The following is a 47,337-nucleotide window of genomic DNA, read 5'->3' on the forward strand; positions in this document are numbered from 1 at the left end:
TGATTAATTTTTTCAATCTTTTCCTGCTGAATTGACACTAAGTATTCGGATAAATATTCCGAAGCCTTTATATAAATATTTTGAAAAATACTACTCCAAGAAATATCTTCAGCGAGCAGACTTGGATCGTCATTTTTGTAATCAATAAAATCTGTTCTTTCAGCATTTACATTTCTATCAAAGAAATCACTTGTAACATACGCTGTATATAGAACAACCTCTCCATCTTCAGTAATTATTTTTTTTGGCAAACCAGAAATTTGGTTAGTGATTTTTTCGTCACGAACAACACGATTATTAGCACAAAGATATACTTTATGATCTTTTGCAAACAACAGCTTTATATGCTTAATATTAAAGTGAAGCCCATTGATTTCGAATGTGTCTGATGTAACATTGTGATCCACATGATTTTTAAAATGTTCATTAAGATTAATAGAATCTGTATCATCAAACAACATAATGTTGGGACACTTATTTAGAATAAAGAAAGAGAGACAATGTTCTACGATTCTATTTGCTATAATACTAAGGGATTTAGGTGCTTTATTGGAATATGGAGTTTTATAATCTAAAAGTTTTACTGTCGTAGATCGTTTTGTTTCATTTGTTAAGTGTATATCTTCTACTTGTGTAACACCATCTTCAATAGTAAAAGAAAATGCTCGCCCCTTAAGTTCAACAATATCAGAAAATGAACTTTCAATTTCAACTGTATCGAATGCTTTTAGCCAAGTTAATCTCCCGACCCCTTTTCCACCAATAATGCTTTTATAAGTAGAATCTGAAGTTCTAAAAGAATTAAAATTATCTTCATTAAACCCTATTCCAGAATCGGTAACTACAAAGCCCGAGATTGGATGTATATTGGAATTCTCTTGGAAGTCCATAGCTGCTTGCCTAGTATCTCTTAGGACTTGAATACGAATAAAGTTATTCCTTAAATCTTCCCCAGTCGCCTCAACTGCTTGAATAGAATTTACAATCGCTTCGAAAAGAGGAATCAGCGGTGTATATGCAGGTAGATTAATATTTTTTATGCGTCCTTGTAAATCAATTTTCAAACATATCACCTCTATGCTAATTAGTTTCTCTTCATAAGTTTATTCGCCTGCCTAATGATTGATAATTCTATGCATTAAGGCAATAATCCTTCATTGAAAATACTTATCCATTTGGAAAAAGAAGCTTAGTGGTCTGACCTCGCCTTTCTCATGCTAATAGCCATAGACTACACCATATTTGGAAAAATGGAAAATACGCCCTTAAACATCTTTATATCAATAGATATTTCATGCCGCCGCTTTACCACTATTTGTGATACGGTTCAGCTTTACTTCATGGTAAATACAAAAAAAACGACTTAAATACATAGTCGCTTAAAACTACAAACACCAAATATCATTTTGAAAAGCAATCTTTGCTTTTTCCATCTTTATTTTGTCTCTTTCGTCCTGATGTGCAAAACACCACATTGCGTATGCTTCTTTTCTTGATAAACCTTTTTCCTTCATACCCACAATAAAGTCTCTAAGACGAACCACTATAATATCTTTATCAGTCCCACTATTCAGTTCTTTATCTAACAACTCTTGAAGTTCTCGTTCATCCGAAAGTATATATGGAATTCCACTTGCAAAAGCGTAGGCAGTTGAGACAATTTCCCCCCAGTTTTTTCCGCCAGTTCTTGTCTCGGGATCAAGCTTCTCCAAGTGCTGTATCGTTTGAAGATAAATCATAGGTTTATAAACGTCGTGTCGTAGAACTTCAGCATCCACAATAACAGCATTATCGTTCTCTATTAATTTGTCGATTTGATCTTTCGTTCTTTTCGGCATTAAGATTTCATTCTCGTATACGTAACGATGAATATATAGTTTTTTTACTAATAGGGGGATGTATTTCTCTATTGCATTAAACTTTTGGACTTTCCCTAGTTTAAGAGCGAAATCTGTGTCTAGTATCGCTTCTTCCCAAATCCAATCAGTCATCCCCGTCGTAATCCCCCATAATACTATCCCAGTCGCCTTCTGTTCCTAGTTCAATAATCTGCATTGATTCAGGAGATTGATTTACTAGAGATAGAATATTCCGAAGTTTTTGTTCATTAATGATTTCTTCATTATACGCTGAAATCGCATTCTCAACCAGATTTTCAAAAAAAACCTCGTTTGTTCTGTCTTGTGTAGAATCGTTTAACTGTAACCTCTTTCTAACTAGAATTACACCCGCCTGTGAGTCCCGATCTGGTACAGTCAAGAATTCACGCATCTTCTTCTCATCGATAAATTCAATTTCAAACAAACGCCTCACAATAGTCTTAAATGGCACATAAAACAAAGCCATTAACCTAACTATATCTTCAATCTTTAAAGAATCTTTTTGTATTCCACGAGATTTTATTTCGTTAGATAAAACCTCTGTAGGGACAAGTAAAAGAGCTGCAAATAGATTAGCTTTTAACTCATTAACATCCTCGGTGTAATTCTCTAACACCTGATCGTGTAATAATTCAGTTTGATTTAGCTTATCCTGATCATACCAGATATGATATAATTCATGAGCTGCTGCAAACACTTGTTTTTCTCTAGGAATAAATGTGTTTATATAGACGAAAACCCTGTCTTTTTTCTTGCAAACAAAAGCACATAACTCATTATCTTTTATAGGGTATTTAAGCAAGGTTGCTTCCTGTTGGATTAATTCTAATACTTCTTCTCTCAACACCCTGTGTGTTTTTAACTTTTCTCCAAGCTTAGCCCGAACTTTTGCTTCAATTTCATCAAATTCCTTTGGACTTAAAGAAGGAAATTCTCTCATACTGCCTCCTTATTTCAAATGAAGAATTTCTTCTAGTTCAATCATCTCATTCATTACATGATTTAGAAACTGAAGTCCTTCTTTTGTGTTTTCGTTTTCTAATTTTCCAATCATGAACAAAATCGGTTCTTGAATCACTTGTGGTATTTCCTTTGGTCTTACAAGTTCATCCACCGTTACTCCAATGATACTTGCTATTTTTGTAATTTCATCAATATTAATTGCCTTTTTTCCATTGACTATTTTACTCATCACTTGTTTAGAGATGCCCATTCTCTCTGCAAAAAAAGACTGCGTCTCACCTTGCGATTCAAGCCAACTAGCAACCTTCTCTCCTATTTGCTCGAAGATTGTTTTCATTTTTACACATCCCCTTGGTTTTATATTATTAAGTATATGCTCAGTGCAACTAAAAAGTCAATGAATCATTGACGATCAATAATTTTAAGTAAACATATTGAATACAACATTGAACTATCTAAGCACTTTATAGTTCCCTCTACTTGCTAATAAATATCCACTGCAGTTAAAATTATCTCCACCCTTTGCTTTACCACTATTTATGATACGGTTCACCTCGATTGATCTTCACCGCTCGGTAAATCTGTTCCACCAGCACCAGCCGCATTAGTTGATGAGGCAAAGTCATCCTTCCGAAGCTTAGCTTCTGCTGAGCACGGCGGAGGACTTCGTCAGAGAGACCATGACTGCCGCCAATGACGAAGACGACATGGCTTGTACCGTAGGTACCGAGCTTGTCTAATTCCTCTGCGAGTTCTTCCGAGCTCCAGAGTTTGCCGTCGATGGCGAGTACAATGACGTGTGCTTCGCTTTTCACATGAGCAAGGATACGCTCTCCCTCTCGCTCCTTGACCTGTCGAACCTCCGCTTCGCTCAGTGTGTCAGGAGCCTTTTCATCGGCTACTTCGATCATTTGAAACTTGATGTATGGTCCCAGCCGTTTAGCGTATTCCTGAATTCCCATGACCAAATACTTCTCTTTTAACTTGCCAACACCTATAAGCTGAATAAACAAATCCCTACCCCTATCTATGTCGAATGATAATGTAAAAACGTATTTACCGTTCCTAACATGAAAAGATACTTTAACATAGCTATTTTAGCACCAGATACGCCTCTTACCTATCTATTTCCTCTCCGCTACGAGCATATTCTCTATTCAGAGCATATCCAATCATTCATTTACTATCTTCAAAATGTATGACTACCCGTTTCGTATTCATCAAGACACTGCATTAGCACCTTTCGATATTCGCTGATTTGTTCAGCTGTCGCAGACTCACGTAGTGATTCGAACAATGCTGTACATCTCTTAAAATTACAATCGTTACCTAACTGATTCGCTATATGCATCGCCTGCACGGTAAGTCCCACTGCTTCCCGTAATCTATCGTACTTCCGATAGTACAAAGCCAAATGAAAGCAGTAGCTATAATAGTAAGATATGTTCTCTGCGTCTTCATAACTCTCGAATTCATCAATCTGCTCTGCAAACGTATGTAAAATATCTGCCACATCCAAATGATACATAAGCGCTGCCTGTAATATGGTATTTAGCCCCGGTAATATTTCCTCTAGATTATCCTGTAAAAAGGCCACGTATTCCTCGAGCAACTCTATATTTCCAGACAAAATATCTACTGCATATAAATTAGTTTTGGCTAAAAACCTGAATTCATCGACAACCAGTAGACCTTCTCCCTCTAAATCCTCCATCCAACCCAACTCAGCATACTTATAGATGCAATCCCTTGCCTGCTCATATGCACCCAGGTTCTGGTGAGCCATTCCACACATCAGGTGACTGAGCCCAAAATAATATACCAACGGACGTTCTAAATTGACATGCGGAATAGGTAATTCCATTGCTTTATGATACTGCCGTTCTTCGTAGATGCGCTGAACACATTGGTACAAAATATCTGCCGTCTCCATCACCTTTTTCCAATTCTCAAAAGCCACAGCCATCCCCAACATTTCAACAATGATGTCCGGTTTGAGTGATTTTAGGATAGAAGTTCTCAAGAAAAGTCCCTCCTTTCATTTCCATTTACAACCAATTGTATAGAAAATGAGAACCAAGGTCAATATAAAAAGTACTTATAAGTACTTTTTTAAATAATTTTATTTTGTATAAGATGGTCTGTAACGATATTCTATCCTCTTCTAACCTTAAGTGGAGGTGATTACATGAGTTTACCAGAAAGCGTCGGAAATCGGATACGGGAGCTAAGAAAAGCTAAAGGATGGACACAGGAACAACTGGCAGAAGCAGCAGGACTTCATTACAGTTATATTGGTGGAGTAGAACGTGGAGATCGAAATATTTCATTGGAGACGTTGGAAAAAATAATTTTAGCGTTAAAGGTTCCACCCTTTGAACTTTTCCAATTCGATGAAACTTCGGATCGAAAACAAATCATAAATGAACTTATGGTACTCATAAATTCAAGAGAAACAACAGAGCTCGAAATTCTTACTACTATAACAAAAAATATTGTTGGTTTAGTTGAGTTACAACAAAAAAAGAATTGAGCAATTCTCTTCTACCTGACTTTTACACTTCATCTTCCATAAGCTTGTTATGAGGTGGTTAATATGACAAAATTACGGAATTCGGTTGGAGAAAGAATTAGAACGATTCGGAAGGCTAAGGGATTAACACAGCAACAACTTGCGGAACTTTCAGAATTAGATGATGCATATATCGGATCGGTAGAGCGTGGCGAAAGAAACTTTTCGATTGATACCTTGGAGAAAGTGTTAACTGCCTTAAACGTGTCTATCAGTGAGTTAATGTTTTCCAAAGAACATATGACTAAAGACGAAACTATTCGGCAAGAGGCGGTAGATGAATTTGTTGCGTTGACCAGCAGATTGAATGAAGGGCAAATCGGGATTCTCAGACGAGTTAATAAAGAGGTTTCGCGCGCGTTCGAGTAAGTCATTCCACCCTAAAAAGCCTTGAATACAACAAAAAAAGGCACCGCACAGGTGCCCTCCATAAGTCTTTAAAAAATACTCAAGCATACAACATAAAAAAGCTCACTTCATGCCCCAACTGCTTCAAATAATTATATATTTGCGAACGGTGATGGAACACGTGTGTCATGGTCTCAATCTGCCATTGGACCTGCAAATGTCCATGCTCCATATAAAAAGCTTTGGTCGAACGATTCAGATAATCCTCTTCGCTAAGCGAAAGAATGTAAGCCTTATACGCCTCGAAATTCTCTCTGAAACTTGCAGCCAAGCGTTCGGGATCGTCTACCTCGGACAGGCTGTTTTCAATATTCCCTACTTCTTCCTCGGACTTCTCTTGATGCATAATGGCAAGATCCGAAGCAGGAATGAGTACAAAATGATGCACTAGCTCCAAAAGTGAGCGGAAATTGTCCTGTGGACGAAAGCTCCAATCCTCTGGACGTATTTTGCGGATCAGGGCTTCACCTGTTCGTACTCCAGTCTCCAGCTCATTCAGCAGATGTTCCCGAATTTGCAGCGTTCCACTCATGTTCTCATCTCTCCTTTGTCATTCTTCTTCATGTTTTGAGTATAACGGAAGCCTCAGGACGTGTATTGTAGAAATCGGACAACCTGCGAAAATCCTTTGCGGCAGTAAGCGGAGAGTCTCCATAGAACCTGCGAAAATCACGAATCAGGTGGGCCTGATCGAAAAAGCTGTGCTCCAACGCAAGTTCCGTCCAATCCAGAGGGTTACCGCTTTGAATACTTTGCAGAACGCTCTGGAAGCGGACGACTTCACTGAATTTTTTGGGGCTGATCCCGATCCATTGCCCGAACTTGCGGTTGATCTGTCTTTCACTGATCGCTTCGCGCTCTGCTAGCTCTTTAACACTCATACTCCCACTACTTACAAAAATACGATGCAGCAGATTTTTCATCAGATCACAATCGTTCGTCCCTTGGCGCAGCAAAAGCTGGTTTAGATACTCATCCATTATGCGCACTCGTTCATTAAAATCCTGTGCCTCCAGAATACGCTCACCTATGACCGCGATGCTTTCGGGCCAGATATCTTCCAGGCGGAAGTGTCCACCTGTAAACAGATGAGTTGGCATGCCGTGAAAATAATGTGCCCCGCCCGGAAAAAATCGCACAGCAAACATGCGTGTCTCGGTACCTGCTTGTCTGGCAGACACGAACGGATGTGTAAACGTCCCGCAGTACGAGATATCCTGACGCTTACTCACCGGGTTGTATTTTAATAGAATATCCGTACAGCCGTCAGGCAATACCCGCTCCATCGCTTCCTCCTCCAGCCAGCCTAATGAGGCTGCGTTTTCACACGAAGCCGCCAGATTCCCCTCCAAAACCTCTCCAGTAACCGGACCGGACTCCCAATAGCAAGCGACATAAGCTCTCAGCGGAGCAGACGGCCTTTTTTCGATATAGGTTGTGGAAGAATCACTTCCATTGACCTGAATCGGACGAAACAGTGAATGCAGCAAAGGGTCCATCCATCGTTCACTCCTGTCTCAGCACCTGTTGGGAATAAGTATAGCTATATGTATGAGGATTTTGCAAAATCCTAGTATACAAAAAGGACGTTTCTGCCCGAAACGCCCGTGCTTGTTTTTTAGACGACTAAAAATTCCGCTTTCTGCTCACATTCCTTGCACTTCACTGGAGGGTCCCAATCCGAAAATTTCGTTTCCTTGAGATCGACGACATCCGGTGCATCCTCGTATTCATCGACGAACATATCAATTGCCAGTTCCACATGCTCTTTACATACCACGTACATCCCAGTTGCATCCCTTTCCGTATGAAGCTCTTCCAGTTGTTTGGTGTCTGTTACAAACACCTTCTTTTGTTCTACCACACTTGACGCGGAAAGAAAAGGGCTTGATTCCTATCCCCGACGCTTGGTTTTAAAAATGAGAAAATGACTGACGTTCAGGTCCTCGTGGAAATCGGGATATCGCTCCAGCATCTCTGCGGACGGCTTCGGTTCGATCATTGCTTCCAGCAGTAGACCTGCTCCAGTAATAGCCTGTACGTAGCTGCCCAGCGTACGGTGGAAGTACAGAAGCTTTTCCTCCTGATCATAAGGCATATCTTGCTCCAATGCGCCTTCGCTGAAATAGCGATTTACTTTCCAGTGCAGCTTTTTCCCTGCCTCATCCTTCACCCATCCACTATCTGGCGTCTGAAAGCACGGATGCAATATAGAAAAAATAAAGCTGCCCCCTGGCACCAGCAACCGCCGCATTTCCGCAATCGCTTGCTCATAATCCTCCAAGTCCTGTATGACCATATTGGATACGATCTGGTCAAAGCTCTGATCCCCGAACATCTCCAGCTTCTCCAGATTACCGTGATGATACGTAATCCCCAAGTCTGACGGTGTCCGCTTTCTTGCAAGCTCCAGCATTTCCGGCGAATAATCGACACCTTCCACCAGTGCACCCGCCCTGACCATTTTACGGCTCAGATAACCTTCACCACACCCGGCATCCAGCACTTTTTTACCCGCGAGGGTGCCCATGCATTCTTGTAATGCAGGATTCAACAGCACTTCGCGAGAGCGATCCCCTTCTTCAGTGTATCTCGCGGTAAAATTCTCTGCATGCATATTCCAGCGCCGAATGGCCTCTTCCGTGTCCCACTTGTTCATATTCATCTCCTTCTTTCTCCTGTATTTACTATTCAATGCTGCTCTGCTTTCTGCGTAGGGCCATAGATTTTACACTCATTCTTACATTTTGGCAATCATAACGTTTACAATCACAAAATAACTAATTATCGCATGATTTTTCCACTAATTATATAGGTATTCTATTATGGAATAGTATGGTAGTATCTCAATGGAAAGCGCTTTCAAAAATAACTTTGTAAAGGGGCCTGCCTGTTATGTTCAAACGAAGACCCGTTTCATTGCTGTCGCTGACCCTTGCCATTACTCTGTTGTTATCCACGTTCGCGTCCGTTGCCACCGCTGCTGAATCTGACGGACAAGCACCACAAGCCACCGCAGTAAGCAATATGCAATCGTATGTCGAAGCCATGCAGCCCGGATGGAATTTAGGAAATTCTCTGGATGCTGTCGGGGCAGATGAGACTGCCTGGGGCAATCCACGCATTACTCAGGCACTGATCAAGCAAATTGCTGCCCAAGGATACAAAAGCATTCGTATTCCCGTCACCTGGGATAAACACATAGGAGCAGCACCGAATTATACCGTTGACGCTGCCTACATGAACCGTGTAGAAGAAGTCGTCCGCTGGGCACTGGATGCCAATCTGTACGTCATGCTCAATGTCCATCATGATTCGTGGTTATGGGTAAGCAGTATGGAGCCCAAGCATGACGAAGTGCTGGCTCGTTATAACTCACTTTGGACACAAATTGCCAATCGCTTTAAAGATCAGCCGAACAAGCTGATGTTCGAGAGCATTAACGAACCCCGTTTCTCCGAAGGAGGAACGACGGATGAAGCGAAAATGAACCAGATGCTCCAAGAACTGAATGTTTCCTTCCACAAAATCGTCCGCGCCTCTGGCGGTAATAATGCAACCCGCCCACTTGTTCTGCCCGGCTTGGATACTTCACCTGCCCAGAACAAAATCAACGAGCTGTACAACACGATAACCAAGCTGAACGATCCCAACCTGATTGCGACTGTCCACTATTACGGCTATTGGCCTTTTAGTGTGAATATTGCCGGATATACTACATTTGAGAAGGATACCAAAAACGATATTATTCAAACCTTTGATAACGCCTATAACACATTTGTAGCCAAGGGTATCCCGGTCATCGTCGGTGAATACGGCCTGCTCGGCTTCGATAAAAATACAGGCGTTATTGAACAAGGCGAAAAGCTGAAATTCTTTGAGTTTTTGACCTATTATATGAAAGAGAAAAAATTAACAGGCATCCTCTGGGATAATGGCCAGCATTTTAACCGCACAACATACAAGTGGTCCGATCCTGAACTCTTTAATGTCATGAAATCCAGCTTAAAAGGACGTTCCTCCAATGCAGTCAGTGACCTCATTCACTTGAAGAAAGGCACTTCCGTTCAGGATGCCATGGTCACTTTAAACCTGAACGGCAATCAGTTGAGCACACTAAGCGCCAACAACAAGCAACTGAAACAGGGCACCGACTACACACTGAGCGGAGATACATTAACCTTGAAGGCCAGCTTGCTTACCAGCCTAACCACCTCCGGTAAATATGGTGAGAATGCAGTCATTAACGCCAAGTTTAATAAGGGAGCAGACTGGAATTTTAAAGTAGTCGTGTATGATACACCAAAATTAAGCGCAACCGAGGGTACTACGCAAACCTTTGCCATTCCAACGGACTTCCGTGGCAGCCAGCTTGCCACGATGGAAGCTGTTTATACCAATGGCGGCAATGCCGGTCCGCAGGATTGGACACCGTATAAGGAATTTGGCAACACCTTTGCCCCTGCGTATGATGCGAATGGCATCAAGCTGCTGCCTGAATTTTTTAACAGTGTGAAGGATGGTGAAGTCACGCTGAAGTTCCATTTCTGGAGCGGCGATGTCGTAACATACAAGATTACCAAGAGCGGAACCCGTGTGACGGGAACGGCATCCTAACCTAAAATACAACTGACAAACTGAAAAGGCGTTCCCGGAAAATGAGCCGGAGGACGCCTTTTTTATAGTTATGCCTATACATTAAACCTTAGCCTTCCGGCTTATCCGTTAATTTCAACGTCACGGATTCTTCCTTGCCTGCCCGGTAAAAGATAACTTTCAGCTCATCGCCAATCTTCTTGTTATCGTACAAATAGCGTCGCAAATCAAGCGTCGAGTTAATCGGTTCACTATCGAACGCGGTAATGACATCGTTCAGCTTCAAGCCTGCCTCCTCGGCAGGGCCGTGCGCCTCCAGAACAACCGCCCCGTCCTTTACGGTGTCAGGCAACTTGAGTTCCTTGCGCTGTGTTTCATCCAGCGGAGCATACTCATTATTAAGGTCGACCGTGTATACTCCCAGATAAGGGCGGGTAATCTTGCCATCCTCAACTAGTTCATTCACCGTCTTCATGACCTCATTGGCCGGAATCGCGAAGCCGAGTCCTTCAACACCGGTATCGGCAATTTTCATCGTATTGATGCCTATCACACGTCCGTCCAGATCGACCAGCGCACCGCCGCTGTTTCCTTCATTAATCGCTGCATCGGTCTGGATGACATGCTGTTCCCAGTCATATACGCCATCCTGATTAATGGAAATGGGAATGATCCGATTCGTATAGCTCACAATGCCGGAGGTGAGCGTATCACCCAAGCCAAGCGGATTACCAATGGCAATCACGGTCTCGCCCAGACGAAGCTTACTGGAATCACCGATATCCGCTATTGTGCTAATGCCCTTATCGTCTACCGCCAGCACTGCGATATCGCTAATGCGGTCCTTGCCGATCAGCTTCGCCTCTTTTTTGACACCATCCACAGTTACAATCTCCAGATCATCCGAGCCTTCAATCACATGATTGTTAGTCATAATGAAGGCTTTGCCGGAAGTTATCCGGAAAATAACACCCGATCCAAGCGCCGACGGCTCCGTGCTATGACCGTCTTCCCCTTTCAGGTTCACGATGCTGACGACGGCCGGACGTACCTTGGCTGCCGCCTGCACAATCCGGTCATACGGGTCACCCGCCGCTTGGCGCATGGGATAATGACTTGCTCCGGTTACTGCTGTCGTGGAGGGCAGACCTGTAATAAAGCTGAACAGCAGCACCGCAACCACCGCACTGACTGCACCGCTAATGACAGCAGCCTGCACCGGACTCACGCTCCGGTTCCTGTGCCGCCAACGTTCCTGTCCTCCGCGACGTGCCTTGAATGCCTTTTTTTTAGCCGCACGCGTGGATACCCTCGTTGAATAAAAATCGTCATCAAACAAGCCCATGTTCATCCTCTCCCCTTCGTTGTCATGCACCGACACTCACTAAAAAATTAGGGCTATTCGGGCTTGCGCCAACCTATGCTACAGAGACTCGCTCCGTTTGAACGCCAAAATGGATTGAATATCCCCCATGACCGAAACAGCAGATCATTTCAGCCTACTTATTAATCACCACAAATGGGGCCTCCCTAAGCACCCTGATCTCATTAACCAGCATACACGCCGCAATCCACTCCGAATAGAGGAAAAAGGAGGAATGATTTCCAAATCATTTGACTACAATAGTAACAAGTCTTCTATTCTATTACAAAATGATCGTCTCATAGAGACGTTCTGGCCTGTTCCCGTTCGCTCGTAACAGCTTATGCTTCTGATACGAGCTTTCTTTCAGAAAGCTTTCAGTTGTTAGCTTTATTGTATCACAGCACCCGGCAAAACCAAGCCGATCACACGCCATTTTTCAAATATTTTAACAGGAGGAATGTATGATGAACCAACATCGCTCAGCTATGGATGAAGTTCGTATGGCTGCCAAGCTTGCGGATCTGAAAAACGAGCATTACCGCAACACTCTGGCGTTAAGTACACTCATTGAGCTACTGGTGGACAAAGGCATTGTGACCCGCGAAGAGGTAGAACGCAAAGCCGCCGAGCTGGACAGCTTTATGGCTCACTTACCTTATCCCACGGTGTAGGACGATCATAATACGTATCGCACAATCGGAACTCACTGTCCTTGTAAAAGCAGCCACGGTCCTCCATCGCCCCGCGCACCGTCAGCTTTGCCAGCTCCATCATATTGTGGTCGCGGCTCAAATGTGCCAAATACGTTCGCTTCGTCCGTCCCGTCAGCAGCTCGCTAAGAATCGCACCCGCCATCTCATTGGATAAGTGACCGATATCACTGAGAATACGGCGTTTGATGTTCCAAGGATAACGCCCCATGCGCAGCATTTCCACATCATGATTAGACTCCAATACCAATACGTCTGCGTCGGAAATAGCCTGCTTCACCTTGTCACTGACATAGCCGAGATCAGTGGCTACACTGAGCTTCTCTGCCCCATCGTAAAAGCTATAGCCTACCGGCTCAGCCGCATCATGGGATATGCCAAAAGACTCTACGCGCAACGATTCAAATTCGCGTGTTGCGCCTGTCTCCAATATTCTGCGGTTATCGTCCGCAATCTGCCCAACAGCATTGCTGATGGCAAACCACGTCTTCTCATTCGCATACACAGGTAAATTATATTTACGCGCCATGGCGCCTAGTCCTTTAACATGATCGGAATGCTCATGTGTGACCAAAATACCATCCAACTCTTCTCCGCTCAGATCGCGTTCTTTTAGCAATTCATCAATACGCTTCGCGCTGAGACCTGCGTCGATGAGTAATGTCGTGTCTTCGTTCCGGACAACGGTGGCGTTGCCGGTCGAACCGCTCGACAGCACGGTAAATGAAATCCCCATATTTGTTCAAGACCCTTCTGTTTGTTCTGTCTTTGGACTTATGACATCTCCATTCATCTGCACGTAATACACGCCTTGCCCGTTATCCAGCATAAACCGCCATACAGGCGCAGCCACCTGGCTATCCGAATTAAAGGTTTGTCCGTAATAACCCAGCCGGATATCCTTCACAATCGCATCACGCGGCAAATAACTGTCAATCAACCTTGCCAGCGCCTTGGATGCGGGCAGCATTTTCTTCGCTTCATCCGAGGGCTGGAGATCAACCTGAATTTTGCGATATCCGGTAATTTTCTGATTACTGTAAAACAGGGCCAGCTTCACATTAAATAAAGGCCACTTTCCCTGTACCAACGGGTGTAGCACAAAAGCATCTGCCTGTCCGGATGCCGGCTCCTCCTGTACATCCAGCGGATCATACTGGTAGTTGTCGATGTCCCTGATTTGCGGCTGCAATGCCTCAACCAGCGAATCGTGAGTGAATACAAGCTTGCTGTCTACCGGCTTTACCAGTTGCACGCGATCATCCTTTTTCCCACTATGAACATACGTGTAGGAAAGCTTGGGCAGCTGCGGGGTATCCCCGGGAATCGGAGCCAGCACCTGAATGCTCTTCTCTTCCATTAAACGCTGCGTATTTTCATCCAATGAAGTAAAATCCAAATTCGGCCCTGCCGTTTCCTGCGCATCATTCCACAACTGGCGCCCCAGCACTACATTGAGCAGCAAAAACGTGCAGATCAGTACGTTTTTGGCGCGGCTCCAATCCATTCCCGTTCCCCCTTTCTGTCATAACCCTGGCCATGCTTTATCCCTTTGCTGGTGCTATGCTGTGTGAGCAGCACGAAATCTGAATCAGTCACTTCTTTACCGCCTGAGATTGCTGCGTTTGCGGTGTACTCGATGTTGTCGCCGTCACTGCCACAGCGTGAATCTCTGCCACAGAACCGTCGCCCAACGTAACCCGCCACTCGGGAACGAGCTTTAACCCATCATTGATCAGCTCCGGCTGATATACAGGGGTCAGATCTCTAATCGTTTTTCCTTCAGCTACAGCTTCCAGCTGCTTCTTCAGGGTTTCGCCACCCGGAAGCATAACCTTCTTCGAGGATTGTTCGCCGCCCTTGAGATACAACAGCGAACGATCATAGACGGATGCCGTTTCCTGCTGGATTTCCAACAAAATCGTGCCAAACCGGAAGGATGGCGTATCCAGCACCGGATAAGATCCGTAATACTGCTGGAACAGCACATTGGTACGGCTCTCGTCGCTGCTTCTCATTTTCAACTGATACGAAGCATCCCAACCGCCATGCTGATTCACAAAATCAACCGCCGCCAGTACATCCCTCACCGAACTGCTTCCGCCCGCCCCCGGTGCACTCGGATCGGTATAGCTCATCCAACGCTGCTCCTGCTTAATTTGCAGACTGCGCTTGCTGTCCGTATAAATTTGGGAACCGTCCTTCTCCTGAATATTTCGCGTAATCCCTGGATCGAAAAACAAATTCCGCTGCATCTGCTCTGTCGTGAATAGCCCGGCATATACCACGGGCTGCACCGTCTCCAGGTCATCTGCCGGAATATAGTACTGATTATCCACCAGCTCGTACAACGGGGCATTTTTACCGAAATTCACATGCTGCCGGATATCCTCCACCGTCATATCGAACTGATTCGCCTCATACACCACATCACCTCTGGCACTGAAAAAGAGAGCGTGCGGCTTGGCATTTTTCTCATCTATATAGATCCAGATACGGTTAATCGTCTCTCCCTGAAACACGGAATCCGGCGTCAGACGCATAACTCGCTCCAGTAATGAAACCGGGACACCGCCTGAAAAGGATAATTCCATGCCCTCATTCTCGCTGCGAATCCGCGCCCAATCTGCCGACTGGATACTCCGACGTTGAAAACTGTTAAAGCTCCGGCTCTCCAGCCGTGTAAAAATCAAATCATAGAAAGCAACGCCCGGATAAAAAACGGTATGCTTGTTTTGCCCTTGATGAATCAGCATTTTATCGGGAAACACGAGCTTTTCAATCTTTTTCTCCTGTCCCATGCTCTCGGTTTTGACATAGTTCGTCTCCGAAGTAAGTACAGAATCACTGCCCGGAAGACGATAAATCAGAAAATAACTCTGTACGAGGCTGGAAGCAACCAGCAAAATAAGCGCCCATGATTTCAAACGTTCCTTCACTGTGCCTCCCTCCCTTCACCCAACATGGGGAGCGTAAAGGTTGTGCAGGTCCCTTGACCATATTCTGACTCCAGAAAAATCTGGCCTCCATGCGCCTTTACAATTTCCCGGGCAATCGACAGCCCTAATCCCGTACCGCCCATATTGCGCGATCTGGCCTTGTCCACACGGTAAAACCGTTCAAAAATCCGGTCCAAATCCTTTTTGGGAATCCCTATCCCGGTATCCTGTACCGAAATAGACAGCATCCCCTCACTATTGCGGCGAGCTTCAATCCGAATATTTCCGCCCTCCGGTGTATATTTCAAAGCATTGGACATCAGATTGTCCAACACCTGCTCAATTTGATCCCGGTCAATCACGACCTTGCCGATCCCCTGCTCCACGAACATTCCAGACCGGATATGCTTTTGCTTCATTTGAAAAGAAAATCGATCCGCGACTTCGTCCAGCATTTCCATCACATCCGCAGGCTGCATCCGCAAGGGCGCTTCATTGGAATCCAGCCGCGACAGATGCAGTAAATCCGTAACTAACCGGATCATACGCTCCGTCTCGTTGCGGATTACGCCTACGAAACGCTCCGCGAGCTGCGGTTCACCCATTGCCCCGTCATCCAGCGCTTCGGCATAGCTGCGGATCGTCGTCAACGGGGTGCGCAGCTCATGCGATACATTCGCTACGAACTCCCGACGTGTCGTCTCCATTTCCTCCTGCTCCGTCACGTCCTGGAGCACCGCAATCGTTCCCGTGATGCCGAATTCACGCCGATGAATCGGCGTGAACGTCACGCGGATAACGATCGGCTCGTCCTGACCCGCTGGCTCCAGCTGCAAGAGCGTGGAAGCCGAAGAACCGCTGTACAGGGCCTCGGTTTCCTCCGGGTCGATACCGAGCAGCACCGCGATATGTCTGCCGGTCATTTCGTTCTCGTTCACGCCCAGCATCGCGCTGGCTCGGCGGTTGACCAGAATAACCCGGCCATTGTCATCTGTAGCGACCACACCGTCACTCATGTTGGTCAAGATGGAGGAGAGCTTTTCCTTCTCCTCTTCATTTTGTGACAACGCCTCGCGCAAGCGACCTGTCATATAGTTAAAGGCCACACTGAGCCTGCCGATCTCATCGTCGCCAAACACAGGCATCTGCTGGTCGAATTTGCCCTCGGCAACCTCTGTCGCATGACGCGTCATCACCTTGATCGGGTGTGTAATCGTATGCGCCAGCACCACGCCCAACACAGCCGTCAACGCCAATGCAATGAGCATACCCGAGAGAAATACATTGTTAATGCGTTTCATCGTATCGTACAACTCCGTCATCGAGGCGGCGATATACACCGCACCGACAATCTTGCCTTGGCTGATGACGGGCTTGGCGACGACCTTCTTGCGGACATTATCCTCGTCCACCATGTACTCCTCATTGTCACGGATACCCTGGAGTGCACGGCTGACCACTGTCTGCGTATTTTTGCGTCCGACATAATCGGCGTGTGAGCCTTGAGAAGTAATCAGCACCTTGCCGCTGGCATCCAATACCTGAATTTCTGCGCCGCTAAAATCAAACAGATTATTCACGCGTGCGCGCAGACTTTCCACGCTGTCTTCCTCCATTTTACCGTCACTGCCGTTCAGATCCTGCTCTGCCAGCACGGACAGCATTTCCGCCCGCGCCTGCAAGTCCTGTGTAAAGTTGCTCGTCAAAGAGTTCTTCATGGAGCTGACAAAATAGACCCCGATCAGCTGCATCGCCACTAAAATCAATAGCACATAAATAATGATCAGCTTCGCATGAATAGTGCGAAAGAAAGACAGCCATCTCATGCCCGCAGGCCACCTTTGCCCCCGCTAATAATGTATCCGAGTCCACGGCGCGTCAGGATCGTCTCCGGCTTGCTCGGGTTTTCCTCAATCTTCTCGCGCAGCCGCCGGATCGTCACATCCACCGTCCGCACATCCCCGTAGTATTCGAAGCCCCACACCGCCTGGAGCAAATGCTCCCTTGTCATGACCTTCCCGGCATTTTTAGCCATATAATACAGAAGCTCATACTCCCGGTGCGTCAGATCGAGCGGTGTACCGTTTTTGTAAGCTGTATACATATCCGTATCAAAAAAGAGGTCAGCCACGCGCAGCCCCTGCTTCTCTTCCTGCGAGCGGCTTTCCGACGTGCCTGCCCCGCCGCGCTGCTGTCTGCGCATCTGTGCCTTCACCCGCGCCAGCAATTCCCGTGTGCTGAACGGCTTCGTCACATAATCATCTGCGCCCAGCTCCAACCCCAGCACCTTGTCGATTTCCCCATCTTTGGCGGTCAGCATAATAATCGGCGTCTGGAGCTGATGCCCGCGCACCTCGCGGCACACGTCCATGCCGTCCATCCCAGGCAGCATCAGGTCCAGCAAGATCAGGTCAGGCTGCTGCTTGACTGCGATATCCACCGCGCTGATTCCATCGAAGGCGCAAATCACCTGATAGCCCTCTTTTTCCAAATTAAATTTCAAAATATCAGCGATAGGCTGTTCATCATCCACCACCAGAATCGTTCCCTGCATACAGCGCTCACCTCTTCCTACGGATCATGTTATATATTAACTTTCGTTTGTCAGTGTCCATAAGCTGCTTATTCTATTCTACCATACCCGCACGCCATTCCATTACTTGTCCAGCCCCTTTTTCTTACACAAAAAAAGCCATGCCTGCACTACTGTTAAGCATGCAGAAAAACATGGCCTTCCCCCGTAACCTCATGAATCATCAATAACTCATCGTTATAAACGATCCATCTATCTTAAATACGTCATTGGATTGCGTGGCGTATTCTCTTTACGAATTTCAAAATGCAGATGTGTTCCTGTTGAGCGTCCCGTGTTACCCATAACTCCGATCGACTCGCCTTGCTGAACCACTTGTCCTACTTGAACGCCAATGCTGCTCAAATGCCCGTACACCGTCTGGTAGCCGTTACGATGGTCGATCATAATGACATTGCCGTAGCCATTCTGCTGACCTGCAAATGTAACTACACCTTCATCCGATGCGTGAATGTCAGCACTGCCAACCAAATCGACACCCTCATGCATACGTCCCCAGCGTGCGCCAAAGCTGCTCGACATCGTTGCGCCGGACACCGGCCAAGCGAACTGTCCCGAGCCTTCACCTACGACCTTTGTTCCTTTCAAAACCACCTCGGAAACAGACGGCTGCAACACCTTTTGACCGAGCCATTCCTCTTGCACGACCTCGCCGTTCTCCTTGGTCAGACGGTAATCCATTTCCTTCAACCCTGCTTGTCCCGGTCTGACAACCTTGGTAACTCCTGCTTTCAGTTCATCACTTTGGCGAACCTCAATCTCAGGCTCAATGGCAATCTGCTCGACGACCTTCTCCACCGTCCGGACCGTAACCGGAGCCTTTGGAGCCGTGAGCTTCAGTTCATCCCCGATTTGCAGATACCGCTCACGCGAGCCGGGGTTGTTCTGCTTAATCTCCCAAGCGGTCATATTAAATTTATTCGCAATCGACGACAAGGAATCGCCTTCCTGTACCGTATAAGTTACAGGTGCCTCACGCGCCTCAGTCAGCGCTTTAACCGCTTCTTCCTCTGTCAGCACCTTATTCGGGTCCGCTTTTACAGGCTCATATGCAATTTTCTCACGAATACTGGCAGACTCCAGCCATGCTTTAGGGGCTTTGCTACTGGTACTTGCATGACTGCTGCCCACGGATGTTTTGCGAACCAGTCCCTTGATGCCTGGAGCTGTGGCCTCACCCGCAGGTGTGTATTTCTTCTGCACCTGCTTCAAAGCAGCTTGTGCAGTCGCTTTATCCTTTACAATACCGACCGTCTGGCCGTTAACCTTTACTTCTACTCCTTTGGCATACGCGGTCAGCATCCCGTCCAGCTTCTTCAGTGTTGCTCCGCTATCAATATCCACTTTATACGCCTTTTCAATGCCTGTCGTTACCGCGCTTGTATTGAGCACCATGTCCACACCGGGATACTTGTCCTTATATTGCTTGCTCTTCGTTGCATACAGTTGCTTTAGCTGTTGCTCATTGAGAATACTTCCAACCTCAACACCCTTTACATACACTTTATAATAAGGGACCGTATTGGCACCGACATATTGATTGCCAGCAAAAATAAGACTGCCTGCAATCACCACACCGCCTGCGATCCAGCTCAACCATTTTCTCCGTCCGTTCCACCACATTGCTATTTTTCCTGCTGCTCCAGCAGGCTTGTCTTCAACGCTTGAATCTTCTTTCCTGCTGTCTGGTGAATGCTTCCCCTTAAAAAACTCCATGATTCTCTCCTTTTCAGCATATCTTATCTCTATCAGCATTTTGCATCATTCGATTCCCAACGCTCAAAAGTACAATATATAGACGAACTAAACCGTTTCGATCTATATATTGCTAATTTGAAGTTACTCTTGGGATTTATGCAAAATACTCCTGTATAAATGCGTTCGTTATTGGTTTTTCTCGCTATGAATCCAGCCTGTATTTACAAGTATCTATGATATTAGTCGCTATCTATCATTGCATAGTTGCGTAAAAGGTTTCAAAATTTTAACCTTTTCGCGACACTGTTTACTTTAACATAGCTTTTACAAAGAATTCAACTCCACTCCAATTTCTGCCTGACACGCAAAAAAATCCGCGCCCGGCGCGGATTCCACAGTCCTATTGTGAGCATGAGCATTCCCCATAGTCGAATCGTTATTATTTAAGCATACCCATCAGCTTGTTATACTCTTCTTTCGTTAGATACTTCGCAAGCACCTGCTGAATATCCTGCAGCTCCTGCTCGGTCAGGCCGCCTTCCATCGCGGCAGATATTTTCTGCATTTCCTCAGGCGGCAATTTATTCATCAGAATCGCAAAAATTTCCTGCTTCTGCTCGGCGGGTAAACTGTTCTTCTTTTCCGTCAAATTATCGGGCGTGATGACCAGGTCATGACCTTCAATACTCGTTTCAGGTGTAGCGGTACCTTCCGCCTGCTTCCGTGACGCGCTACCTGATGCACCAGCCGACGAAGAACCACCCTCCTGTGGGCTTTTCCCATTCGTTGCCCCACTGGTACCCGCACCTCCTGCGCCGCTCCCACTCTCATCTAATCCCTGTCCCATGACAGATAAAGCATCATCAGGCGGTGTTACACTTTCCGAACCACCGCCCGTAGCTTTGTTTTTCCCCGTATCTGTACTTTTATCGGTTCCAGAGCTTCCCTTCAGCCAACCCAATCCCCATACCGGCTGATGATCCAGCTGAATGTTAAACTGCCGCAGCAGCGATTGAACATAGGCATTCACGACCACACCTGTTACCGCCAGCGTTAAAGCACTGACCAGCACCACTGTTATTCCTTTTTTAAGCAGCCATCCAAGCCACCTCATATCCCGTTACCTCCTTATACGCATCTTGCCATGTGTATCATCATGAAGTGCATATAGATCAGTATTGACGAGATATGACGATTTTTAACCCTTGGAATATGTAAAACTAGCACGATTGGATAGTAGATGTAATTCTTACATGAATCAGCGCGTACGGCGCACCCAAAAATGGAAAATGTCGCTGCGGACATAATCCAGTGAATACAACACCTGTCTGTTCAGCTCATCATAATGAAGCTGCTTGAGCAGTAACACGGTAGCCTGCGGATGCTTCAACAGACGCGTCATATGGGCATCATCATGACTCGGGACAGTAAGCTCCGAATACGCACCAACAATTCGTACCCCGGCTTTAAGTTCCAGACTTTGAAAAAGCGAACCCGAAAAAGACCCTTCGTCCAAAATCGAACCTGCTAATGTCTCCGGCATCCAATTGATAGAATGGGCTACCGCTTCTCCATCGGCTGTGCGAGTCCGCTCCAGAACGATCATGGGCTCATTCTCGGAAAACCTCATTCGTTCGGCAATATCAGGGGGACATACCGTCATCCTCTTGATAGATTCCAGCTGCTCGTCTTCTCGCAACCCTGCCGAACGGATCATGTCACCGATGCTGTACAGGCGGTCCAGCGAGCTTGGAATGCTCGGCAGCGGGCAAGTAGCGAACGTACCACTCCCGTGCTTCACCAACAGCTTGCCTTCCGTTTCCAACTGGCGGACGGCTCCCCGTAGCGTCGCACGCGAGACGCAGAACAATCGGGAAAGTTCAGCTTCCGAAGGCAGCCTCTCGCCCGGCTCAATTTGGTTGACCTCTATATATTCCTCTATAAGCTGCTTAATGTTCTCTTGTTTTGTTGACACCGTCCAAAGCCCAGCCTTTCTATTATAGTGACCTGAGTTCAAGTGATATACATCGGATTTGTAAAGGCAATCATCGTGACGCAATCTTCCATATATCCATATAATTCGGCTCGCACCCAGCCTTTTCCTGCGGGATCTTGTAATGATAGCGTATATTCACCTGATTGAGCAGGGATATAAGTTTCGGAGCATACCCCCTGGCCGCTTGTCAGCAGAAGGCGAAGGTTCTGAGGCTCAAGGTTGTAATGGGCTGCTCTCGTTTCCACATCCAATTGAACCGTCACGGACAGTGAATCCTCCACAGCCAGCTCTACACATTCGCCGATACCATACCGCTTATCGCTGTCATTAATTTGTGCCGACATTGTCAGTAACGGTCCCATCGTAACCGACACCGAACCGAGGCGGATCGCCTCAACTGCCCGGTTAACTAAGCTCTCCTGCTCTTCTGCTTCACCATGAATACCCAGATACGTGACAGCCGGAAGCGCATCATCCGGTTTGGATACATGCCAGTCCCGACCGCTTACCGCCGTGATGCGATACCCCTGATTCAATAAATCCGTCCACATGGCAAACGCCCGCTGGCTATCCCGCTTAATAGACGGCATAAGCGTTGACCAGACCTCAATATAATCGACCTCATGCCAGTCCTGAATGGTGTATTCCCAAAAGCATCCCGTACAGATCGGACTTCCGATCCTGAATGGATGGGCAAGCCCTGCAATGCCTCCCTGCTCATGCACCTGCCGGATTCCCTCATGAATGTCATCCGGTCCCAACACACGCCAGTCAATAAAGCGGTCTACCCCCAGCGTCAGCATATGCCCGTAAAAGGTCGTCCACTCCATCCCTGAAATGATCGGGACACCGAACTGCTGCTGAACCCGTTCCTGATCCACAAGTGCCGACTGGGTATTGTGATCCGTCATAGCGATGCATTCAAGCCCGAGGTCCGCTGCGCTTTGGGCAAGCTCCTCAAGCGTTTGCTTTCCGTCACTGTGAAGCGTATGGGTGTGAAGCTCAGACGGAATCCATTTAAGCATATATGGCTTCCTCCCCCAATACGTGAATTTGGTAAACAAGCGTCTCGGTCACAACGGCATGCAGACTGACGGTAATCCGCCACATGCCCGCCGGATTATCTCCTGCGAGGAATCCCGGCGAAGCCGCAGACGAACCGAGCCAATGCTCCTGCTGCCTCTCGGGACGGTGTGCATTTCCCCGGTGGCGGAGAGGGTCATCGACAGACAGCGTCAATAGATTTTGCAGCGGCATATACTTCTTCCACAGATCTGATGAATGTCCCGGTTCGTCGTATCCGTATTTGCTCATGCTTTCCTCAATAATTTCTCGCGCTTGCTCTTGATCCTCCAATAACTTGGGGGTGTAAGAGAAGTGAATGCGGATCGTGTCAGTCGGCTGTGGGATGTGAAAAGAGTACGTAATATGGCTCTGGGTGCAGGTTCTATCGACCGTTCCTTCCACGTACAGTAGCCTGCTCATGACTCCCCATCCTGGCTTGTCGGGTCATCCACAGCATGGTTCACAGTACGATTTACAGTATGGTCGCCAGCACCCGCTCCGTTTTTGTCTGCTGCCCATAAAATACCCGCTGGATGATGCCGCGTTAGCTCAATCACCCGGTCCGTACGAATACCAGGAAACTGCGGCAGGTTTTCCTCGTTTAGCGTAAAAGCATACAGTCCAGCCACTTCCATGCTGTCCGCACCGCCCTCCAGCAATACGGCTCTGATTTCAGCTATATCCTCAAGCACAGCCTCTCCAGATAGCTTGATCGTGGTAGAAAAATGCGACTCTGCACCCTCATAAGCAGCCCTGAAATCACCCAGTCGCAGATCATGATAGCACGATGAATACCACTGCTCCGAGCCGTGAAGGCGAAGCTCTATATCCACACAGGCATCTTCCTCGCGTCGGTTAAAGCCCGGCTTGGACGCTGGAGACAATTCACTGCTGGAATCCCTTAAGGGGCGTTTTGAAGTCTGGATAAATACATAGCTGCGCTGGTGGGCAAGCATAATGGAAGACGCATTTGACGGCATTTCCAGCTCCTGTTGACGCTCCATCTCCCACCCGGTGACCTGATAAGCAAAAGGAAAACGGCTCATGACTGCTTCACGCGGCTCTTCCTCTGGCTTCCACTGGAAAGCAGGCGGCAGCATAAAACGATAGTCCGATGAAATGTCATCCTTAAAGTTTCCATTGGTTGTTGCGGATTGGAGAACAGGATGCCCGCCCAGATCATAGTTGCCATTAAACGCAGTCGTAATATGATGTGCCCCCTGGAAAACAGCATCCAGAACATTGCCCCCGGCATCCAGCTCGACGCGGTACATCCATTCGATATCGGTGGTTCTCCCCCATTTACTCATGAGCAGCGGTGCGGGCGTTCCTTCATCCTCATGGCTGTACATCATCTGGTATTCAATGACCGTTTTCCCCTCATTCTCTTCCACGGAGTAGAACAGAACAAGCGGTGTATCCGTAAAGCGGTTCTCATAGGGATGCGCCAGATTGCGACCGTATAAAAGCGGGGTGTGGCGATAAATCAGCGACCTTGGAGACGAATCGGCCACGCAGCGCATTTCAACCCCGTCGATCCATGCTCTGGATACAAGCGGAGCCGACTCCAGTTCTCGAAATTCGGCATAGACCTCATAATCGCCTTCTTTTAGATACCCCAACAAACGGGTGTACACACCCTGACTGCTGCCATAATACAAAATAACATCCTGATTATAGGCTTCGTTCAGGTAGAGGCGCACGAAGGCGGATTCCCGATCTGTCGCAGCCCAGTCACTGTCCGATCTGGCGAGCAGATCAAGCTCCGCGAACCCGTCTTCGGGCATGGAAAACGTGAACCGGAATCCGTTCCCCGGACTGAGTTCAACCTCCGCTTTGTGTAAGGCAATCCGATACCCGCAATCCAGCAGGTCCCTTTCCCACACTCGCCCACTAAACCCGGTAATCTGCACCTCTGCTTGGCTGTTCATCCCTGTAACCTCCTTAGTGTATAGCGGCTGTCTAGCTCGCATCCGCATCCTTCACCATTGTCCGAATATAAAAGTATCCCATAAAAGAACACAGTAAAAACATAAACACTGCCATAGCGCTGGCTGTATGCGTCTCCTGATAGCTGGAAAATACCTGCTGCATTGCGACACCCAGCACCTGCGGCGAGTTGGCGCCAATCAGGAACGGAGCTGTGAAGCTGCCCATAATCCCCATAAAGATGAAGGTCACCGCAACCCACATCGTTTTGTAGGAAAGGGGTAAAATAAAGCGCCCAAACAGTTGCAGCGTGCTGGCTCCCGCGTCTCTGGCACTCTCCACAACAGCGTTTGGAATGCTGGCAAGGGCCGAGCTTAGCAGCATGGTGGCGAATGGAATGTTAAACCACAGATTAGCCAGCACCAGACCTTTGTAGTCGTAAATAATCCTCGGAATGGTTTCAATACCCAGCGGCAACAAAAGGCGTGCAGCCCAGCCATGATTGCCGTACATCGTAATGATCGCATAGGTTGCAATTACGCCAGGAACGAACATCGGGACAAAATACAATCGGCCGATCCATTTGACAACAAAACCTTTTCCAAATCGCAGATAAATCGCCAAAGCGTAGCTGATGACCAATGTGAGGGCTGTCGAGACCAGTGTGACATTGATCGTATATATAATGTTTTTTCGCATCGCAGGCTCCGTAAACAGGCGGATATAGTTCGCCAGCCCGTAGCCCGTTCCATGCTGATCTATCAGGCTTTCCTTTACGGCATAGAGAATCGGAATAATGACGACGACCAGCAAAATGAGAAAAGACGGGATGACCAGGGCAAGCCCCAGCATCCCCCTTTTGGACGATGAACTCATGATTAACCGCCCGCTACTTCACTCTGCCAGCGTTTGTAGATTTCCTGCTGGAGCTCGCCGCTGTTAAAGCTACGGTATCCAGAAGATACACTGTTGAATTTTTCTTGCAATTCACTTGGCATCAGACTCCACTTAATCCCCGGATAGCCATACATTTTGTTGATGACCACCGTTTGCGCTTCTGGCGTCAGCACATAATTCAGGAATTCTTGTGTTGCTTCTTTTTTGGAGGAAAGCGAAGGAACCATCAGATAAGACGGACCGCCTGTAAAAGCAGGGTCGATCTGTGTCAGCTTCACCGTGTCTGGAAGCAGACCTTTAGCCAGTTGTTCGAGCGCCATATCGGACCAGGCCGGAACCATGTCCACCTCTTCACTTGCCAAAATATCAAGCGTGCCTTGGTTCTTTTTCGGATAGACTCCCTTTTGGTACATCGAAGGACCCAGTTCCTTGAGCAACGAGAAGCCTTGATCCCATTTCTTCATATTTGCCGGATCATCACTGTTCATCGCCTCTGGAGGAAGGAAATTATAGATAACCGTGTTCACAAACGAGCTACCCGATCCACCCGTGGACGGGTCGTTATAAGCAAATTTTCCCGGGTGCTGACGAATCCACGTATACAGCTCATCCGCTGTTTTCGGAGGTGTCGCTACTTTTGCACTGTTGTAGGCGAGAACAACCGAAGAGGCACGGTATGGAATGGCCTGATTGTTTACTTGCTTGAGATACGTTTCATCGACATTCGCCAAGTTCGGAACTTTGGCGGTGTCTACCGTTTCCCACAGTTTTTCGCCTACCCCTTTGGTGATGTCATCCAGACTGCCTTCGTACAGGTCGATATCTGTATCGGTTTGCCCGCTCTTCTTGGCTGCGATCAGACGATCCAGTGTAGATGCGCCCCCGGTTCCCGCTGGCAAATACACCAGTTTGACCTTAACGTGATCATTTTTAGCTTCAAAGTCCTTGATTAACGTTTCCCACAGCTCTTTGACGTTCAAAGAACCGCCAGTGTACAAGGAGATTTCTGTCGTTCCCGTAGCTGCTCCCGCTTTCGTATCCTTGGCTTCCCCTGTAGCTGTAGCGGCATTACCACTGTTTCCACATCCAGCCAACAACGATAAGCTAAGCACCCCAGACAAAATCAGACCCATCTTCTTTTTCCCAAACACGTTGTTGCCTCCTTTAGATAGTTGCACAAGTTCGCAGCATCACCAGATGATGCGTTCATGATGGACATTGATGCGATGTAGAGGTTGATCGTGAATCTTCACTGTGCTGCTGGAAAAGTAACAATTTTACTGAAGCTGAACCTGATTTGCTCTCCACTGCGCAGATCGGCCGCCCGTTCACGCGGCACAAACATTTTCAGATGATCGGTACCGCTATCCAGCGAAACCTCCGCATAATGCCCGAGAATCATCACTTGCCTGATCGTTCCGGCTAGAGAGCCGTTTTCTTCCGTCGTCAGAACAATATCCTCTGGCCTTACACCGACCATGGATTCACCGCTGTATTCATGCTCCTGCGCGAACGCAATTCCGCTCACGGACACACTGCGACCTGTACTCACCCCCTTTAATAAATTGATGCGACCAATAAAGCCCGCTACAAAAAGCGACTGTGGCTTGTCATAAATCTCCTGCGGCGAAGAGAGCTGCTCAATCCGTCCCGCATTCATAACGACAATCCGGTCGGAAATGGACAGTGCCTCCTCCTGATCGTGGGTGACGAACACCATCGTCATTCCCGTCTGGGTCTGGATGTCGCGCAGCTCTTCCCTCATCTCCATGCGCAGCTTGGCATCGAGCGCGGAAAAAGGCTCGTCCAGCAGCAATACATCCGGCTTTAGCAGCAGAGCCCGAGCGAGCGCTACCCGCTGCTGCTGACCGCCCGAGAGCTGCCCCGGCGTTTTACGCTCTGCTGTCTCCAGCCGAACCAGTGCCAGCGCTTCCTTCACCTGGCGGTCAATCTCTGCCTTTTTCACCTTGCGAATCTTCAACCCGAAAGCAAGGTTGTCATACACCGTCATATGCGGCCACAAATTATAGCTTTGGAACACCATAGCGGTTGGGCGTTTTTCGGGTGGCAGCTTGAGCACACTTTTACCCTGAATCTGAATGTCGCCACTGTCCGGGTCCAGAAAGCCGCCAATGGAGCGAAGCACGGTTGTTTTACCACAGCCGGAAGGACCGAGCAGGGTCACAAGTTCCCCTTTCATCACGTCAAGTGAAATGCCTTTGACCCCGTCTCCCGTCTTAAAGCGCTTGGTTAACTCACGAATGGATAATTGAATGGACATTAGCTTAGGCTCCTTTTTCAGGATTTTTCAAACTCCTCTTTTACCAATTGCGTTATTTCACCTGGAATCCGCCAGCCAGCACGTCCGCGCTTACGAAACGCCTTGCGGCCAGCAGCAAGATCACCGTGGGCAGAGTCAAAATGACGGAGAATACAGCACCCGTAGTACTCGGATAATCCGCAATAATGGAATACATAATGACAGGCATCGTTTTATAGTCCGGTGTCCCGACGAGCAGCGTTCCCTGCGCCTCATCTAATGAAGCGAGAAATGTAAAGATGGAAGCGACCACAATACCGGGCAGCGCCATGGGGAATGTAATTTTCCAGAAAACCCGTAACGGTCCTGCCCCGGCATCCCGGGCAGATTCCTCTTGAGCACGATGGACGCTGCGGAACGCAGAGGAAGGAATCCAGGTCATGTACATCAGCGTGTTCACCATGTGGATCAATACAATGCCCGTAAAGGTGTTCATCAGCCCGAACTTGTAGAACAACACTGCGATAGACACGTACAATCCCATTTTCGGAAAAGCATGCGTGAGCAAAAATGAAAACAAAAACCACTTGCTAAGCGGAAACGAAATCCGCGCGAAGGCGTAGGCAGCGGGAACACATACGATAATCGAGCACACGGTAACCGTAATGGCGATCAGGAAGGATAGAGATATGGAGCTGAGCACATCATCCTGGGTCAATACAAATTTCCACCATTCCAGTGACAAGCTCTGTGGCAGCGGTGCAGGATACTGCCATTTTCCTGAAACCGCTAATAGTAGCAGGTTGGTCAGAGGCCCCAGGAAAAAAATGACGAAAATAACGAGCACGATGAACTCCATAATTTTGCGTGTGCCAAGTGAGCGAAGATACCAGTTCATAATTCATCCCTCTCAAGACGTCTAGACGTCCGAATCTCTTTCTATCTGGATTATAGAGAGGGTTTGTTATCACAAATCAACATGGGCGATAAGATTTTGTAAAGGGGACGGAAATCAGAGGAACGCTTTTTACATAAAAAAAAGGAGAGGGGGGCTTTTAACAGCCTCTCTCTCCTTGGTCGTGCAGGAATAGCTATGCATAACGCCTTAACAGATGAAAACAATTCTGCTAGTTTACAGGTAAATCGGAAGCACCTGGTTCGTTTGGTCACGGTTACGACCAACAGAGAAGATTGCAATTGGAATACCTGTCAGCTCAGATACGCGTTGTACGTAATTGCGAGTAGTCTCAGGCAGTTCCTCCAGCGTTTTCACGCCAGTAATGTCTTCGCTCCAGCCTGGCAGTTCCTCGTATACGGCCTCGCACTCCGCCAGCATTTTCAAACTAGCCGGATAATGCGTAATCACCTCACCGCGATACTTGTAGCCTGTGCAAATTTTCACCGTTTTCAGACCTGTCAATACGTCCAGCGAGTTCAAGGACAAACCTGTAAGTCCGCTGACACGACGGGCATGACGTACAACCACACTATCAAACCAGCCAACACGACGAGCACGACCTGTAACGGTACCATACTCATGACCTGTTTCACGGATGTAATCGCCGATTTCATCATTCAGTTCCGTTGGGAACGGACCGTCACCGACACGAGTTGTGTAGGATTTAGCTACACCGATGACTTGTTGAATCTTGGACGGGCCTACACCGGAACCGATACATACGCCGCCAGCCGATGGGTTCGAGGACGTAACGTACGGATACGTACCTTGGTCGATATCGAGCATAACGCCTTGCGCGCCCTCGAACAGTACCTTTTGATTCGCATCAATCGCATCATTCAGCACAACAGACGTATCCCCTACATAAGGACGAACAAATTCTGCATACTCCAGGTATTGTTTCAGTATTTCTTCTACATCCAGCGGCTTGCCGCCGTATACTTGTTCAATCATTTGATTCTTTTCTTTTGTTTGATGGCGCAGCTTCTTTTCGAATTCCTCTGCATCCAGCAAATCAGCAATACGAATACCGTTACGAGCAGCTTTATCCATATAAGCAGGGCCGATCCCTTTACGCGTAGTACCGATTTGGTTAGGTCCTTTGCGGTCTTCTTCCAGCACATCCAACGTGATGTGGTATGGCATAATAACATGTGCACGGTCACTAATGACCAGATTTTTCGTAGAGAAGCCATTATCGTGAATGTAAGTAATTTCTTCAATAAGAGCGGCCGGATTAACTACCATGCCGTTGCCAATGACACACTTTTTATCTTCATAAAAAACGCCGGATGGAATCAGGCTCAGCTTGTACTTTTTACCGTCAATGAGAATCGTATGACCAGCATTGTTTCCGCCTTGGTAACGGGCCACCACTTCAGCGCTTTCCGCCAGATAGTCCGTAATTTTACCTTTGCCTTCGTCTCCCCATTGTGTTCCCACAACGACTACAGTTGACATGTTTCATTCCTCCGTGGAGTGCCCACAGACACTCTGATTTTGAGCTGACGCGCTGCGCATATCCGATTTCAACCGCCTGAGCGGACAGATAGGGAGCGTTCTCGGACAGCAGGAAAAAACGTCCGTCGCAGACATTCCGTAGGTACGGAAAGCCCCGGGCGTAATGATCTCCCCACTGCGTTGAAGCAGCACTATAAGTGTAACAGCACCATTTTTCAAAGTCAAATAAAAAGCGAACATTATATCACATGAAAATAGTATTGTTCGTAATTGAGAGTTTCGGCCCTTATATAAAAACTTATGAATATCGTATGTAAAAGGCCCCTTCGACATCACGAAAACCGCGTCGAAAGAGCCTTTTTTCAAATATATCATTCCGTTATCCAGCGAACACATCCGAATGGGCACGCTCATAATTGGCGAATTTATTATAATTTTTGAGAAACACCAGCTCTACCGTACCGACCGGGCCGTTACGTTGCTTGGCAATGATAATCTCAATAATATTTTTCTTTTCCGTTTCCTGATTATAGTAATCATCCCGGTACAGAAACGCGACGATATCAGCATCCTGCTCAATGGAACCGGATTCCCGCAAGTCACTCATCATCGGACGCTTGTCCTGACGCTGCTCTACACCCCGGCTCAACTGGGAGAGGGCGATTACAGGCACTTCAAGCTCACGGGCAATTTGCTTCAAGGTCCGTGAAATTTCGGATACCTCCTGCTGCCGATTCTCGCCCGATTTCCCGCGCCCATGAATGAGCTGCAAGTAGTCGATCACGATCATGCCGAGTCCTTTTTCCGTCTTGAGACGGCGGCACTTGGCACGGATATCCGCAACCGTAATACCCGGCGTATCGTCAATATAGATCTCGGCCTCTGACAAGGCAGCAATGCCCATCGTCAGCTTCGCCCAATCGTCGTCGCCTTTAAAATCACCTGTCCGCATGACGTTCGCGTCCAGATTGGCCTCGGCGCAGATCATCCGCTGAACGAGCTGGGCCGCCGACATTTCCAGACTGAAGATGGCTACCGTCTCCTTCGCCCGAACCGCAACGTTTTGCGCAATATTCAGGGCGAACGCCGTTTTACCCACGGATGGACGAGCTGCCACAATGATTAGATCATTGCGCTGGAAACCCGCCGTCATCTTGTCCAAATCAACAAAGCCGGACGGAATCCCGGTCGTATTGCCCTTGTTCTGATGCAGCAATTCGACCCGATCGAACACTTCCATCACGACATCGCGGATGGCAATAAAGCCGCTGCCCGAGCGCCCGTTGGATATCTCCATAATCTTGCGCTCGGCATCGCTCAGCATACCAGCGACGTCCTCGCCACCGCTATAGCCTTCGCTCACAATCTGCGTGGCTGCACGAATCAATCGGCGGAGCATCGCCTTTTCTTCAATAATCTGAGCGTAGTAATCCACGTTAGCCGCTGTCGGCACCCCGTGAGCCAGCTTTGCCAGATAGCTGACGCCCCCGATATCCTCCAGCTGACCCTTGTCCTGAATTTTCGAGGTCAGTGTAACCAAGTCTATCGGCTGTCCGGATTCACCCAGCTCAATCATCGCTTCGTAAATCATCTGGTGAGCCTTATCGTAAAAATCCTCGGTCTGCACCCGCTCCATCGCTGTAATCAGTGCTTCGGACTGGAGCAAAATGGACCCGATAACCGCCTGTTCTGCCTCCAGATTTTGCGGAGGAATCCGATCGAAAAATTCGCCGCCCATAATTATTCTTCGGTCACCTGTACCTTCAGCGTAGCTTTGACCTCAGGATGAAGCTTAACGGTCATTTGAGTCACGCCCAACGTACGAATCGGTTCTTCCAGCTCGATTTTGCGTTTGTCCAGCTTAATCCCCGTTGCAGCGACCGCTTCCGCGATTTGCTTGCTTGTAATTGCGCCGAACAGTCGACCGCCTTCACCAGCTTTTGCTTTCAGCTGAACGGTTGTGGATTCCAGCTTTTTGCCGAGTGCCTGCGCCTCTTCCTTTTCCTCTTGCTTGCGCTTTTCCTCAGCAGCGTTCTGGTTCTCCAGCGTCTTCATATTCCCTTCCGTCGCCGGGCGGGCAATACCGCGCGGCAGCAGGAAATTCGCTGCGTAACCGTCCGATACTTCCTTAATTTGACCCTTCTTGCCTTGGCCCTTCATATCTTTAATAAAAATCACTCTCATTCAAATAACCCCTCTTCCCCATCAATTTCGGCCAGCACGTCGACCACTCTGCGTTTGGCTTCCTCCAGCGGACAATCCAGCTGAACAGCCGCATTCGTCAGATGTCCTCCGCCGCCCAGCCGTTCCATGACGACCTGTACATTCATGCGTCCGAGTGAACGGGCGCTGATCCCCACCAGGCCGTCAGGACGTTCACTGACCACAAAAGAGGCCAGTACATCCGTCATATTGAGTAATGAATCCGCCACCTGAGCAATCAGGAGCTGCGGTATCTTCTGTCCAGGCTCTGTCACCGCAAGCGCGATGTGCCCATATATCATTTTAGCATGCTTAATAATTTCCGCCTTAGCAATATATTCATCCAGGTCCTCTTTTAACAAGCGCTGGATCATCACTGTATCCGCCCCGCTACGCCGCAAAAAACCGGCAGCCTCAAACGTCCGCGAGCCTGTATGCAAGGAAAAATGCTTGGTATCCACCGTAATCCCTGCAAGCAACGATGTCGCCTCCAGCGGCGTCAGTTGAACCTTCTCATGAATATATTGCAGCAGCTCTGTCACCAGCTCACAAGCCGACGACGCATATGGCTCCAGATAAATCAAAACAGAGTCGTTAATAAACTCCTCGCCCCGACGATGATGATCTACAACGACCACCCTGCTCGCCGTCTGCACCAATTTTGGCTCAATCGTCATCGAAGCCTTGTGCGTATCCACCACGACCAGCAGGCTGTGCTCGGTCATCAACTGGAGCGATTGCTCCGGTGTCATGAGCGCTGCTGACAGATTCTCGTCCTTGTTCACCTGTTCCATCATCCGGTCGATGGACGGATTGGATTTATCCAGCACGATGTGCGCCTCTACGTTGTAGAGCGCTGCCGCCTTCCACACCCCGATGGCTGCTCCCAGTGCATCCATGTCCGGTATTTTGTGCCCCATGATCAGCACGCGGTCGCTCTCCTGCATCAGGTCACGCAGCGCATGCGCAATGACCCGCGCGCGCACCCGTGTACGCTTTTCGACAGCATTGGACTTGCCGCCGTAAAAAGATAGACGCTGTCCGGCCTTCACCGCCGCCTGGTCGCCACCCCGTCCGAGCGCCATATCCAGACTGGACTGAGCCAGCTCACCCAGCTCCTTGATGCTCTCCGCGCCGAAGGACAAACCGATGCTCAGTGTCATCGGCACTTTCAAATCGGCCGTCATTTCCCGCACCGTATCCAGAATGACGAATCGACTTTGCTCCAGCTCCTGTAGCGCCTTGTGATTCAGCATGATGAGATAGCGCTCAGATGACAAACGGCGCAAATAAATATTGTACTGGTTCGCCCATGCTGTGATCTCGCTCGACACCTTCGCAATAAGCGCGGTCCGCTGCTGATCGTCCATTCCCTGAGCGGCTTCATCCATATTATCAAGCATAACGATGCCGAGCGCCAGCCGCTCGTTCTCATACTGCTTGCGCAGCACCGCCAACTCCGTTACTTCATACAAATAAATCAGACGCTCATCCAGCACGATGAGGAACTGATAATAGCGCTCATCATGCTGTAGCTCTACCTTTAGCTCACGAACAGGCTCCTTCGTTTCCTTTTTGGCACCCAAAGCTCCTGCCAGCTGGGGAAAGAGGTCCTGGAGCGGCTCGCCTATCAGTGACTGGTCCTCAAACATTTCCCCAGCGAACCGATTGTGCCATTCTACCGTTCGATTTTCGCTGTATAAAATGATGCCAAACGGCAGTGAGCTGACCGCTTCCCCTTCCACCCGCTTGATGCGAAAGGAAAGGCCGCTGATATATTGATTCAGTTCCCGACGGAAATCCAATTCCGTCTTCAGCATCAGCCCGCCGAGCAAGAATGACAGCACCAGTCCCATCACACCCAGTTCCCAGTTATACATGGAAATACATATGACAAGCACCAGCAGCAGTAAAAACGCCCAGACAGTCTGATAGCCGTGCCAGCGTTTTTGTAGAAATTTAGGCATGACTGTTCACCCTATTTCTTTGATCTTGTAATAGCTTCACGCAGCGGAAAGGCCAAATCAATAATACCGATAATGCGGAGCGGCTGGAACACCAGAACGACGAGCGATAGCAGCACCGCGATCACAGGGCTCATGTTACGGCTATGCGTCCAGAAGTAAATAAATCCGATCGTCTGGATAATAAAGCACGCATGAATCAGCGGCAACATACTAACAGAAACCGCCTGAACCCAACTGCTGTCAGAGGACATGGCCACCCACTCAAACACAATCGCCAGCAGGTAATACCAGATGAGCGCGCGTGGCAGCCTCCATTCTCGAGCAGGCTTCATTTTGCGTACAGGCACATCAAGGCTACTCAATGCCGGACGCGTCAGAGCGTGCGTGATCACAGCCAGTAAAAACGAGGTCAGGATTAGCACATATGGAACTTTGCCGATCATCATCGTACCGAGTCTCTGTGTATCTTCTGCTGTCCAATTCATGCCTGGAAGCATCGGATTTCCATTTAGGATTTGCTGTACCAGATTTGCCGATATAGCAGCCTGATCACGAAGATACTGCGAAAGATCAAACCCGAAGGTATACGTAGCGATGAGCAATACAACCAACAACTCGGCTAAAATCACACCCGTTCCGGTCATCAACGCCTGAAAAGCAGGTGCTCCCTTTTTATATACCCGTCCCATTAACAAGGCGGGGATCAGAAAATAAATCGCGGGAAGCAGCAAATATACATCTTGTAGCGCTATAATCAACAGCACCGGTATGACATGAATCAGAAATCCCTTGAAAGGCAGCGATGAAAATAATACAACGCCAGGCACAATCAGCAAAAATACGGTAAAGATTCTTAAGGGTGTCAATAGAGACAGCAGCAGAAGCAAATAAATAACGCTCCATGCTACAGTTGCCAAGCGGAATTTCAAAGTTTTCACCTCTTACGCATATGTTCTTCCAGTGCGGATATGTCCTGATACCAATCCTCCAGCTGGTGTCCTTCTTTTTTGTGCTTTCTTAGCTTGTCGATGAGGAGATCATCCAATTCACGGTAAGACACTCCAAGACGTCTTCCCAAAATATAACTGCTCATCATCAGACTCGCCAGACAATCGCCAATGCGGGCTGTACTACCTTCCCACATCGCTTTAAACAGACGGGAAACCTGGTCAAGCACCTCTGTTTTGAGCCATTCAATTACCTTGGCCCGTTTAACTACATCCAGTTCTTTAGGCATATGATGAAGAGTCACACCCCTCTGAAAAAGCTTTATTCTCCATTATAGCATATCCTATTTTGAAAATAACTGTTACCCCATAGGGTAAATAGTTATTTTCAAAGCAGCTATGCTGCTTGCTTTAAGATGACGAGTTAAGCGATTCTCTCGACACAAATTTTTCACAATATTCAATAATCTGGCTACGGCGGACAATGCCGATAAACCGTTCCATATCATCCACAACAGGTACAAAGTTCTGAACCTTAGCCAAATTAATTAAATCCTCCATATTGGCATCAATGGACACCGGCTTTATCGAAACCCGAAGCGGGACGTCCTTGAGCATAAACTTCGAAGCGTTTTCAAAGGTGATTTTCCCCTCAGATTCCTTCATATGCCACAGCAGATCACCCTCTGTAACCGTGCCGGTATATCTACCTTCCTTATCCAAAATCGGAACCGCCGTGAAGCGGTGATACTCCATTCGCTCCAACGTTTGCCGTAAAGTTGCATCCGCCGTGACAAAAGCAACCTCTTGTTTGGGAAGCAAGAAAAAAGCGATATTCATGAGAAAAGAATCCCCCTCAAAATCAATTGTAAAATCAAATGATTACTCACTGAATGTCCTGCTTGTCGGGAAGCTTCAGCGTCTGCGGGGTTGTGCCGGAATCCAGCCAGTTTGCGATCATAAGTCTGGCGTATTCGAGTTCCTGTTCATTGGCCCGGTCATAATACAGGCCCTTCTTCTTGAAACCTTCCCCCGTAATTGTAAAGCTCGAAATTTGTGGTTGACCCTGCGAAATGGCCTGCTTGCCAAGCCCGGTAATAAAAGTAGGCTCCATATCCGTCTTGAAATTGGCTCCCATAATATCGAGTAGCTCCGGAATCTTGGAAATCCCGTTGATATTCAGCAGCTTATCCGCCATTGCATTCAGAAAAATTTGCTGCCGTTTGGTACGGTTAAAGTCGCTGTCTTCCCTATATCTAACATAATACATCGCTTCTTCACCATTATAAAGCGGCTTGCCCGCCTCGATGCGGAACTTGATATGCAGCGGATTTTTATTCTCAATCGGCTTATCGATGGGAAGCTCAACCCCGCCCACCGTATTTACAGCATCCTGAATACCCTGGAAATTAATCGTAGCATAATAATCGGCCTTATGCTCCATCAGCTTCTCTACCGTAGCTATGGACATATCCTCGCCTCCGAACGCATAAGCATGCCCCAACTTATCAAAATCATCCTCACCGTCATGATTTGGATCATGTCCGACAATCTGGACATACGTATCCCTTGGAAGGGAAACCAGAAGCACACGCGATTCCGCAGGCCGTACAGCCGCATAAATAACCGTATCCGAGCGGCCACGCGCCTTCTCGTTCGGCCTTTGGTCCGTACCGAGCAGCAGCACCGAAAACGGCTCTTTCCGATAAGCAACCGGCTCCGGCTGCTTCTGTCCCTCCGACTGGCGCGGCTGAAAGGACTTCTCCAGCTTGCTCTCCAACGTCGGAGATACGAACCAGTCAAAGGCCACCAGCGTTAGCTGTTTACGGAACAGATATCCTCCCGCCGCAATCAGAAACAAAACAATACATGAAATATATAGAGCGGTAAACCTTTTTTTATTCTTAGGCTTGCCGCCTGTCCTTCTCCTATGTCTTCTCTCCATAACAGGTTCCTTCCTTCTTTACTTCGATAAATCCCATCTCTTCATTAAACCGAATTTGGCTCTTATGAAGCGAAAACTTCCCCACCACAGCATAAAAGGTCTGCTACCTTGTTGTCAAAAGTGCCATGTCGTAGTCAGCCCCTCGTCACCACATCCACGCCAAAAAAAGGCTTCGCCCTCACGGTCAAAGCCTTGCTTGATGTTTATAGCCTGTATCCTATCTTAGCCAAATTTTGCAGCCGTACCGGGAAAGAGGTAGACAGAGCGAAACCATAGTCGAACAGCTTCCGTGTCTGCTCGAAGCGTTCCTCCTTGCTCGGTGCCCCCAGCACTACAGCAACCAGCCTTCTGCCATGCTGTTCGGCTGTGCCAGTGAAGCAATATCCCGCATCGCTGGTGTATCCCGCTTTCAGCCCATCCGTTCCTGCGTAAGAGTAGGGTCCCGCCAAGGAAGGCAGCATCCAGTTCGTATTACTAATATAGATGCCCTTATCCTTCAATTCCATCTGCGTACGGCTGGACGTTCTCAAAATCTCCGGATGCGACGTAATAAGGTAGGAGGCCAGCTTCGCCGTATCGCTTGCCGTCATTTGCGTTTCTCCCCGAATATTCTCGGGATGGTTAGGACCCAGCTCACTCTGCCCCGCTCCTGACGCATTGCTGAATCGGCTGTAGGACGTCAATCCAATCTTAGCCGCTTTATCGTTCATGCGCTTCACAAAAGTCGGTTCACTGCCTGCTGAGCGCTCCGCCAGTGCCACAGCCGCGTCATTAGCTGAATACACAACCATGCTCTGGAACAGTTCGGACACCGTCAGCCTTTCACCATATCGGAGTGACAGATTTACACCACCTACTGTACTTGCGTAACGGCTGATTTTCACTTCATCATTCCAGCCCAACCGCCCGGCACGAATATCCTCCAGCACCAGCAGCTCAGTCATGAGCTTGGACATATTTGCGGAAGGCATAGGCGTATCGCCATTCACATCCATCAACAATTCTCCCGTCTGCATGTCCATCAGCACCGCGGCTCCTGCATCCACATCCGGCTTACCGACCAGCAGCCTTGGTCCAAGTGTAATAAAAATCAATATAATAAGTACCGGGACCACAATAGCCCAACGTAACCAGTATTTTTTCATCATCGTAATAACCCCCATACTTTATTAGACGATGAAAAATCCATTTTGTCTGCAACTTTTCGAAAAAAAGATGTAATTTTTTTGTCTTTTCCACTCCACAGCAAAAAACCCGCCAATTCCTGCTTGCAGGCTGACAGATTTTTATAAGTCAAATGATTCAAAAAGGCTTTCTACTATGGTTCTAGGCAAAATGACAGGCCACAAAATGCTGATCGCCCGCATCCCGATACGCCGGAATTTCCGTTTTACAACGGGCCTCCGCCATAGGACAGCGCGTATGGAACTTGCAGCCTGACGGCGGATTCGCCGGGGAAGGAATGTCCCCTTTTAGTACAATTCGTTGTCTCTTGATCGTAGGATCGGGAATGGGAACCGCCGACAGCAGCGCCTTCGTATACGGATGAAGCGGATTGCGGAAGAGCTCCTCTTTGGAAGTTAACTCCACCATCGAGCCTAGATACATCACACCGATACGGCTGCATAGATGCTCGACCACACTCAGATCATGCGAGATGAACAGATAAGTCAACTGCCGTTCCTGCTGCAAATCACTTAACAAGTTAATGATCTGAGCCTGAATAGACACATCAAGTGCAGATACCGGCTCGTCAGCCACGATAAAATCAGGATTTAAAATCAAAGCCCGCGCAATCCCAATCCGCTGACGCTGACCGCCAGAGAACTCATGTGGATACCGATCATAGTGATAGGAGGATAGTCCGCAGATATCCAGCGTCTCGTTCACCTTTTTCCGCAGCTTGCTACGGTCAATCAATCCGTGATCCAGCAGTGCTTCCCCGATGGCTTCGCCTACCTTAATTCTCGGGTTCAATGAGCTAAATGGGTCCTGAAAGACAATTTGCAGCTTCGGACGAAGCGCACGAATCTGCTCCTTGCTTAACGCATGCAAATCCTCTCCCTTGTATCGCACCGATCCCTCTGTCTTATCCATCAGTCTGAGAATCGTACGCCCAATCGTGCTTTTGCCACAACCGGATTCTCCTACCAGACCGAAGGACTCTCCCTTATGGATGTTAAAAGACACATCGTCGACCGCTTTCACATGTCCCACGGTACGCTGAAAAATCCCGCCTGTGATCGGGAAATATTTTTTCAGACCTTCCACTTGAATTAAAGGCTCGCTCATCCCCGTTGCCCTCCTTCTTCCTCATATAGCCAGCAGGCAACCTTATGACCGCTCTTCTTTTCGTGCAGGGGAGGGGCCTGATCCTTACAGATTTGCATACAATGCGCACACCGATCATGAAAATGACAGTTTTCCTCCAGCTCAATCGGGTTGGGAACCTGACCAGGGATCGAATACAGCCGATCAATCTTCTGATTAATGACGGGCTTCGCCTTCAATAACCCTTGCGTATATGGATGCTGCGGATTCTTGAACAACTCAATGACGGGGGCCTCTTCAATCACGTTCCCGGCATACATGACGACCACATAATCGGCCATTTCAGCCACTACACCTAGATCATGCGTAATCAGCATAATAGACGTTTTGAGTTTATCCTTTAAATCCCGCATCAGATCGAGAATTTGCGCCTGAATCGTAACGTCCAGTGCCGTTGTCGGTTCATCCGCAATCAGCAGCTTCGGATTACAACTCAGTGCGATAGCAATCATGATCCGCTGGCGCATACCACCGCTCAGTTCATGCGGATACGAATGAAATATTTCCTTCGGACGCGAAATACCCACCAGATTGATCAGCTCAATCGCTCGGGTATGTGCTTCCTTTTTACTCATTAATGTATGCATCAGCAGCGGCTCGGTAATCTGTTCTCCAATGGTAAGCACTGGATTCAGCGAAGACATCGGCTCCTGAAAAATAATTGAAATGTCATTGCCGCGAATTTGTTGCATCTGACCTTTATTCAGCGTTAACAGGTTTTTGCCCTCAAACCAGATTTCACCGTCTGAGGTGTGTGGGGAATCAATCAGCCGCATCATCGTCATGGCCGTTACACTTTTGCCGCAGCCGGATTCGCCTACCACACAGAGCGTTTCACCCTCACGTATTTTAAAACTGACGTCATTGACCGCTTTGACAGTTCCGCTAGAGGTATGAAAGTGGGTTTTCAGGTTACGAAATTCAATCAAAGCATTTTCCATAAACGTTCGTCTCCTACTTCTTCATTTTAGGATCCAGTGCATCGCGCAAACCGTCACCAATCAGGTTAATCGCTACAACCGTAATTAAAATACACATTCCCGGTGGAACCCATATCCAAGGCCGTTTGCGGAAGTCGATCAGATTGTTCGCAGCCGAAATCATATTTCCCCACGAAGGTGTGGGCGGCACAACGCCGATCCCCAGATAACTGAGCGCTGACTCCGTGATAATCGCCCCGGCCACCCCGAGCGTAGCTGTAACTATAATAGTAGGAATCGTATTCGGCAGCAGATGACGGAATATTTTGCGGCGGTCTCTCAAGCCGAGCGCTTCCGTCGCTTGCATGAACTCCTGTTCACGCAGCGTAAGAATCTGTCCCCTGACCAGACGGGACAAGCTCGTCCAGCTCAAGATCCCGATAATGAGCATTAGAAAATAAATCCGGTTCGCTGGATCAACCTTCAAATCGGACAGAACGGCACCTAAAATAATCAACAGCGGCAATGTAGGCAATGCCATAAAAATATCGGCAATCCGCATAATGATCGTATCCACGCCTTTACGATAGAATCCTGCCAGTGCACCCAACGTCGCACCGATCACGACCGAAATAAACGTGGCCACCAACCCCACCGTCAAAGAAATACGGCCAGCCAGCATTGTACGCAGCAAAATATCTCTGCCAAACTTATCCGTACCGAGCCAGTATTGGGCATTCGGGGCTAAATTTTTGTCAGATAGCTTGTAATCATCCAGATGATAAGGTGAAATCATCGGCCCAAATATGCAAATGATCACCATAAGGATCAATATAATGAGTCCAGCTAAAGCCAAATGGTTCTGGTTAAAACGGCGAACGGCGATTCTCCATGGAGACGCTTCAGGACGGATCGCCGCCTTTTGATTGGTTTCAATCGTGACTGTTTCTGCGGGCAATAGTATCCCTCCTACTTCAAGCGAATTCTTGGATCTGCCATGCCATACAATACATCCGAGAGCAAATTACCAATGAGCGTAAGGACCGCCAGGAAAATAGTGAAGCCCAGCATAAACGGATAATCACGCATACTGATCGACTCCAGATAAACCTGACCCACACCCGGCCACACAAACACCTTCTCCAAAATCATCGCCCCGCCAAATAAGGCGGGAAGCTCAAAGCCGAGCAGCGTGATAGCCGGAATCAGTGCGTTGCGCAAAGCATGCTTGAAAATAACCGTCCGTTCCTTCAAGCCTTTAGCACGTGCGGTACGAATATAATCCTGACGAATAACCTCCAGCATACCTGTACGGAAATACCGGGTTAGACTGCCTGTGCTCAGCATCGTAAGGACGAGCGTTGGCAGGAACATGTGCTTGAGAACATCCACGATATAAGCCCATGAGCCCGGCTCCATCCCTGCTGTTGTCATGCCGCCAACCGGGAAAATACCCCATTCCAGTGCAAATATTTTGATCACCAAAAGACCGATAAAGAAAGACGGCAGCGACATACACAAAAATATGAATAGCGTGACGAATTTATCGAATAACGAGTATTGGAACTTGGCTGAAAATACCCCGGCAACAACTGCAATCAGCCAGCTAAAAATAAGACTGAAAAAAGCGATAATAAAAGAGTTCCATACATAATTGCCAATGACCTTCGTTACCGGCTGCTTATGCTGTAATGAATCCCCCATATTACCCTTCAGCATATTACCCGCCCATATAAAATAGCGTTGGTACTCCGGCTTATCCAACCCGTAGATATGTCGTAGCTGCTGTGCCTTTTCGGCGGTCATATTCGGGTTCTGCTTGGCTGTAATATAATCACCCGGCACCATGGCTGAAATCGCAAATACGATAATGGATATGCCAATGAGTGTGGGGATGAGTTGCAGCAGTCTTCGAATAATATACTGCTTCATAATCATTCCTCCAGACAAATAAAGAAGTGATATGCCCAGCCCGTGAGAGCTGAGCATACGATTGGCAACCCTTATTGAGCGAGCTGAGCGTTATACAGACTGAATTCAAAATCTTTGTATGGTGTAATTTCTAAGCCGGATACACGTCCATTGACTGGCCACATATCTCTGCGCTGATACATAAAAATGGCTGGCAAATCCTTGTTCAGCTCTTGATAGAGCTCCTTATAAATCACTTTACGCTTCTCTTGATCCAATTCCTTTTTACCCGCAATCGTCAACTCATCGACCTTTTTGTTGGAGTAGCCAACATCATTTTGTGAGCCGTTCGTAAGATAGACCGTTGTATCCGGATCAGGTGTCAATCCCCAGGCGGCAAAGAACATATCGAACTTGCCCGTATCTTTTTTATCCATAATCGCGTTAAAATCCAGTGTTTCAGAATTCAGCTTAATGCCCAGTTCCTTGTAGTTGTTGGACATAATCGGCAGCAAGGCCTCTACTACTGGATTATCCGCAGTCGCTGAGAAGTTAATGGTAAACTTTTCACCATCCTTCTCACGGATACCGTCCGCTCCAACCTTCCAGCCAGCCTCATCCAGCAAAGCCTTTGCTTTAGTGGTATCAAACTCATATTTGTTAATGCCTTCATCTGTATAAGACCAAGCTTCTGTAGACTGTGGAATGTTAATGACATTCGCATACGGACCGTACACCCCTTCCACAATCTCCTTCCGGTTCAAACCGATGGTCAGAGCTTGGCGTACCTTAGGGTCCTGAAATTTCTTTTCTTTGTGATTAAATGCAATATATCCGTAGCCATTGGTCGGCATAATATTCACGTCCAGGAAGCCCAGAGACTTCAATTCCTCTACGTTATCTTCTGTAACCGTAACATTATCTATATCGGTCTCACCCGTTTGCAGCATAGACAAGTTGGTTTCGTCTGTCGTGGTTTTGAAAATAACCGATTTTACCTTCGGTGCGCCCTTGAAGTAGTTTGGATTGGCTTCAAGTACGACTTGTTGACCCGGGGAGAAGCTTTTCAACACATACTGCCCGGAGCCGATTGGCTTATTATTAAGCGCCTTGATGCTGTCCAGGTTGCCCTTTTTGAAACCTTTTCCGTAATAAGCTTCTGGCATGAAGTATTGCTCACCCAGAAAATCCTTTGTATAAGCTGTTGCTTCTGTAACGGTTACCTCTACCGTATTATCATCAATGACCTTGATACCGGAGATATCATTCGCCTTGCCATCATGATATTCCTTGCCGCCTTTAATTTTGAAGGACAGAATATCGGTTTCTCCATCATAATTCGGATCATGCAGTACCTTCAGGACAAAAGCATAATCCTTCACCGTTACTGGTGTCCCGTCACTATACTTCACACCTGGCTTCAGGTGGAACGTGTATTTCAAGCCATCCTGAGATACATCAATCTTGTCAGCCAAGCTATTTTCGTATGTACCATCCGCTTTCACCTGTAAAAAAGAATCAAATACGGTTCTGACTACATATAGATCGTAGGTCGTTTGCCAGAACAACGGGTTAAATACCCCTTTAGGTGATACCATACCTACCACAATGTTATCCTTCCGGTTCGTAGCACCAGGCGGATTTTGCGTCAGATCACTTGCTTTAATAACACCCTCCGTGACTTGTGCACTGCTTTCTTTACCCTCTGTTTTATTATCCGTATTGCCCGGCTGTGCTTCATTAGCACCTCCGCTACATCCTGCAAACAGAACACCAACGATCGTAAGCGCCATAAGCAAAGAAACCCATTTCTTCGTTTGCACCATTCTATTCATCCCCCTTAGTCGGTTCTTTTATTTAACAGCCTGTCTCTTTCCTGCGTTGATTCGTTAAAGCTTGAGGCTTGAAAATGAACTCTGTGCATCCTCCTTACCGTTACCAATGATAGCGTAAACACGTGTTTTAGACCTTTGGTCAATTTAGGGCTCTGATAACCATTATATTTTTATTAAGGCTTATCTTAAGTGTAAATTAATATCACGTCAATATCTTTTTTTGTGTAATGTAAAAATGCAAACTATCTATTTTTGTAAAGTTTATGAATTTTATTTCGAAAAATTACCTGTATTATTAGTTTTCATGTAATATAAAATAACATTTCATAAATCTAAATGTATGCTCTGGCGAGTTGGGGGAACATGCGATCACAAATGCGACTAGAAAAGCTGAGCTAAGCATAATGGTTAAACATGGATTGTATTATTAGTAAGTTACAATACATGGGACTTGTTGTCAATAAGAAAAATCATAAAAGAGACGCTCCCGATTTCGGGAGCGCCTCTTTTTCTCTTCCATAAAACTACTATTCAGTAGTGTAAGGAAGCAATGCGATTTGACGGGAACGTTTAACCGCGATTGTCAACATACGTTGATATTTCGCGCTTGTTCCAGTCACACGACGAGGAAGAATTTTTCCACGTTCGCTGATGAATTTTTTAAGCAGGTCTGTATCTTTATAGTCAATGTGAGTAATTTTGTTCACAGTGAAGAAACATACTTTACGACGTTTGTTGCGACCACCACGACGAGCTGGTCTTTTGTTATCGTCTCCGCCTTCTCTTTGTCTGAAGCCCATTCTTTGTCAGTCCTTTCCCAATTAAAATGGTAGATCATCATCCGAAATATCGATCGGTTTTCCGTCATCGGAAAAAGGATCCTGATTGTTTCGCGAGTTATTATTCCCGCGTCCACTATTGCTGTTACCGCCTCCGAAAGGAGACTCCTCACGCGCAGCTCCACCGCTATTGCCGCCACCGTTACCGCCATCGCGGTTAGATTCCAGGAAACGCACATTATCAGCTACAATTTCAGTCACGTATACACGTTTTCCTTCATTGTTCTCATAATTACGTACCTGAACACGGCCTTCAACAGCCGTTAAACGACCTTTGCGAAGATAGTTAGCACATGTTTCAGCAAGCTGACGCCAGGTTACGATCGGCAAGAAATCCGCTTCCCGTTCGCCGCCTTGACTCGTAAACGGACGGTCTACAGCCAGGGTGAACTGGGTTACTGCTACACCAGACGGTGTATAGCGCAGCTCCGGATCTTTGGTCAAACGACCGATCAAAATGACACGGTTCAACAATCCAATCCCCTCCTTTGAGCGTTGTTCATTACATAATCACGTACAATAATTAAGCTACGTCGTTCGTAATGAGATAACGAATTACTTCGTCAGAAATTTTCATGAGACGCTCAAGCTCAGCAACTACAGCAGGTTCTGCTGTGAAGTTTACCAGAACGAAAGAACCATCACGGAATTTCTTAATCTCATACGCAAGACGGCGTTTAGTTACATCGTGACTCGTAATTTCGCCACCGCCGTTGGAGATGATACCTTGGAATTTATCGACTGCCGCTTGAACAGCTTCTTGTTCAATGTCAGGACGAATAATGTACATCACTTCATATTTGCGCATTCTTTACACCTCCTTATGGACATAAGGCCCTCAATCTCGGTTGAGAGCAAGGAACGAGCCTAAACTCGCACTAAAACAGTTTACCAAATCGAGCAGCTGATTGCAACCTGCAATTGAGTTCATGTGTTGTACATCAGCTAAATCATCTTCATACATTCCATTCCTCACGATTTTATATGTACACTAATATTTATCTATATATAGGAAAGAACTCGATTTTCTGACATTCAGTGTGCTTGTTCCCGGATGTTTTTGCTCATATCGGCGCACAATAACCGTTGCAGTTCAAATCCATGTAGTAAAGGAGGAAATTTTTCATGGGTGAAAAAACCGAATTTGAGCCAGGTGACAAAGCACCAAATGACGGCGTATATATGGAAGTCGGAGAAAGAAGCTTTCATACGGAAATTCAAAACCCGCAGCAAGTGACACTGGAAAGAGGCGAATCTTTTCCGGAGACGACCAACCATAATCGCAAATGGAAGAAAAAAACGAAAGCCCGCGTTCATTAATGTATATTTCTTCGGAATCCGGGCCATATTATGATTAGGCGGTACAACAGAGAGGTGTGGTTCCGTTGGATTACGTAGCCGGACAAACTGTTAGGAGATCCATTCCGGGCATTAGAAGCGTTAGGTTTGTGTAAGAGGACACTGTCTTTTCAACACTGGTATTGCTTGTCAGTACACCGAGTTTCGTGATGTGATTGGACAGATCGTATCCTGTTAAAAATGTATCGCCTACGATGGAGGACCTTTGAGGTCCTCCTTTGTTGCATTATCGGACTTTTTGCATATACTGGTAAAATGCAGATTAATCCAGCTCCTTCTGCTAGAATATATCCAAGTACAAAGACCTACTATCTACGGAGGTTTAAAGATGAGCTATTCTCGAATATTAAAGTGGATATCAGGTATATTCGAATTGGTGCTTGCCGTACCGATTGTGGGAGGAGCTATTGTCATGGGGACCGGTTACTCGGCGCTGGGATTCATGCTTGTCCTGCATGCAGTGACACTTATCCTGTCGTTACGTAATCAGGAAGCGATCTACGGCTCTGTATGGGGAGTACTCACTTCTTTGCTGGCTTGGATTCCCGTAGTGGGCTGGATACTACATTTGATCGCAGCCATCCTACTGATGATCTCCGGCTCAAAAAAAACAAAACGCTATAACTACCCGCCAAACCAGCTATAGCAATAAAGGGGTGTTCTTTAACAGCTGATACCTGTCACTGTTGAAGGGCATCTTCTTTATTTTATTCGCACCTCAACACTCATCCCTTGTTCCTCAAAAGGTCCAGCTCCATATCTCCCCTCCCCGGCAGACTGGATCGGCTAC

The 47,337-nt window shown here is 47.4% G+C and carries 49 protein-coding genes; 6 read left to right on the forward strand and 43 right to left on the reverse strand.

The annotated features are described in order from the left end of the window. The 6 genes from QD47_RS21800 to QD47_RS21825 form a co-directional block, all read right to left on the reverse strand. A partial coding sequence (locus QD47_RS21800) for an ATP-binding protein (RefSeq protein WP_044648105.1) occupies positions 1–1,064 on the reverse strand: 1,064 nt, incomplete at its 3' end. Positions 1,065–1,385: 321 nt separating this feature from the next. Then, positions 1,386–1,991 (reverse strand): hypothetical protein, encoded by a 606-nt coding sequence (locus QD47_RS21805; protein ID WP_044648106.1) that lies wholly within the window; start codon positions 1,989–1,991, stop codon positions 1,386–1,388. Next, positions 1,984–2,820, reverse strand: coding sequence for an ImmA/IrrE family metallo-endopeptidase (locus QD47_RS21810; RefSeq protein ID WP_044648107.1), 837 nt, complete (start codon positions 2,818–2,820; stop codon positions 1,984–1,986). The genes QD47_RS21805 and QD47_RS21810 overlap by 8 nt, the downstream gene beginning before the upstream one ends. 9 nt (positions 2,821–2,829) lie before the next feature. Beyond that, the gene (locus tag QD47_RS21815; RefSeq protein ID WP_044648108.1) at positions 2,830–3,180 is read right to left on the reverse strand and encodes a helix-turn-helix domain-containing protein; all 351 of its coding nucleotides are present in this window, start codon (positions 3,178–3,180) and stop codon (positions 2,830–2,832) included. Between the two features lie 196 nt (positions 3,181–3,376). Continuing rightward, the gene (gene rlmH, locus QD47_RS21820) at positions 3,377–3,856 is read right to left on the reverse strand and encodes a 23S rRNA (pseudouridine(1915)-N(3))-methyltransferase RlmH (protein ID WP_013312768.1); all 480 of its coding nucleotides are present in this window, start codon (positions 3,854–3,856) and stop codon (positions 3,377–3,379) included. A 176-nt stretch (positions 3,857–4,032) separates the two neighbouring features. Next, on the reverse strand, positions 4,033–4,866 hold the full coding sequence (locus QD47_RS21825; RefSeq protein WP_052646871.1) for a hypothetical protein: 834 nt from the start codon (positions 4,864–4,866) through the stop codon (positions 4,033–4,035). 165 nt (positions 4,867–5,031) lie between these two features. Here QD47_RS21825 and QD47_RS21830 point away from each other — a divergent pair, with 165 nt between their 5' ends. Then, complete coding sequence (locus QD47_RS21830; protein ID WP_044648109.1) at positions 5,032–5,376, forward strand: helix-turn-helix domain-containing protein; 345 nt, start codon at positions 5,032–5,034, stop codon at positions 5,374–5,376. A gap of 63 nt (positions 5,377–5,439) precedes the next feature. Then, positions 5,440–5,784 carry a helix-turn-helix domain-containing protein gene (locus QD47_RS21835; RefSeq protein ID WP_044648110.1) on the forward strand — a complete coding sequence of 115 codons (345 nt, stop codon included), beginning with the start codon at positions 5,440–5,442 and terminating at the stop codon, positions 5,782–5,784. 79 nt (positions 5,785–5,863) lie between these two features. Here the strand turns inward: QD47_RS21835 and QD47_RS21840 are convergent, their stop codons facing one another. The 4 genes from QD47_RS21840 to QD47_RS21855 form a co-directional block, all read right to left on the reverse strand. Continuing rightward, positions 5,864–6,355: a DinB family protein gene (locus QD47_RS21840; RefSeq protein ID WP_044648111.1), complete on the reverse strand. Its 492-nt coding sequence runs from the start codon at positions 6,353–6,355 to the stop codon at positions 5,864–5,866. A 28-nt stretch (positions 6,356–6,383) separates the two neighbouring features. Then, entirely contained in the window at positions 6,384–7,322 is a 939-nt protein-coding gene (locus tag QD47_RS21845) for a helix-turn-helix domain-containing protein (RefSeq protein ID WP_044648112.1), read from the reverse strand. A 119-nt stretch (positions 7,323–7,441) separates the two neighbouring features. Next, positions 7,442–7,609 carry a CxxH/CxxC protein gene (locus tag QD47_RS21850; protein ID WP_081750721.1) on the reverse strand — a complete coding sequence of 56 codons (168 nt, stop codon included), beginning with the start codon at positions 7,607–7,609 and terminating at the stop codon, positions 7,442–7,444. A 108-nt stretch (positions 7,610–7,717) separates the two neighbouring features. After that, positions 7,718–8,482: a class I SAM-dependent methyltransferase gene (locus QD47_RS21855; protein ID WP_044648143.1), complete on the reverse strand. Its 765-nt coding sequence runs from the start codon at positions 8,480–8,482 to the stop codon at positions 7,718–7,720. A gap of 236 nt (positions 8,483–8,718) precedes the next feature. Here QD47_RS21855 and QD47_RS21860 point away from each other — a divergent pair, with 236 nt between their 5' ends. Further along, positions 8,719–10,440, forward strand: a complete 1,722-nt coding sequence (locus QD47_RS21860) for a cellulase family glycosylhydrolase (RefSeq protein ID WP_044648114.1) — start codon at positions 8,719–8,721, stop codon at positions 10,438–10,440. An 88-nt stretch (positions 10,441–10,528) separates the two neighbouring features. Here QD47_RS21860 and QD47_RS21865 read toward each other — a convergent pair whose 3' ends face one another. Further along, positions 10,529–11,764 (reverse strand): S1C family serine protease, encoded by a 1,236-nt coding sequence (locus QD47_RS21865; RefSeq protein ID WP_044648115.1) that lies wholly within the window; start codon positions 11,762–11,764, stop codon positions 10,529–10,531. Positions 11,765–12,249: 485 nt separating this feature from the next. On the opposite strand from QD47_RS21865, the gene QD47_RS21870 reads away from it, so the two are divergent. Further along, positions 12,250–12,456 (forward strand): hypothetical protein, encoded by a 207-nt coding sequence (locus QD47_RS21870; protein ID WP_044648116.1) that lies wholly within the window; start codon positions 12,250–12,252, stop codon positions 12,454–12,456. On the opposite strand, the gene QD47_RS21875 is transcribed toward QD47_RS21870, so the two are convergent. The 32 genes from QD47_RS21875 to rpsF all read right to left on the reverse strand — a co-directional run bounded on the left by QD47_RS21875 (position 12,425) and on the right by rpsF (position 45,996). Further along, the gene (locus QD47_RS21875) at positions 12,425–13,231 is read right to left on the reverse strand and encodes an MBL fold metallo-hydrolase (RefSeq protein WP_014278959.1); all 807 of its coding nucleotides are present in this window, start codon (positions 13,229–13,231) and stop codon (positions 12,425–12,427) included. The two genes, QD47_RS21870 and QD47_RS21875, sit on opposite strands and share 32 nt — an antisense overlap. Before the next feature lie 6 nt (positions 13,232–13,237). Continuing rightward, positions 13,238–14,002, reverse strand: a complete 765-nt coding sequence (gene yycI, locus QD47_RS21880; protein WP_044648117.1) for a two-component system regulatory protein YycI — start codon at positions 14,000–14,002, stop codon at positions 13,238–13,240. An 88-nt stretch (positions 14,003–14,090) separates the two neighbouring features. Further along, positions 14,091–15,434, reverse strand: coding sequence for a YycH family regulatory protein (locus QD47_RS21885; protein WP_044648118.1), 1,344 nt, complete (start codon positions 15,432–15,434; stop codon positions 14,091–14,093). Next, on the reverse strand, positions 15,431–17,260 hold the full coding sequence (gene walK, locus QD47_RS21890; protein ID WP_044648119.1) for a cell wall metabolism sensor histidine kinase WalK: 1,830 nt from the start codon (positions 17,258–17,260) through the stop codon (positions 15,431–15,433). The genes QD47_RS21885 and walK overlap by 4 nt, the downstream gene beginning before the upstream one ends. Further along, a complete protein-coding gene (gene yycF / locus QD47_RS21895; protein WP_014278963.1) occupies positions 17,257–17,988 on the reverse strand; it encodes a response regulator YycF in 732 nt (243 codons plus the stop codon). The genes walK and yycF overlap by 4 nt, the downstream gene beginning before the upstream one ends. A 231-nt stretch (positions 17,989–18,219) precedes the next feature. Beyond that, on the reverse strand, positions 18,220–19,743 hold the full coding sequence (locus tag QD47_RS21900) for a peptidoglycan DD-metalloendopeptidase family protein (RefSeq protein WP_044648120.1): 1,524 nt from the start codon (positions 19,741–19,743) through the stop codon (positions 18,220–18,222). Positions 19,744–20,164: 421 nt separating this feature from the next. Beyond that, a complete protein-coding gene (locus QD47_RS21905; RefSeq protein WP_044648121.1) occupies positions 20,165–20,839 on the reverse strand; it encodes a hypothetical protein in 675 nt (224 codons plus the stop codon). A gap of 144 nt (positions 20,840–20,983) precedes the next feature. Further along, complete coding sequence (locus QD47_RS21910; protein WP_044648122.1) at positions 20,984–21,700, reverse strand: GntR family transcriptional regulator; 717 nt, start codon at positions 21,698–21,700, stop codon at positions 20,984–20,986. 38 nt (positions 21,701–21,738) lie between these two features. Further along, entirely contained in the window at positions 21,739–22,746 is a 1,008-nt protein-coding gene (locus QD47_RS21915; protein ID WP_044648123.1) for a CehA/McbA family metallohydrolase, read from the reverse strand. After that, positions 22,739–23,206: a hypothetical protein gene (locus QD47_RS21920; RefSeq protein WP_044648124.1), complete on the reverse strand. Its 468-nt coding sequence runs from the start codon at positions 23,204–23,206 to the stop codon at positions 22,739–22,741. Before QD47_RS21920 ends, QD47_RS21915 begins: the two co-directional genes overlap by 8 nt. Continuing rightward, positions 23,203–24,717 carry a hypothetical protein gene (locus tag QD47_RS21925; protein ID WP_044648125.1) on the reverse strand — a complete coding sequence of 505 codons (1,515 nt, stop codon included), beginning with the start codon at positions 24,715–24,717 and terminating at the stop codon, positions 23,203–23,205. The genes QD47_RS21920 and QD47_RS21925 overlap by 4 nt, the downstream gene beginning before the upstream one ends. Before the next feature lie 31 nt (positions 24,718–24,748). After that, the gene (locus QD47_RS21930) at positions 24,749–25,591 is read right to left on the reverse strand and encodes an ABC transporter permease (protein ID WP_044648126.1); all 843 of its coding nucleotides are present in this window, start codon (positions 25,589–25,591) and stop codon (positions 24,749–24,751) included. A 2-nt stretch (positions 25,592–25,593) separates the two neighbouring features. After that, positions 25,594–26,763: an extracellular solute-binding protein gene (locus QD47_RS21935; RefSeq protein ID WP_044648127.1), complete on the reverse strand. Its 1,170-nt coding sequence runs from the start codon at positions 26,761–26,763 to the stop codon at positions 25,594–25,596. 98 nt (positions 26,764–26,861) lie between these two features. Next, positions 26,862–27,893: an ABC transporter ATP-binding protein gene (locus tag QD47_RS21940; protein ID WP_044648128.1), complete on the reverse strand. Its 1,032-nt coding sequence runs from the start codon at positions 27,891–27,893 to the stop codon at positions 26,862–26,864. Positions 27,894–27,945: 52 nt separating this feature from the next. Next, the gene (locus QD47_RS21945; protein WP_025683712.1) at positions 27,946–28,770 is read right to left on the reverse strand and encodes an ABC transporter permease; all 825 of its coding nucleotides are present in this window, start codon (positions 28,768–28,770) and stop codon (positions 27,946–27,948) included. A gap of 234 nt (positions 28,771–29,004) precedes the next feature. Then, positions 29,005–30,291 (reverse strand): adenylosuccinate synthase, encoded by a 1,287-nt coding sequence (locus QD47_RS21950; RefSeq protein ID WP_044648129.1) that lies wholly within the window; start codon positions 30,289–30,291, stop codon positions 29,005–29,007. A gap of 379 nt (positions 30,292–30,670) precedes the next feature. Next, on the reverse strand, positions 30,671–32,029 hold the full coding sequence (dnaB, locus tag QD47_RS21955) for a replicative DNA helicase (RefSeq protein ID WP_044648130.1): 1,359 nt from the start codon (positions 32,027–32,029) through the stop codon (positions 30,671–30,673). A gap of 2 nt (positions 32,030–32,031) precedes the next feature. After that, entirely contained in the window at positions 32,032–32,475 is a 444-nt protein-coding gene (gene rplI, locus QD47_RS21960) for a 50S ribosomal protein L9 (protein WP_014278976.1), read from the reverse strand. Further along, positions 32,472–34,460 carry a DHH family phosphoesterase gene (locus tag QD47_RS21965; protein WP_014278977.1) on the reverse strand — a complete coding sequence of 663 codons (1,989 nt, stop codon included), beginning with the start codon at positions 34,458–34,460 and terminating at the stop codon, positions 32,472–32,474. Before QD47_RS21965 ends, rplI begins: the two co-directional genes overlap by 4 nt. Before the next feature lie 11 nt (positions 34,461–34,471). Continuing rightward, positions 34,472–35,389, reverse strand: coding sequence for a DUF2232 domain-containing protein (locus tag QD47_RS21970; protein ID WP_044648131.1), 918 nt, complete (start codon positions 35,387–35,389; stop codon positions 34,472–34,474). 5 nt (positions 35,390–35,394) lie between these two features. Then, positions 35,395–35,697, reverse strand: a complete 303-nt coding sequence (locus QD47_RS21975; RefSeq protein ID WP_014278979.1) for a MazG-like family protein — start codon at positions 35,695–35,697, stop codon at positions 35,395–35,397. Positions 35,698–35,818: 121 nt separating this feature from the next. Further along, positions 35,819–36,247: a CBS domain-containing protein gene (locus QD47_RS21980; RefSeq protein WP_025683707.1), complete on the reverse strand. Its 429-nt coding sequence runs from the start codon at positions 36,245–36,247 to the stop codon at positions 35,819–35,821. Positions 36,248–36,293: 46 nt separating this feature from the next. Beyond that, entirely contained in the window at positions 36,294–37,352 is a 1,059-nt protein-coding gene (locus tag QD47_RS21985; protein ID WP_044648132.1) for an LCP family protein, read from the reverse strand. 203 nt (positions 37,353–37,555) lie between these two features. After that, positions 37,556–38,500, reverse strand: coding sequence for a D-alanyl-D-alanine carboxypeptidase family protein (locus tag QD47_RS21990; RefSeq protein ID WP_044648133.1), 945 nt, complete (start codon positions 38,498–38,500; stop codon positions 37,556–37,558). A gap of 178 nt (positions 38,501–38,678) precedes the next feature. Further along, on the reverse strand, positions 38,679–39,644 hold the full coding sequence (locus QD47_RS21995) for an ABC transporter ATP-binding protein (RefSeq protein WP_044648134.1): 966 nt from the start codon (positions 39,642–39,644) through the stop codon (positions 38,679–38,681). Further along, positions 39,641–40,624 carry an ABC transporter ATP-binding protein gene (locus QD47_RS22000; protein WP_044648135.1) on the reverse strand — a complete coding sequence of 328 codons (984 nt, stop codon included), beginning with the start codon at positions 40,622–40,624 and terminating at the stop codon, positions 39,641–39,643. The genes QD47_RS21995 and QD47_RS22000 overlap by 4 nt, the downstream gene beginning before the upstream one ends. A 13-nt stretch (positions 40,625–40,637) precedes the next feature. Next, positions 40,638–41,561: an oligopeptide ABC transporter permease gene (opp4C, locus tag QD47_RS22005; RefSeq protein WP_044648136.1), complete on the reverse strand. Its 924-nt coding sequence runs from the start codon at positions 41,559–41,561 to the stop codon at positions 40,638–40,640. Positions 41,562–41,572: 11 nt separating this feature from the next. Then, positions 41,573–42,535 carry an ABC transporter permease gene (locus QD47_RS22010; RefSeq protein WP_044648137.1) on the reverse strand — a complete coding sequence of 321 codons (963 nt, stop codon included), beginning with the start codon at positions 42,533–42,535 and terminating at the stop codon, positions 41,573–41,575. 71 nt (positions 42,536–42,606) lie between these two features. Then, on the reverse strand, positions 42,607–44,340 hold the full coding sequence (locus QD47_RS22015; RefSeq protein WP_044648138.1) for an ABC transporter substrate-binding protein: 1,734 nt from the start codon (positions 44,338–44,340) through the stop codon (positions 42,607–42,609). A gap of 536 nt (positions 44,341–44,876) precedes the next feature. Beyond that, the gene (gene rpsR, locus QD47_RS22020) at positions 44,877–45,149 is read right to left on the reverse strand and encodes a 30S ribosomal protein S18 (protein ID WP_013312800.1); all 273 of its coding nucleotides are present in this window, start codon (positions 45,147–45,149) and stop codon (positions 44,877–44,879) included. Positions 45,150–45,170: 21 nt separating this feature from the next. After that, positions 45,171–45,662, reverse strand: coding sequence for a single-stranded DNA-binding protein (gene ssb / locus QD47_RS22025; protein WP_013312801.1), 492 nt, complete (start codon positions 45,660–45,662; stop codon positions 45,171–45,173). Positions 45,663–45,711: 49 nt separating this feature from the next. Beyond that, positions 45,712–45,996 carry a 30S ribosomal protein S6 gene (gene rpsF, locus QD47_RS22030; RefSeq protein WP_044648139.1) on the reverse strand — a complete coding sequence of 95 codons (285 nt, stop codon included), beginning with the start codon at positions 45,994–45,996 and terminating at the stop codon, positions 45,712–45,714. 317 nt (positions 45,997–46,313) lie between these two features. Here rpsF and QD47_RS22035 point away from each other — a divergent pair, with 317 nt between their 5' ends. Together QD47_RS22035 and QD47_RS22040 are read left to right on the forward strand one after the other, a co-directional pair. Continuing rightward, the gene (locus tag QD47_RS22035; RefSeq protein ID WP_044648140.1) at positions 46,314–46,508 is read left to right on the forward strand and encodes a YjzC family protein; all 195 of its coding nucleotides are present in this window, start codon (positions 46,314–46,316) and stop codon (positions 46,506–46,508) included. Positions 46,509–46,875: 367 nt separating this feature from the next. Beyond that, the gene (locus QD47_RS22040) at positions 46,876–47,193 is read left to right on the forward strand and encodes a hypothetical protein (RefSeq protein WP_044648141.1); all 318 of its coding nucleotides are present in this window, start codon (positions 46,876–46,878) and stop codon (positions 47,191–47,193) included. Positions 47,194–47,337: the final 144 nt, after the last annotated feature.

The organism is Paenibacillus terrae (assembly GCF_000943545.1).
Lineage (GTDB): Bacteria > Bacillota > Bacilli > Paenibacillales > Paenibacillaceae > Paenibacillus > Paenibacillus terrae_A.

Excerpts from the sequence above, each read along its gene's own strand:
- QD47_RS21805 (WP_044648106.1), bottom strand. The coding sequence starts at position 1,991 with ATGACTGATTGGATTTGGGAAGAAGCGATACTAGACACAGATTTCGCT.
- QD47_RS21810 (WP_044648107.1), bottom strand. The coding sequence starts at position 2,820 with ATGAGAGAATTTCCTTCTTTAAGTCCAAAGGAATTTGATGAAATTGAA.
- QD47_RS21815 (WP_044648108.1), bottom strand. The coding sequence starts at position 3,180 with ATGAAAACAATCTTCGAGCAAATAGGAGAGAAGGTTGCTAGTTGGCTT.
- QD47_RS21830 (WP_044648109.1), top strand. The coding sequence starts at position 5,032 with ATGAGTTTACCAGAAAGCGTCGGAAATCGGATACGGGAGCTAAGAAAA.
- QD47_RS21835 (WP_044648110.1), top strand. The coding sequence starts at position 5,440 with ATGACAAAATTACGGAATTCGGTTGGAGAAAGAATTAGAACGATTCGG.
- QD47_RS21840 (WP_044648111.1), bottom strand. The coding sequence starts at position 6,355 with ATGAGTGGAACGCTGCAAATTCGGGAACATCTGCTGAATGAGCTGGAG.
- QD47_RS21845 (WP_044648112.1), bottom strand. The coding sequence starts at position 7,322 with ATGGACCCTTTGCTGCATTCACTGTTTCGTCCGATTCAGGTCAATGGA.
- QD47_RS21850 (WP_081750721.1), bottom strand. The coding sequence starts at position 7,609 with ATGTACGTGGTATGTAAAGAGCATGTGGAACTGGCAATTGATATGTTC.
- QD47_RS21855 (WP_044648143.1), bottom strand. The coding sequence starts at position 8,482 with ATGAACAAGTGGGACACGGAAGAGGCCATTCGGCGCTGGAATATGCAT.
- QD47_RS21860 (WP_044648114.1), top strand. The coding sequence starts at position 8,719 with ATGTTCAAACGAAGACCCGTTTCATTGCTGTCGCTGACCCTTGCCATT.
- QD47_RS21865 (WP_044648115.1), bottom strand. The coding sequence starts at position 11,764 with ATGGGCTTGTTTGATGACGATTTTTATTCAACGAGGGTATCCACGCGT.
- QD47_RS21870 (WP_044648116.1), top strand. The coding sequence starts at position 12,250 with ATGAACCAACATCGCTCAGCTATGGATGAAGTTCGTATGGCTGCCAAG.
- QD47_RS21875 (WP_014278959.1), bottom strand. The coding sequence starts at position 13,231 with ATGGGGATTTCATTTACCGTGCTGTCGAGCGGTTCGACCGGCAACGCC.
- yycI (WP_044648117.1), bottom strand. The coding sequence starts at position 14,002 with ATGGATTGGAGCCGCGCCAAAAACGTACTGATCTGCACGTTTTTGCTG.
- walK (WP_044648119.1), bottom strand. The coding sequence starts at position 17,260 with ATGAGATGGCTGTCTTTCTTTCGCACTATTCATGCGAAGCTGATCATT.
- yycF (WP_014278963.1), bottom strand. The coding sequence starts at position 17,988 with ATGCAGGGAACGATTCTGGTGGTGGATGATGAACAGCCTATCGCTGAT.
- QD47_RS21900 (WP_044648120.1), bottom strand. The coding sequence starts at position 19,743 with ATGGAGTTTTTTAAGGGGAAGCATTCACCAGACAGCAGGAAAGAAGAT.
- QD47_RS21905 (WP_044648121.1), bottom strand. The coding sequence starts at position 20,839 with ATGAGGTGGCTTGGATGGCTGCTTAAAAAAGGAATAACAGTGGTGCTG.
- QD47_RS21915 (WP_044648123.1), bottom strand. The coding sequence starts at position 22,746 with ATGCTTAAATGGATTCCGTCTGAGCTTCACACCCATACGCTTCACAGT.
- QD47_RS21920 (WP_044648124.1), bottom strand. The coding sequence starts at position 23,206 with ATGAGCAGGCTACTGTACGTGGAAGGAACGGTCGATAGAACCTGCACC.
- QD47_RS21925 (WP_044648125.1), bottom strand. The coding sequence starts at position 24,717 with ATGAACAGCCAAGCAGAGGTGCAGATTACCGGGTTTAGTGGGCGAGTG.
- QD47_RS21930 (WP_044648126.1), bottom strand. The coding sequence starts at position 25,591 with ATGAGTTCATCGTCCAAAAGGGGGATGCTGGGGCTTGCCCTGGTCATC.
- QD47_RS21940 (WP_044648128.1), bottom strand. The coding sequence starts at position 27,893 with ATGTCCATTCAATTATCCATTCGTGAGTTAACCAAGCGCTTTAAGACG.
- QD47_RS21945 (WP_025683712.1), bottom strand. The coding sequence starts at position 28,770 with ATGAACTGGTATCTTCGCTCACTTGGCACACGCAAAATTATGGAGTTC.
- QD47_RS21950 (WP_044648129.1), bottom strand. The coding sequence starts at position 30,291 with ATGTCAACTGTAGTCGTTGTGGGAACACAATGGGGAGACGAAGGCAAA.
- dnaB (WP_044648130.1), bottom strand. The coding sequence starts at position 32,029 with ATGGGCGGCGAATTTTTCGATCGGATTCCTCCGCAAAATCTGGAGGCA.
- rplI (WP_014278976.1), bottom strand. The coding sequence starts at position 32,475 with ATGAGAGTGATTTTTATTAAAGATATGAAGGGCCAAGGCAAGAAGGGT.
- QD47_RS21965 (WP_014278977.1), bottom strand. The coding sequence starts at position 34,460 with ATGCCTAAATTTCTACAAAAACGCTGGCACGGCTATCAGACTGTCTGG.
- QD47_RS21975 (WP_014278979.1), bottom strand. The coding sequence starts at position 35,697 with ATGCCTAAAGAACTGGATGTAGTTAAACGGGCCAAGGTAATTGAATGG.
- QD47_RS21980 (WP_025683707.1), bottom strand. The coding sequence starts at position 36,247 with ATGAATATCGCTTTTTTCTTGCTTCCCAAACAAGAGGTTGCTTTTGTC.
- QD47_RS21985 (WP_044648132.1), bottom strand. The coding sequence starts at position 37,352 with ATGGAGAGAAGACATAGGAGAAGGACAGGCGGCAAGCCTAAGAATAAA.
- QD47_RS21990 (WP_044648133.1), bottom strand. The coding sequence starts at position 38,500 with ATGATGAAAAAATACTGGTTACGTTGGGCTATTGTGGTCCCGGTACTT.
- QD47_RS21995 (WP_044648134.1), bottom strand. The coding sequence starts at position 39,644 with ATGAGCGAGCCTTTAATTCAAGTGGAAGGTCTGAAAAAATATTTCCCG.
- QD47_RS22000 (WP_044648135.1), bottom strand. The coding sequence starts at position 40,624 with ATGGAAAATGCTTTGATTGAATTTCGTAACCTGAAAACCCACTTTCAT.
- QD47_RS22010 (WP_044648137.1), bottom strand. The coding sequence starts at position 42,535 with ATGAAGCAGTATATTATTCGAAGACTGCTGCAACTCATCCCCACACTC.
- QD47_RS22015 (WP_044648138.1), bottom strand. The coding sequence starts at position 44,340 with ATGGTGCAAACGAAGAAATGGGTTTCTTTGCTTATGGCGCTTACGATC.
- rpsR (WP_013312800.1), bottom strand. The coding sequence starts at position 45,149 with ATGGGCTTCAGACAAAGAGAAGGCGGAGACGATAACAAAAGACCAGCT.
- rpsF (WP_044648139.1), bottom strand. The coding sequence starts at position 45,996 with ATGCGCAAATATGAAGTGATGTACATTATTCGTCCTGACATTGAACAA.
- QD47_RS22035 (WP_044648140.1), top strand. The coding sequence starts at position 46,314 with ATGGGTGAAAAAACCGAATTTGAGCCAGGTGACAAAGCACCAAATGAC.
- QD47_RS22040 (WP_044648141.1), top strand. The coding sequence starts at position 46,876 with ATGAGCTATTCTCGAATATTAAAGTGGATATCAGGTATATTCGAATTG.